This is a genomic window from Rhodococcus sp. P4_E4, assembly GCF_056401575.1.
Genome location: NZ_JBFUJB010000012.1, coordinates 55,934 through 113,464, shown reverse-complemented (window position 1 = coordinate 113,464; position 57,531 = coordinate 55,934). Strand labels below are relative to the sequence as shown.

At 61.9% G+C, this 57,531-nt stretch carries 52 protein-coding genes and 1 pseudogene (1 of these 53 running past the window's edge); 31 read left to right on the top strand and 22 right to left on the bottom strand.

The window, feature by feature from the left end; genetic code table 11:
• The 3 genes from AC1DVN_RS15330 to AC1DVN_RS15320 all read right to left on the bottom strand — a co-directional run.
• A protein-coding gene (locus AC1DVN_RS15330) for an alpha/beta hydrolase (RefSeq protein WP_477993992.1) crosses the window boundary here: on the bottom strand, positions 1-680 show its 5' portion. It extends 88 nt beyond the left edge of the window; the window shows 680 of its 768 coding nt (coding positions 1-680); its start codon is at positions 678-680; its stop codon lies off the left edge, out of view.
• Between the two features lie 101 nt (positions 681-781).
• Positions 782-1,291 carry a hypothetical protein gene (locus AC1DVN_RS15325; RefSeq protein WP_477993991.1) on the bottom strand — a complete coding sequence of 170 codons (510 nt, stop codon included), beginning with the start codon at positions 1,289-1,291 and terminating at the stop codon, positions 782-784.
• 5 nt (positions 1,292-1,296) lie between these two features.
• On the bottom strand, positions 1,297-1,569 hold the full coding sequence (locus AC1DVN_RS15320; protein WP_003945457.1) for a DUF2277 domain-containing protein: 273 nt from the start codon (positions 1,567-1,569) through the stop codon (positions 1,297-1,299).
• Between the two features lie 132 nt (positions 1,570-1,701).
• Between AC1DVN_RS15320 and AC1DVN_RS15315 the strand changes: the two genes are divergently transcribed.
• Both AC1DVN_RS15315 and AC1DVN_RS15310 read left to right on the top strand, forming a co-directional pair.
• Positions 1,702-2,580, top strand: coding sequence for a bile acid:sodium symporter family protein (locus AC1DVN_RS15315; protein ID WP_477993990.1), 879 nt, complete (start codon positions 1,702-1,704; stop codon positions 2,578-2,580).
• A gap of 81 nt (positions 2,581-2,661) precedes the next feature.
• Entirely contained in the window at positions 2,662-3,672 is a 1,011-nt protein-coding gene (locus AC1DVN_RS15310) for an ABC transporter substrate-binding protein (protein ID WP_477993989.1), read from the top strand.
• 47 nt (positions 3,673-3,719) lie between these two features.
• Here the strand turns inward: AC1DVN_RS15310 and AC1DVN_RS15305 are convergent, their stop codons facing one another.
• Positions 3,720-4,307 (bottom strand): TetR/AcrR family transcriptional regulator, encoded by a 588-nt coding sequence (locus AC1DVN_RS15305; protein ID WP_477993988.1) that lies wholly within the window; start codon positions 4,305-4,307, stop codon positions 3,720-3,722.
• A 95-nt stretch (positions 4,308-4,402) separates the two neighbouring features.
• Between AC1DVN_RS15305 and AC1DVN_RS15300 the strand changes: the two genes are divergently transcribed.
• Complete coding sequence (locus tag AC1DVN_RS15300; RefSeq protein WP_428691390.1) at positions 4,403-5,803, top strand: cytochrome P450; 1,401 nt, start codon at positions 4,403-4,405, stop codon at positions 5,801-5,803.
• A 97-nt stretch (positions 5,804-5,900) separates the two neighbouring features.
• Complete coding sequence (locus AC1DVN_RS15295) at positions 5,901-6,218, top strand: DUF4333 domain-containing protein (protein ID WP_020906277.1); 318 nt, start codon at positions 5,901-5,903, stop codon at positions 6,216-6,218.
• A gap of 54 nt (positions 6,219-6,272) precedes the next feature.
• Here AC1DVN_RS15295 and AC1DVN_RS15290 read toward each other — a convergent pair whose 3' ends face one another.
• From AC1DVN_RS15290 to AC1DVN_RS15275, 4 genes are all read right to left on the bottom strand, one after another.
• The gene (locus AC1DVN_RS15290; protein WP_003945727.1) at positions 6,273-7,421 is read right to left on the bottom strand and encodes an acetyl-CoA C-acetyltransferase; all 1,149 of its coding nucleotides are present in this window, start codon (positions 7,419-7,421) and stop codon (positions 6,273-6,275) included.
• A gap of 11 nt (positions 7,422-7,432) precedes the next feature.
• On the bottom strand, positions 7,433-8,104 hold the full coding sequence (locus AC1DVN_RS15285) for a TetR/AcrR family transcriptional regulator (protein ID WP_003945807.1): 672 nt from the start codon (positions 8,102-8,104) through the stop codon (positions 7,433-7,435).
• 76 nt (positions 8,105-8,180) lie between these two features.
• A complete protein-coding gene (locus AC1DVN_RS15280; protein WP_003945582.1) occupies positions 8,181-8,993 on the bottom strand; it encodes an SDR family oxidoreductase in 813 nt (270 codons plus the stop codon).
• A complete protein-coding gene (locus AC1DVN_RS15275) occupies positions 8,993-10,222 on the bottom strand; it encodes an acyl-CoA dehydrogenase family protein (protein WP_019746947.1) in 1,230 nt (409 codons plus the stop codon). Before AC1DVN_RS15275 ends, AC1DVN_RS15280 begins: the two co-directional genes overlap by 1 nt.
• A gap of 55 nt (positions 10,223-10,277) precedes the next feature.
• Between AC1DVN_RS15275 and AC1DVN_RS15270 the strand changes: the two genes are divergently transcribed.
• The 8 genes and pseudogenes from AC1DVN_RS15270 to AC1DVN_RS15235 all read left to right on the top strand — a co-directional run bounded on the left by AC1DVN_RS15270 (position 10,278) and on the right by AC1DVN_RS15235 (position 18,501).
• Entirely contained in the window at positions 10,278-11,819 is a 1,542-nt protein-coding gene (locus AC1DVN_RS15270) for a FadD3 family acyl-CoA ligase (protein ID WP_069147001.1), read from the top strand.
• On the top strand, positions 11,816-12,688 hold the full coding sequence (locus AC1DVN_RS15265) for an enoyl-CoA hydratase (protein ID WP_019746945.1): 873 nt from the start codon (positions 11,816-11,818) through the stop codon (positions 12,686-12,688). Before AC1DVN_RS15270 ends, AC1DVN_RS15265 begins: the two co-directional genes overlap by 4 nt.
• On the top strand, positions 12,688-13,848 hold the full coding sequence (locus AC1DVN_RS15260) for an acyl-CoA dehydrogenase family protein (protein WP_007734181.1): 1,161 nt from the start codon (positions 12,688-12,690) through the stop codon (positions 13,846-13,848). The genes AC1DVN_RS15265 and AC1DVN_RS15260 overlap by 1 nt, the downstream gene beginning before the upstream one ends.
• Positions 13,845-14,810 (top strand): acyl-CoA dehydrogenase family protein, encoded by a 966-nt coding sequence (locus tag AC1DVN_RS15255; protein ID WP_084326859.1) that lies wholly within the window; start codon positions 13,845-13,847, stop codon positions 14,808-14,810. The genes AC1DVN_RS15260 and AC1DVN_RS15255 overlap by 4 nt, the downstream gene beginning before the upstream one ends.
• Positions 14,807-15,859 carry an acyl-CoA dehydrogenase family protein gene (locus tag AC1DVN_RS15250; RefSeq protein ID WP_046377953.1) on the top strand — a complete coding sequence of 351 codons (1,053 nt, stop codon included), beginning with the start codon at positions 14,807-14,809 and terminating at the stop codon, positions 15,857-15,859. Before AC1DVN_RS15255 ends, AC1DVN_RS15250 begins: the two co-directional genes overlap by 4 nt.
• A gap of 146 nt (positions 15,860-16,005) precedes the next feature.
• Positions 16,006-16,602: pseudogene (locus tag AC1DVN_RS15245) on the top strand (SDR family NAD(P)-dependent oxidoreductase); the annotation flags it as partial.
• 120 nt (positions 16,603-16,722) lie between these two features.
• On the top strand, positions 16,723-17,388 hold the full coding sequence (locus AC1DVN_RS15240; protein ID WP_084326858.1) for a hypothetical protein: 666 nt from the start codon (positions 16,723-16,725) through the stop codon (positions 17,386-17,388).
• A gap of 225 nt (positions 17,389-17,613) precedes the next feature.
• Positions 17,614-18,501 carry an alpha/beta fold hydrolase gene (locus AC1DVN_RS15235; RefSeq protein WP_003945464.1) on the top strand — a complete coding sequence of 296 codons (888 nt, stop codon included), beginning with the start codon at positions 17,614-17,616 and terminating at the stop codon, positions 18,499-18,501.
• A gap of 1 nt (position 18,502) precedes the next feature.
• Here AC1DVN_RS15235 and AC1DVN_RS15230 read toward each other — a convergent pair whose 3' ends face one another.
• Positions 18,503-19,321, bottom strand: coding sequence for a Cof-type HAD-IIB family hydrolase (locus AC1DVN_RS15230; protein WP_084326857.1), 819 nt, complete (start codon positions 19,319-19,321; stop codon positions 18,503-18,505).
• 62 nt (positions 19,322-19,383) lie between these two features.
• A complete protein-coding gene (locus AC1DVN_RS15225) occupies positions 19,384-19,854 on the bottom strand; it encodes a MarR family winged helix-turn-helix transcriptional regulator (RefSeq protein WP_084326856.1) in 471 nt (156 codons plus the stop codon).
• Between the two features lie 111 nt (positions 19,855-19,965).
• On the opposite strand from AC1DVN_RS15225, the gene AC1DVN_RS15220 reads away from it, so the two are divergent.
• Genes AC1DVN_RS15220 through AC1DVN_RS15210 form a run of 3 tightly spaced genes read left to right on the top strand, consistent with a single transcriptional unit; the run spans position 19,966 to position 22,355 of the window.
• The gene (locus tag AC1DVN_RS15220; RefSeq protein ID WP_084326855.1) at positions 19,966-20,463 is read left to right on the top strand and encodes a VOC family protein; all 498 of its coding nucleotides are present in this window, start codon (positions 19,966-19,968) and stop codon (positions 20,461-20,463) included.
• Positions 20,464-20,500: 37 nt separating this feature from the next.
• On the top strand, positions 20,501-21,289 hold the full coding sequence (locus AC1DVN_RS15215) for a pirin family protein (protein ID WP_020906267.1): 789 nt from the start codon (positions 20,501-20,503) through the stop codon (positions 21,287-21,289).
• A gap of 1 nt (position 21,290) precedes the next feature.
• Complete coding sequence (locus tag AC1DVN_RS15210) at positions 21,291-22,355, top strand: maleylacetate reductase (RefSeq protein ID WP_084326854.1); 1,065 nt, start codon at positions 21,291-21,293, stop codon at positions 22,353-22,355.
• 7 nt (positions 22,356-22,362) lie between these two features.
• Here the strand turns inward: AC1DVN_RS15210 and AC1DVN_RS15205 are convergent, their stop codons facing one another.
• Complete coding sequence (locus AC1DVN_RS15205; protein ID WP_019746936.1) at positions 22,363-22,884, bottom strand: Lrp/AsnC family transcriptional regulator; 522 nt, start codon at positions 22,882-22,884, stop codon at positions 22,363-22,365.
• Positions 22,885-22,993: 109 nt separating this feature from the next.
• Between AC1DVN_RS15205 and ald the strand changes: the two genes are divergently transcribed.
• Positions 22,994-24,094 (top strand): alanine dehydrogenase, encoded by a 1,101-nt coding sequence (gene ald / locus AC1DVN_RS15200; RefSeq protein WP_084326853.1) that lies wholly within the window; start codon positions 22,994-22,996, stop codon positions 24,092-24,094.
• A gap of 53 nt (positions 24,095-24,147) precedes the next feature.
• Complete coding sequence (locus AC1DVN_RS15195) at positions 24,148-25,023, top strand: aldo/keto reductase (protein ID WP_084326852.1); 876 nt, start codon at positions 24,148-24,150, stop codon at positions 25,021-25,023.
• Here AC1DVN_RS15195 and AC1DVN_RS15190 read toward each other — a convergent pair whose 3' ends face one another.
• From AC1DVN_RS15190 to AC1DVN_RS15180, 3 genes are all read right to left on the bottom strand, one after another.
• Entirely contained in the window at positions 25,024-26,274 is a 1,251-nt protein-coding gene (locus AC1DVN_RS15190; protein ID WP_477993987.1) for an NADH:flavin oxidoreductase/NADH oxidase family protein, read from the bottom strand.
• Between the two features lie 28 nt (positions 26,275-26,302).
• On the bottom strand, positions 26,303-26,806 hold the full coding sequence (locus tag AC1DVN_RS15185) for an SRPBCC family protein (protein WP_477993986.1): 504 nt from the start codon (positions 26,804-26,806) through the stop codon (positions 26,303-26,305).
• A 72-nt stretch (positions 26,807-26,878) separates the two neighbouring features.
• A complete protein-coding gene (locus AC1DVN_RS15180) occupies positions 26,879-27,454 on the bottom strand; it encodes a TetR/AcrR family transcriptional regulator (protein WP_007734151.1) in 576 nt (191 codons plus the stop codon).
• 85 nt (positions 27,455-27,539) lie between these two features.
• Here AC1DVN_RS15180 and AC1DVN_RS15175 point away from each other — a divergent pair, with 85 nt between their 5' ends.
• The 4 genes from AC1DVN_RS15175 (at position 27,540) to AC1DVN_RS15160 (ending at position 31,729) form a co-directional block, all read left to right on the top strand.
• Positions 27,540-27,998 carry a PaaI family thioesterase gene (locus AC1DVN_RS15175; protein WP_003945940.1) on the top strand — a complete coding sequence of 153 codons (459 nt, stop codon included), beginning with the start codon at positions 27,540-27,542 and terminating at the stop codon, positions 27,996-27,998.
• A 288-nt stretch (positions 27,999-28,286) separates the two neighbouring features.
• Positions 28,287-29,588, top strand: coding sequence for a TrpB-like pyridoxal phosphate-dependent enzyme (locus tag AC1DVN_RS15170; RefSeq protein WP_084326851.1), 1,302 nt, complete (start codon positions 28,287-28,289; stop codon positions 29,586-29,588).
• Between the two features lie 142 nt (positions 29,589-29,730).
• Complete coding sequence (locus AC1DVN_RS15165) at positions 29,731-31,155, top strand: outer membrane protein assembly factor BamB family protein (protein WP_477993985.1); 1,425 nt, start codon at positions 29,731-29,733, stop codon at positions 31,153-31,155.
• Positions 31,156-31,411: 256 nt separating this feature from the next.
• Complete coding sequence (locus AC1DVN_RS15160) at positions 31,412-31,729, top strand: hypothetical protein (RefSeq protein ID WP_125461408.1); 318 nt, start codon at positions 31,412-31,414, stop codon at positions 31,727-31,729.
• A gap of 66 nt (positions 31,730-31,795) precedes the next feature.
• Here AC1DVN_RS15160 and AC1DVN_RS15155 read toward each other — a convergent pair whose 3' ends face one another.
• Positions 31,796-33,382: a PucR family transcriptional regulator gene (locus tag AC1DVN_RS15155; protein ID WP_256922327.1), complete on the bottom strand. Its 1,587-nt coding sequence runs from the start codon at positions 33,380-33,382 to the stop codon at positions 31,796-31,798.
• 50 nt (positions 33,383-33,432) lie between these two features.
• Between AC1DVN_RS15155 and AC1DVN_RS15150 the strand changes: the two genes are divergently transcribed.
• Both AC1DVN_RS15150 and AC1DVN_RS15145 read left to right on the top strand, forming a co-directional pair.
• Positions 33,433-34,773, top strand: a complete 1,341-nt coding sequence (locus tag AC1DVN_RS15150; protein ID WP_084326850.1) for an MFS transporter — start codon at positions 33,433-33,435, stop codon at positions 34,771-34,773.
• 257 nt (positions 34,774-35,030) lie between these two features.
• A complete protein-coding gene (locus tag AC1DVN_RS15145) occupies positions 35,031-36,401 on the top strand; it encodes an NAD(P)/FAD-dependent oxidoreductase (RefSeq protein WP_477993984.1) in 1,371 nt (456 codons plus the stop codon).
• On the opposite strand, the gene AC1DVN_RS15140 is transcribed toward AC1DVN_RS15145, so the two are convergent.
• Both AC1DVN_RS15140 and AC1DVN_RS15135 read right to left on the bottom strand, forming a co-directional pair.
• Positions 36,398-37,270, bottom strand: a complete 873-nt coding sequence (locus AC1DVN_RS15140; protein ID WP_020968453.1) for an alpha/beta hydrolase — start codon at positions 37,268-37,270, stop codon at positions 36,398-36,400. The genes AC1DVN_RS15145 and AC1DVN_RS15140 overlap by 4 nt on opposite strands.
• Positions 37,267-38,493 (bottom strand): metal-dependent hydrolase family protein, encoded by a 1,227-nt coding sequence (locus AC1DVN_RS15135; RefSeq protein ID WP_225320273.1) that lies wholly within the window; start codon positions 38,491-38,493, stop codon positions 37,267-37,269. Before AC1DVN_RS15135 ends, AC1DVN_RS15140 begins: the two co-directional genes overlap by 4 nt.
• A gap of 99 nt (positions 38,494-38,592) precedes the next feature.
• Between AC1DVN_RS15135 and AC1DVN_RS15130 the strand changes: the two genes are divergently transcribed.
• Positions 38,593-39,156, top strand: a complete 564-nt coding sequence (locus tag AC1DVN_RS15130) for a TetR/AcrR family transcriptional regulator (protein WP_477993983.1) — start codon at positions 38,593-38,595, stop codon at positions 39,154-39,156.
• A gap of 245 nt (positions 39,157-39,401) precedes the next feature.
• Positions 39,402-39,770, top strand: coding sequence for a cupin domain-containing protein (locus AC1DVN_RS15125; protein WP_355331358.1), 369 nt, complete (start codon positions 39,402-39,404; stop codon positions 39,768-39,770).
• Between the two features lie 26 nt (positions 39,771-39,796).
• Here the strand turns inward: AC1DVN_RS15125 and recD are convergent, their stop codons facing one another.
• The 3 genes from recD to recC are packed head-to-tail and all read right to left on the bottom strand — an operon-like array spanning position 39,797 to position 48,264.
• Complete coding sequence (gene recD / locus AC1DVN_RS15120) at positions 39,797-41,665, bottom strand: exodeoxyribonuclease V subunit alpha (protein ID WP_477993982.1); 1,869 nt, start codon at positions 41,663-41,665, stop codon at positions 39,797-39,799.
• Complete coding sequence (locus tag AC1DVN_RS15115; RefSeq protein ID WP_477993981.1) at positions 41,662-44,979, bottom strand: UvrD-helicase domain-containing protein; 3,318 nt, start codon at positions 44,977-44,979, stop codon at positions 41,662-41,664. The genes recD and AC1DVN_RS15115 overlap by 4 nt, the downstream gene beginning before the upstream one ends.
• 3 nt (positions 44,980-44,982) lie before the next feature.
• Positions 44,983-48,264 carry an exodeoxyribonuclease V subunit gamma gene (gene recC / locus AC1DVN_RS15110; RefSeq protein WP_477993980.1) on the bottom strand — a complete coding sequence of 1,094 codons (3,282 nt, stop codon included), beginning with the start codon at positions 48,262-48,264 and terminating at the stop codon, positions 44,983-44,985.
• 97 nt (positions 48,265-48,361) lie between these two features.
• Here recC and AC1DVN_RS15105 point away from each other — a divergent pair, with 97 nt between their 5' ends.
• From AC1DVN_RS15105 to AC1DVN_RS15090, 4 genes are all read left to right on the top strand, one after another.
• A complete protein-coding gene (locus AC1DVN_RS15105; protein ID WP_477993979.1) occupies positions 48,362-49,195 on the top strand; it encodes an ABC transporter ATP-binding protein in 834 nt (277 codons plus the stop codon).
• Positions 49,192-50,022 carry an ABC transporter permease gene (locus AC1DVN_RS15100; protein ID WP_003945560.1) on the top strand — a complete coding sequence of 277 codons (831 nt, stop codon included), beginning with the start codon at positions 49,192-49,194 and terminating at the stop codon, positions 50,020-50,022. Before AC1DVN_RS15105 ends, AC1DVN_RS15100 begins: the two co-directional genes overlap by 4 nt.
• Positions 50,019-50,816 (top strand): ABC transporter permease, encoded by a 798-nt coding sequence (locus tag AC1DVN_RS15095; RefSeq protein WP_020906249.1) that lies wholly within the window; start codon positions 50,019-50,021, stop codon positions 50,814-50,816. Before AC1DVN_RS15100 ends, AC1DVN_RS15095 begins: the two co-directional genes overlap by 4 nt.
• Positions 50,817-50,894: 78 nt before the next feature.
• Positions 50,895-51,977 (top strand): ABC transporter substrate-binding protein, encoded by a 1,083-nt coding sequence (locus AC1DVN_RS15090; RefSeq protein WP_020968444.1) that lies wholly within the window; start codon positions 50,895-50,897, stop codon positions 51,975-51,977.
• A gap of 89 nt (positions 51,978-52,066) precedes the next feature.
• Here AC1DVN_RS15090 and AC1DVN_RS15085 read toward each other — a convergent pair whose 3' ends face one another.
• Positions 52,067-53,080: a hemolysin family protein gene (locus tag AC1DVN_RS15085; RefSeq protein ID WP_020968443.1), complete on the bottom strand. Its 1,014-nt coding sequence runs from the start codon at positions 53,078-53,080 to the stop codon at positions 52,067-52,069.
• Positions 53,077-54,462, bottom strand: coding sequence for a hemolysin family protein (locus AC1DVN_RS15080; protein ID WP_195791505.1), 1,386 nt, complete (start codon positions 54,460-54,462; stop codon positions 53,077-53,079). The genes AC1DVN_RS15085 and AC1DVN_RS15080 overlap by 4 nt, the downstream gene beginning before the upstream one ends.
• A gap of 465 nt (positions 54,463-54,927) precedes the next feature.
• On the opposite strand from AC1DVN_RS15080, the gene AC1DVN_RS15075 reads away from it, so the two are divergent.
• The gene (locus tag AC1DVN_RS15075) at positions 54,928-56,262 is read left to right on the top strand and encodes a lipase family protein (protein WP_020968441.1); all 1,335 of its coding nucleotides are present in this window, start codon (positions 54,928-54,930) and stop codon (positions 56,260-56,262) included.
• A 38-nt stretch (positions 56,263-56,300) separates the two neighbouring features.
• On the top strand, positions 56,301-57,524 hold the full coding sequence (locus tag AC1DVN_RS15070) for a PucR family transcriptional regulator (protein ID WP_477993978.1): 1,224 nt from the start codon (positions 56,301-56,303) through the stop codon (positions 57,522-57,524).
• The last annotated feature ends 7 nt before the right edge of the window (positions 57,525-57,531 follow it).

Below are 57,531 nucleotides of genomic sequence, written 5' to 3'. Positions count from 1 at the left end.
CTCGCGTACTCCGCATGACCGAAAGCCCGCTCGTGCTTGACACCGTCCAGGGTGATCCCCTCGGCCGTGGACAATCGGTGGAACTCGGTGCGTGTCGGATCGCCACCGAAACGGCCGAACCCCGCGATACTGTCGCCTTCCGCTTTCATGACGTAGACGTGGCGGTCGGCGATACCGAGGTCCGACTCCACCTTGGCCCGCACGCCGGGTGAACCGTAGAACACCACGTCGTCGACCGCTGCGCTTGCCCCGCGTTGCAGCGCAAGAGAAGTCGCAAGCGATCCGTAGGAGTGACCCAACGCGGTGATATGGACTCGGTCGTTGACCGACGCAGCACGAAGACCGTGAAAGAAGCTACCCAATGCGTCGGCGGCTATGCCTGCCTTGGACGATCGACTTACGTCGAAGCTGGCCCGACCGATGTCGAACTTTCCCGGCCCGATCACCTGTGGCGCGTCGTATCCGATCCAGGCGATGGTGGCCACGCTTTCCTTTCGGCCGGCCAGTTCGAGTTGGCGCATCGCCTCGGCTCGTAATCGTGTTGCCTCGCCGACCATTCCGCGCATCGAGTCCTTGACGTTGGTGTTCAATCCGGGAATCGTCACGGAGATGTGATCCGCTGTGTCCGGATCACCGATCGCGATTGCCGCGAAGCCGCGTTCACCCGAGCGCATGTCCATGAGCAGTAACCGTCGACAAGGTTCGGCGCGAAACAACTCGTCGAGCGCGTCCAGATCCTCGAGTTTGCGTTCGGCGTACCACTGGCCCGCCCCTGTGTTACTCAGCCTGCCGCCGAAGAACTCACGGTGGAGTTCTTGCGAGATTCGGACTGAATCATCTTGCAGCCGTGCTCGTTCCGATTGAATTCGATCGAGATTGGCAGGACTGCGAACCGCAGAAGGAATTCCGTCGAGGGATCAGGGCTGAACGCTCGCCACTCCTCCCCCACACGCACAGCTTTGTCACGGAGGTCGGTGCCGACCTGAGACCGCAGAGACGACGCATGATGAAGATCCGCGCTGACCAGCAGTGCCTCACCGATCAGTTCTCGCACCGCGACCTCGAGCAACTGGGCATGCACGTGGAGCGGGTGACCGTCGGCGATGGGCGCAACGGCAGAGACCGTTCCGTCCTGACGAATATGCAAGTCGTCGGCGACGGCCTCTTTGCGCAGCGTATCCAGCCGTCGCCGGATGTCGCGGACACGATGAGCGACCAGAACGCCCTCCAGCCCAGCTGACAGCTGATCCAACGGTTCGACGTCCCATACGTCGATATCTGTGAGATCCACTCGGGTCAGGACGAACGAGCAGCGATCCGCGCCTGCACTTCCGGACGACGCAACGGTGGGACGGTCTGAGGTGGCTGTCTGCGAGGTGGCAATGCGCTGAGCAGGCGCGTCGTCGTTTCGGTCACCTCACGCACCGCCTGTTCGAAGGCGTCTCGGTTCGCGTCGGACACCTTGGCTATTCCACTCACCTTACGTACGTATTGGCGAGAGGCGGCCTCGATCTCCTCGGGCGTAGCAGCGGGCTCGAGTCCACGAAGTTCAGTGATGTTTCGGCACATAATTCGACGATAACCCTGCTCACCGACGCCGTCACGGTTCGATACACCAATGTATCCAAACTGCCACGCAGATCCGGGCATCACGGTAGTTTCAGTGAAATTCCCCCAGTGACTGGAAGTAGCCACTAACTCATGGACTCTGCACTCACCTCCGTCGGCCTACCCGCCGCACTCGCCATCATCATGTTCGGCCTCGGGCTTTCCCTGACGGTCGGAGATTTCGCCCGCGTGGCAAAAGCGCCGAAGGCCGTTTCGATCGCCCTGATCTGTCAGTTGTTGTTGCTCCCGGCCGCGGCCTTCGGATTGGTCACGTTGTTCGACCTCGACCCACTGCTCGCGGTCGGCATGATGCTCCTCGCCGCATCACCAGGCGGCACGACGGCAAACCTGTTCAGCCATCTGTTCCGCGGCGATGTTGCTCTCAATGTGACACTGACTGCGGTCAATTCGGCGATAGCGGTGGTCACTCTCCCCCTGATCACCAACTTCGCGTTGGGTTACTTCGAACCCGAGGACGCGGACGGCACTCTCGGGCTTCAGTTCACGAAGGTGCTCCAGGTCTTTGCCGTCGTATTGATTCCTGTCGCCCTCGGAATGTGGGTTCGGTTGCGCTCGAGCGCCTTTGCCGAGCGGATGGACAAGCCCGTCCGCATCGGATCTGCGGTGGTTCTGGCACTGGTGATCGTCGGAACGGTTGTTTCCGAGCGCGAGAACATCGCGGACTATCTCGTCGACATCGGCGTCGTCGCTGCCTTGTTCTGCCTGCTGAGCCTCTCGATCGGTTACATCGTTCCCCGCATCTTCGGTATCGAGGATCGTCAGGCCATCGCCAGTTCCATGGAAATCGGCATCCACAACAGCACGTTGGCGATCACCATCGCCGTCAGTCTCCTGGACAATGTGCAATTGGCAGTGCCGGCTGCGGTGTACGGCGTTCTCATGTTCCCGCTCGCCGCTGCCTTCGGCGCAACGATCACCCGCAAGTCACGGACAATGGCCGAAATCGACTAATATCAGGCGGTTTTCGATATAGGTGATCTGGTATCGCCGACCCTACGATCGATACGGACTTAGACCGAAGGGTATCGAAAAATGCTGACCACCACACCTACCGTGCTGGACGAACGCGCCTGGCAAGAGCTAGTCGACGCACTGACCCGTCGCCAATTCGGCATCGGAGCCGGGATGGCAGCAGCGGCAACAATTCTGTCGTCCTGCAGTTCCAGTGACGGTTCGGGTACATCTGACGACACTCAAATGCGCACCGTCACCACACCGTTGGGAACTTACGACATACCGACCAACCCCAAGCGGGTCTTGGCCGTCGACGCCCGCACCGACCTCGAGCTCGCCATTGCCCTGGAACTACCGGTCTTCGGATACAACATCTCGCCCGCCACCGAGTGGGTTCCCGTCGACGGTTCGGCCGAATACCTCAGCGACAAGCCCAATCTGGAGCAGATCCTCGGACTCGCACCCGATCTCATCATCTGCGTCAACGCCGACAACGAGTACTGGCCCGCTGCAAAACTCCAAGCCATCGCTCCTGTCCTGACAACCGAATCAAAGCAGACGTGGCGAGAAAATCTCACCCGACTCTCCGATTGGTTGGGCCGAACCCCCACCATGGATCGCCTGATCACCGATTACGACGCTCTGATCACCGACATCCGCTCTCGACACGCTTCGGCGATCGTGGGAAAGACCGTCGCGAGTTTGTCCTACAGTCCGGACAAGGCCACGATCTACATCGACAGCCTGCCCGTGTCGGAGGAAACCGGTAAGAAGAATCGCCAACCCACCGACATGACGCTCGCTGACATCGGTGGAAGAACATTGAACACAACCGGTTTCGACAATCAGGGGCGACTGAGCATCGAGGAGATGGATCGCCTTCGCGATTGCGACGCGTTCATGGTATCCGTCACCGACAGCAGCGACACCACCTTCGATCAGCTCTCGGACAACAAGTTGTGGCAACGACTTCCGGCTGTGCAGGCCGGGAACGTCACCGTTCTGCGCGGCAGTACGTACTTCGGATCCATCTACACCACCATGTACGTAGCCAAGGGCTGGGACGATCTCTATTCGACGCTCGACTGATCAGACTTGTCCGTGGAAATGCCGGCCGCTCCCACGCGGTCGGCATTTCACGTTTCGAGGTCGATGCCCATCGCTCCGGAGAGGGTCCGCAGACAAATCACTCTCAACTCTTCCTGCGGTATGGAAGGTTGATCGAGCCAGTCGAGGCAGACAGCCCGGACGAATGCGATCCATCCCCGAACTGCGACGGCAGCGATCTGTCTTCTTTCACCCTCGAATTCCAGTGCGTCGAGGATTCGAATCTGCTGCTGTTCGAGTTCCCGTTCGACGATCGCTCGGATACCGGCCTCGGCGGAGAGCGTCCCCACGTTGATGGCGCGTACTCCCCTGCTGTGCGACTTCACGTACGCGAAGTAGGCGTCCAACCCGGCTGCCACCTGTTCGCGCACCGGTAGCGTCGCGTCCGGTGCGGTCACCTCGAGCAGGTGCTGCGATTCGCGCTCGACGATTGCGGCGAAGAAGTCTCGCTTGGTCGGGAAGTAGTGGTACATCAACCCGCGCGAGACGCCCGCAATCTCGGCGACCTCTTCGATCCAGACGTCCTCGTACGAACGATCGGCAAAAAGTTGCGCGCCGATGTCGAGCAACTGCGTGCGCCGCTGCTCTCGGTCCAGGCGTTTTCGTGGTGCGACCATAGACAAGTCAGATTACTACTTGACACCGATTCAGTAAGGCGTACTTTGCGTACTAGACACCAATTCAGTAAGCGATCTCACCCGGGGGACACACCATGAGCGTCGACACCACTCCAGAGGCGACGACCGATGCTCGGATTCCGCATCCGGCATGGCGCCTGCCAGTCCTCGGGGACGTCCTCGGGATCAATATCCGGACGCCGCTGCAGAACTCCGTGAGCATCGGGCGCGAACTCGGCCCGATCTTCGAGAGAAATGTCCTGGGAAATCGCTTCGTCTTCGCCTCGGGCGCGGACATGGTGGCAGAACTGTCCGACGAGTCCCGGTTCGCGAAGCACCTTGCGCCTGGAGTCAAAGCACTCCGCGGAATCGGCGGCGACGGACTGTTCACTGCGTACAACCACGAACCCAACTGGGGCAAGGCGCACAATCTCCTGGCCCCGGCGTTCAGCCAGACTGCGATGCGCTCGTACCACCGCACCATGCTCGACGTGGCCGGCGAGCTGGTCGATCATTGGGACAGTCGTGACAGCGACTCCCCCGTCGACGTCTCGGCAGACATGACCAAGCTGACGTTGGAGACCATCGGACGCACTGGATTCAGCTACTCGTTCGACTCTTTCGAGCGGGACGAGCAGCACCCGTTCGTCAAGGCGATGGTCGGCGCTCTCTCCCATTCACAACGCACGACGTTCTTGAAGTCGACGGCCCTGGGGCGAGTCCTCGCACGTCGGGCCGATCAACGTGACGAGGTCCGCAAGGCGTACATGGCCGAGGTTGTGGACGAGGTGATCCGTGCCCGGCGGACAAGTACCGAACCGGGGCCGGAAGATCTTCTCGAACTGATGCTGCGGGCGGCACGCGAAAACGATCCCAACCGTATCGACGAACTGAACATCCGCCATCAGGTCGTGACCTTCCTCGTCGCGGGACACGAAACCACCTCCGGCGCGTTGTCGTTCGCGCTGTACTACCTGTCACGAAACCCTGACGTGCTGGCCAAGGCGCAAGCCGAGGTCGACAAGGTCTGGGAGGGCGAGGAGCCCGCCTTCGAGAAGATCGCGAAACTTCGATACGTACGACGCGTCCTCGACGAATCATTGCGTCTGTGGCCGACCGCTCCCGCCTACGGCCGTGCGGCGCTCGAAGACACCACGCTCGTCGGCAAGTATCCGATGAAAAAGGGCGATTGGATGCTCGTGCTCATCCCGTCACTTCATCGCGATCCCGTGTGGGGCAACGATCCCGAGGCTTTCGATCCGGATCGTTTCCTACCTGCCAACATCAAGGCCAGGCCGGCGCACGTGTACAAGCCGTTCGGAACAGGTGAACGCGCCTGCATCGGAAGACAATTCGCCATTCACGAAGCGGTCCTCGTGTTGGGCACCATCTTGCAAAAATATACGATCGAAGCCGATCCGGACTACGAGTTGAAGGTGGCCGAACGGCTCACCCTGATGCCCGAAGGCTTCAACTTGACGGTCCGCCGACGCTGAGCTCGGCAAACGGCGTCGAGTAAGTCGGTTGAACAGTCCCGAATGCGGTAATCCCTGAGGTGGCAGCAGCGAGCACCGGCGCACCCTGGGAGTTCACATGACAAAGAGGCCTGCAGTTGGAATCGTCTTGCTCTCCGCGGCATTGGCCACGGGAGCGTGCTCGGCAAGCGTCGGGACGCCGCAAGTGGACAAGTCCGAAGTCGCAAGTCAGATCTCCACTCAACTCGCCGAGAAGATCGGCGAGCCACCTGACGACGTGACGTGTCCGGAGAACCTCGACGCAGAAGTCGGCGCATCGATCACCTGCATCCTGACCGAGCAGGGCACCGAATACGACGTCACAGCTACCGTGACCAGCGTTGACGGTGAAAGTGCGAACTTCGACATCAAGGTTGCGGATGTGCCGAACAACTAACTGCTGTGCGCCTTTATTAACCGCCGGCGTTTAATAAAGGCGCACAGCAAGGCGTCAGAGCCGCTCGATAATCGTCGCGTTTGCGGTGCCACCACCTTCACAGATGGTCAGCAGGCCATAACGACCGCCGGTGCGCTCGAGTTCGTTGAGCAGGGTTGCCATCAGCTTGGTGCCGGTCGCGCCGAGCGGGTGACCGAGTGCGATCGCGCCGCCGTTGACGTTGACCTTGGCCGGATCTGCGCCGATCTCCTTGATCCAGGCCAGGACGACTGGGGCAAAAGCTTCGTTGATCTCGACGATGTCGATGTCCTCGATGCTCAGACCGGCCTTCGCGAGAGCATGCTTCGTGGCCGGGATCGGCGCACTGAGCATGAAGATCGGGTCGTCGCCGCGAGCGCTGAGGTGATGAATCCGGGCGCGGGGCTTGAGGTTGTACTTCTCCACCGCTTCCGCCGACGCCAGCAGCAGCGCACTCGCACCGTCGGAGATCTGGCTGGCCACCGCTGCGGTCATGCGGCCGTCTTCGACGAGAACCTTGAGCGTCGCCATCTTTTCGAGGCTGGTCTCGCGGGGTCCTTCGTCGACGGTCGCGTCGCCCATGGCAACGATCTCGTTGTCGAAGCGACCCGCGGCGATTGCAGCCTTGGCGCGCTCATGGCTCTGCAGGGCCCACTTCTCGAGCTCTTCGCGGCTGATGTCCCACTTCTCGGCGATCATTTCGGCGCCCTTGAACTGCGAGACTTCCTGGTCACCGTAGCGCTCGGTCCAACCGACCGAACCCGAAGTCGGCGTGTCGAATCCGTACTGCTGACCGACGATCATCGCTGCCGAGATCGGAATCTGGCTCATGTTCTGAACGCCGCCGGCAACGATCAGATCCGCGGTGCCCGACAGGATTGCCTGAGCGCCGAAGTGCACTGCCTGCTGGCTCGAACCACACTGACGGTCAACGGTCACCCCGGGAACGTGCTCCGGGAATCCCGCTGCGAGCCAGGACATACGGGCGATGTTGCCGGCCTGGCCGCCGATGGCGTCGACGCAACCGAAGATCACGTCGTCGACGTCACTGGGGTCGATACCGGTGCGCTCGACCAGTGCCTTGACGACGTGCGCACCGAGATCGATGGGGTGCACGCCGGACAGCGCGCCACCCCTCTTGCCGATCGGTGTGCGAATGGCGTCGACGATGTAAACCTCGGACATAGCGTTAGCTCCTAGTTTCGTTGTGCAGCAATAGTTCTTGAAGTTGATTCAGCAATAGCATCTGAAGTTGTAGCCGGATCGGAGAGCCCGTCGAGCACGATCGCGAGATATTGAGCCGCGACGGCGTGAGCCGACAGGGATCCACCCGGGCGGTACCAGCGAACCGCGACCCACACGGTGTCTCGCATGAATCGGAAGACCAACTCGACGTCGATGTCGGAACGGAAGGTCCCGTCCGCGACGCCGGCTTCGAGGACGCCGACCCACAGGTCCCGGAATTCGGTGTTGCGCTCGGCCAGGTAAGCGAAGCGCTCGTTCCCGACGAGGTGCTTGACCTCGTCCTGGTAGATCGCCACAGCCGAATGTGAGGCGTCGATGGCCTCGTAGGAGGTCACCACCAGCGCTTCGAGCGTCGCGCGACTGTCCAACCCCGCCGCGACGATCTCGCGGTATTTTCCGAAGAGTTCGTCGAGGAACTGGTGCAGGATCTCGTCGACCATCGACTCTTTGGAATCGAAATGGTGATACAGGCTGCCGGACAGGATCCCGGCGGCGTCGGCGATGTCGCGGACGGTCGTCGCGCGCACTCCGCGATCGGCGAACAGCCCCGCCGCGATCTCGAGCAGCTCGTCGCGGCGCCCGGACTTGCCGTTTGATTCGTCGGAATTTCGAGGTGGCGTCATGTATTCAATCCTATCCAGGGCCTTCCCCTGTGCGCGGTCAGCGAGTCCGGGGACTCTTTAACCGCGCACGGGGACGCTAGGCCCTCTGCGAAGAAACGGAGACGATCTCGCCGGTCATGTAGGTGGAGTAATCGCTGGCGAGCATCGCGATGACCGTTGCGATCTCCCAGACCTCCGCGGCGCGGCCGTAGGCCTCACCGGAAGCCAACTGGTCGAGCAGTTCCTCACTGGTGACCTTCGCCAAAAACGCGTGACGCGCGATGGAGGGCGAGACCGCGTTGATACGGACTCCGTACTCCGCGGCTTCGATAGCGCTGCACCGAGTCAGTGCCATGACGCCCGCCTTGGCTGCGGCGTAGTGAGCCTGGGAATGCTGCGCCCGCCAACCGAGAACGGACGCGTTGTTCACCAGAACACCGCCGTGCGGAACGCTCTTGAAGTACCGCAGCGCGGCACGCGTCGAACGGAAGGTGCTGTTGAGGGTGATGTCGAGAACGCGATCCCACTGATCGTCCGTCATGTCGACGACGGGTGTCTCGCCGCCCAGGCCCGCGTTGTTGACGACGATGTCGATACGTCCCAACTTCTCGGCCGCGCCGACGAACAACGCGTCGACCTGCTCGGTGCTGGAGACGTCGCAGATGATGGACTCGACCTGCTGGCCGGGAAACTCGGCCTTCAGCTTCTCCACCGTCTCGCCGAGCCGACGCTCGTGGAAGTCGGAGACGAGAACGTCGCCGCCCTCGAGAAGCACCCGGCGCGCGGTAGAGAAGCCAATGCCGGTTCCGGCTGCGGCGGTGATGATCGCCTTCTTGCCCGCGAGCAGTCCGTGGCCCGGGGTTTCCTCGGGCGCAACGGAAAGCGGGGACGCGGCTTTGGTGTCAGACATTAACGAGCCTCTCGGGGAAGACCGAGCACGCGCTCGGAAATGATGTTGCGCTGAATTTCGTTGGAGCCGCCGTAAATCGTGTCGGCGCGGGTGAAGAGGAAGAGGCGCTGCCACTCGTCGAGTTCGAGATGCTCGGGGTCGGTGATGTCCGAGGCATTGCCTTCGGAATCCGCCCACGGTGCAACCAACGACGACGCACCCTGCACGTCCATCGCCAGCTGTCCCAGGTCACGATGCCAGTTGGCCCACAACAGTTTTGCGACGGACGCTTCTCCGCCACCGGTTCCGGCGTCGACCGCGTCGAGAGTACGCATCGCGTGGGCGCGCATCACGCGCAGTCCGACCCAGGCACGAGCGATCTTCTCGCGAATGTGCGGATCCTGGTCACTGCCATTGGCCTTCGCCAGGTCGACGACGCCCTGGAGCTCGCGAGCGAATCCGATCTGCTGTCCGAGCGTCGATACCCCGCGCTCGAAGGTGAGCAGCCCCATCGCGATCTTCCAGCCCTCGCCAGGTTCCCCGACCACCAGATCGGCGTCGGTGACGGCGTCGTCGAAGAAGACCTCGTTGAACTCCGACGTACCGGTGAGCTGCTGGATGGGCCGAACTGTCACACCAGGCTGATCCAACGGGACCAGCAGGAAGCTCAAGCCCTGATGACGCTTGGAGCCCACCTCGGTGCGGCAGACCACGAAGCACCACTGCGCGACGTGAGCCAGTGAGGTCCACACCTTCTGGCCGTTGATGATCCACTTGCCGTCTTCGAGGCGTGCGGTGGTGGAGACGTTCGCGAGGTCTGAACCGGCGCCGGGCTCGGAGTAGCCCTGCGACCACAGTTCGCTGACCGTGTTGATGCCAGGAAGGAATCGGCGCTTCTGCTCGTCGGTTCCGTACGCGATCAGCGTCGGGCCGAGCAGCTCTTCACCGATGTGGCTGACGCGAGCGGGCGCACCGGCCTTCGCGTACTCCTGATGGAAGATGACCTGCTGAGAGATGCTTGCTCCCCGCCCGCCGAACTCCTTCGGCCACCCGAGGCACGTCCACCCTGCGGCTGCGAGGTGCTTGTCCCACTCGAGTCGTTGCTCGAAGAACTCGTGCTCACTGCCGGGGCCGCCCTTACCCTTGAGCTGGGCAAATTTGCCCGTCAAGTTCTCGGCCAACCACTGCGCGACCGTGGCCGCAAACTCGTCGTCCGTCATCTGCCCGTCCGGGCTCTCGCTCTGGTCCACATATGTAAGATAACCTACCAAGCACTTGCTAGGTAGCGTGTCAGGTAGGAGTCCAGTGACCGAACAACCGAGAACCATCCCATCAGCCCTCATCCGGGCCGCCGAGGAGTTCGGTGAGCGCGCGGCTATCGCCGATGGCGACACCCGACTGACCTTCGCACAGCTACATCAACGTGTCCGCGATTTCGCCGGCGCGCTGATCAACCGTGGGGTGAAGGCAGGCGATCGCGTCGTCATCTGGTCGCCCAACACGTACCACTGGGTGATCGCCCTGCTCGGCGCTCAATATGCCGGCGCGTCCATCATCCCGATCAACACTCGATACACCGGCACCGAAGCTCTCGACATCATCGAGCGCGTCGACGCCGCGGCCTTGGTGGTCGTCGGCACGTTCCTCAAGGCCGATCGCTATCAGCAGTTGCTCGACGCCAACCCGGACCTGTCGATCCCGACCGTCATCCAGGTACCGATCGACGGGGACGACGACCGTGACGGCGTCATCGAGTTCGAGGACTTCCTCGCGCTCGCCACCGACGCCGCCCGCACCGAAGCCGATGCGCGTGCTGCGAAGGTGCAGCCAGACGACGTCAGCGACATCCTCTTCACCTCCGGCACCACGGGACGCAGCAAGGGTGCGATCACCGCGCATCGTCAGTCCATCGCTGTCGCCAAGTCGTGGGGTGAATGCGCCGAGGTCACCGCCGACGACAACTTCCTCATCATCAGCCCGTTCTTCCACACCTTCGGGTACAAGGCCGGAATCCTGGTCTGCCTGCTGAACGGTGCGACGATCGTGCCGGTGTCCGTCTTCAACATCGACGACACCCTCGCGCTGGTCAACAGCGAAAAGATCAGCATCCTGCCCGGTGCCCCGACGATCTACCAGACCATCCTCGATCATCCCCGCCGCAGCGAATACGACCTGTCCTCGCTCCGCATCGCGATCACCGGCGCAGCACCCGTTCCGGTTGCTCTCGTCGAGCGCATGCAGGCAGAGCTTTTCGACGCCGTCCTCACGGCATACGGTCTGACCGAGGCAGTGGTCGCGACCATGTGCCGCACCGACGACGACCCGGTCACCGTCTCCACCAGTTCCGGCCGCGCGACAGCCGATTTCGAGGTCAAGATCGGCGACCAGGGTGAGATCCTGCTTCGTGGACCGAACGTCATGCTCGGATACCTCGACGACCCCGAATCCACCGCCAAGGCAATCGACGCCGACGGCTGGTTGCACACCGGAGACGTCGGAACCCTCGACGAGCGTGGCTATCTCGACATCACCGACCGCCTGAAAGACATGTACGTCAGCGGCGGATTCAACGTCTACCCCGCCGAGATCGAGGGCATGTTGGCTCGCCTGCCCGGCGTCCACGAGTCTGCTGCCATCGGCATCCCCGATCACCGGATGGGAGAGGTGGGCCGCGTCTACATCGCCCAGCTCGACGGTGCCGGCCTCACCGAAGAGTCGGTGATCGCTTTCCTCAAGGAGAAGATCGCAGGCTTCAAGGTGCCCCGCGAGGTGCGCTTCGTAGATCACCTGCCCCGTAACCCTTCGGGCAAGGTCCTCAAAACGGTTCTGCGCGAGGAACAATCATGACCGTTCCCTTCGAAGCCGACGTCGTGACCTACGAGGTTCGTGACTCGGTCGCCGTCGTGACCTTGAATCGACCCGACTACCGCAACGCCCAGAACTCGGTCGTGACGTACGCCCTCGACGCGGCATTCCAGCGCGCCGTCGAGGACGACGACGTGAAGGTGATCGTCCTGGCAGGCAACGGACCCCACTTCAGCGCCGGACACGACCTGGGAACTCCGGGACGCGACCATCACGTCGAGTACGAGAACAAGGCCACCATGTGGTGGGATCACGTCGACAAGCCAGGCGGTGACCAGCGTTTCGCCCGCGAGATGGAGGTCTACCTGGGCATGTGCCGCCGTTGGCGGGAGATCCCCAAGCCCACCATCGCGATGGTGCAAGGCGCCTGCATTGCCGGTGGGCTCATGCTCGCCTGGGTCTGCGACATGATCGTCGCAGCCGACGACGCCTTCTTCTCCGATCCCGTTGTCCGCATGGGCATCCCCGGCGTCGAATACTTCGCGCACCCGTGGATGGTCGGTTCACGTTTCGCGAAGGAAATGCTCTTCACCGGCGATCGATTCACCGCGCAACGCGCCTACGAAATCGGCATGGTCAATCGCGTCGTCGCCCGCAAGGATCTCGAGAAGGAGACGTTCGAGCTCGCCGGGCGTATCGCCGAGATGCCGCGTTTCGGACTGGCTTTGACCAAGAAGGCCGTCAACCAGTGCGAGGATCAGATGGGGATGCGCAACGGCATCGACTCCGTCTTCGGTCTGCATCACTTCGCTCACGCTCACAACGCCGAGGTCGGCAAAGACTCGCTTGGTGGTCTCGACGCCAAAGCCATGGCTGCCAGTGCTCGCGCACCGCAGGAAGGAACAAACTAGTGGATCTCGTATTCGACGACGCCACAACCGCATTCCGTGACGAGGTCCGCTCGTTCCTGGAGGCGAATGTGCCCGCCACTCCCCTGAAGTCGATGGATACCGCCGAAGGCTTCGAAGAGCACCGTCAGTGGGAGCACACTCTCGCCGACGCCGGCTACGCCGTCGTCTCCTGGCCCAAGGAACTCGGCGGACGCGATGCGTCCCTGCTCGAATGGGTCATCTTCGAGGAGGAGTATTACCGCTCTGGCGCGCCCGGGCGCGTAAGCCAGAACGGCATCTTCTTGTTGGCTCCCACACTGTTCGAGCATGCAAATGCCGAGCAGTTGGCTCGCATCATGCCGCGCATGGCTCGTGCCGACGACATCTGGGCCCAGGCCTGGTCCGAGCCCGAATCCGGTTCCGACCTCGCGAGCCTGCGTTCGAGTGCGAAGAAGGTCGACGGGGGCTGGCTGCTCAACGGTCAGAAGACGTGGAGCTCACGCGCAAGCTACGCCGACTGGGGCTTCGGCTTGTTCCGCTCCGATCCGGATGCGCAGCGCCACAAGGGCATCACGTATTTCATGTTCGACCTGCGCTCGAAGGGCGTCACCGTTCGCCCGATCGATCAACTCGACGGCGAGCCCGGCTTCGCCGAGATCTTCCTCGAAGACGTCTTCGTGCCGGACGACCCGGCCAACCCTGGTGAGTCGGGTGTGATCGGCAACGTCAACGAAGGTTGGCGCGTCGCGATGAGCACCGCGAGCAACGAGCGTGGCCTCTCGCTGCGCAGCCCCGGCCGCTTCCTCGCCACCGTCGACCGACTGCTCGAGCTGTACAAGTCCAGCGGACGAACCGACGACAGCGCTCTGCGTAACCAGGTTGCCGACGCCTGGATCGGCGCTCGCGCCTACCAGCTCAACACATTCGGTACCGTCACCCGTCTCGCCGACGGTGGACAACTCGGCGCCGAGTCCTCGATCAACAAGGTCTTCTGGTCCGAGTGGGATATCGCCACCCACGAGACTGCTCTCGAACTGCAGGGCCCTGAAGCCGAGCTGGCCGACAACTGGATGGACGGATACCTGTTCTCCCTGTCCGGCCCGATCTACGCAGGCACCAACGAGATTCAGAAAAACGTCATCGCTGAGCGTCTGCTCGGCCTACCGAAGGCGGACCGATGAGATTCGCGCTCGACTCCTCCCACCAGGACTTCGCTGCAAGCATCGATGCACTGCTGACCAAGTCCGACATGCCCTCCGTCATCCGTTCGTGGAACGACGGTGACACCGAGCCGGGCAAGAAGCTCTGGCAGCGCCTTGCCGAGACCGGCGTCAACGGCCTCGTCATATCCGAAGAACACGACGGACTCGGCGCCGACGCCGTGGACCTGGTCGTTGCACTCGAACAGCTCGGTCGGCACGCAGTACCCGGACCGGTCGTCGAGACCATCGCAGTAGCACCGACGCTCCTGGCTTCCGTTGCACCGGAACGTCTCTCTGCTCTCGCCGAGGGTTCGCTGGCAACCGTCGCCGCTCCCCCGCGCACACCGTTCGCGCTCGACGCCAATGCGGTCGATCTGGTTCTACTCGCGCAGGACGGCACCGTCTCACTCGGCATCCCTGGCGAAGCCAAGGCATCGGTGGATCTCTCCCGCAAGCTCTACGAGGTTTCCGCCGGCGAATCGCTGGGCTCCGCCGACTTCTCCGCAGCCTTCGACATGGGCGCTCTTGCCACTGCCGCGCAGTTGCAAGGTCTCGGCCAGACACTGCTCGAGGTCACCACCGAATACGCGAAGCAGCGCAAGCAGTTCGGCAAGGTCATCGGACAGTTCCAGGCAATGAAGCACCACCTGGCAGAAGTTGCCGTTTCGCTCGAAATGGCTCGCCCCCTGCTCCACGGTGCCGCTCTGTCGGTTCGCGATCAGTCGGCCGACGCCTCGCGTGACATTTCCGCCGCCAAGGTCGCGTGCGGGGATGCTGCTTACAAGGCCGCCCGCGTCGGACTCCAGGTTCACGGCGCCATCGGCTACACGATGGAACACGATCTCTCCTTGTGGCTCACCAAGGTACGAGCATTGCTCACCGCATGGGGCACACCGTCCGAGCATCGTGCGCGCGTCGTCGAAGCGCTGGTTGCATCATGAGCATCGACACCGAAGACCAGGCAGCACTACGTGCGTCGGTACGCGATCTCCTGAGCAAGCATTCCGACTCCGCTGCCGTCCGCGCTGCCATCACCACAGAGATCGGCTACGACGCCGCGTTGTGGAGCAAGCTGTGCGAGCAGATCGGCGTCGCCGCGCTGGCGATTCCGGAGGAGTTCGACGGCGTCGGAGCAGGTTTGGGCGAGGTACATGTGGTCCAGGAGGAACTGGGCCGCACGCTGACCCCCTCACCGATGCTGGGTTCGGCGATTCTTGCCGCACAGGCACTGCTGCTTTCCGGTGACAACGACGCATGCTCACGACTGCTGCCCGGTGTCGCGTCCGGCGAGAGCACGTTGGCCCTGTGCTGGGCAGGGGCTGCGGGTTGGAGCACCTTCGGCGTCGAGGCAACCGAGGATGCGTTGACCGGCACGGCGTCGTACGTCCTCGACGGACACATTGCGGACACCCTGCTCGTTCTCACGGCCGACGGATTCTACGAAGTGGATCCCGCGGCCGAGGGCGTCTCCCGCCGACGCGTCCCCACCATGGATCCGACGCGAACGCTGGCGGAGGTCACGTTCTCCGGTGTTCGTGGTCGGCCACTGGAGTGGTCCGAAGATCTGGTCGATCGCATCCGAACCGTCGTTCTGATCGCGTTGTCCGCTGAACAGGTCGGAGCGGCCGCAGCGATCGTCGAACAGACCGTGGAATACACCAAGTCGCGCAAGCAGTTCGGTCGCGCGATCGGTTCTTTCCAAGCCCTCAAGCACCGGATGGCCGACATGTACACGTTGGTCGAGACGGCGCGGTCGATGACGTACGCGGCCGTGGCGACGCAGTCGGCGGACGACGCGGCAGTGGCGAAGGTCTACTGCTCGGAAGCCTTGCAGCAGATCACCTCCGAAGCAGTTCAGTTGCACGGCGGAATCGCAATCACCTGGGAGCACGACGCTCAGCTGTACTTCAAGCGTGCACACGGCAGCGCTCAGCTCTTCGGACAGCCGAGCACCTACCTGCCGAGCCTCGCTCAGGCCGCGGGTCTCTAAGACACATCGGTGCTTGTTCGCTCGCAATCCCGGGCGAACAAGCACCGATGCTGCCCAGTCAGTGGAATGAACCGCAGATTTATGCGGCTGGATCACGCAGAATCGGTCACCAGACAGCTGTCCATCTCACAGACCGGAGTTTTCTCGTGAATCGATTCGACGACAAGCGCGTCCTCATCAGCGGCGCAGGGTCCGGAATCGGCCAGGCCACCGTTGCCCGCATCCTGGCAGAAGGAGGCACCGTCGTCGCCGCCGACATTTCCGAGACCGGCCTCGAACAGACGCTGAACGCCGCGAAGGACGCCGGCCACTCCGATCGCCTCACCACGGTGAAGGTCGACATCTCCAGCGAAGAGTTTGTTCGCGAACAGGTCGGCGCTGCGATCAAGGCTCTGGGCGGGCTCGACGTGCTGGTCAATGCGGCGGGCATTCTGCGCTCCGCGCACACCCACGAGATGACACTCGATTTCTGGAACACCGTCATCGGGGTCAATCTCACCGGAACGTTCCTCATGACGAGGGAATCCCTCCCGGCACTGCTCGAAAGCGGAGCAGGTGTCGTGGTCAACTTCAGTTCCACTTCGGCGACCTTCGCCCACCCGTACATGACGGCATATGCGGCGTCGAAGGGTGGAATCCAATCCTTCACGCACGCACTTGCTCTCGAGTACAGCAAGCAGGGTCTTCGCGCCGTGGCCGTCGCACCCGGCAGCATCGCGTCGGGCATGACGTCCGATCCCGGTTTCCCGGCCGACCCTTTATTAACCCCCGGCGGTTAATAAAGGCGCACAGCAGCGAGGCGGCATACTTGTCTGGCCGCCCGGAACCCGTCCGACGGTACGAAGTGCGGTGGGGAGCCAGCGGTGAGCGAATCAACAGGCAGTGCAAACCTCGAGCCCGTGCTGATCAGTCCTGTCGTCAGCGGAATGATTCGCACCTGGTCCGAGGACGAGACCCGCTTGTGGAGCGTCGACGATCCCGCCGCGCTCGGCGCACTGCTTGGACGCGGCCTCGTAGCTCGTACTTCTCTGCCGGACAACAAGTTCCGAGAAGTTGCGTTTCTGGATACCCAGACCCAGGCCCTCACTGTGCAGCCGCGCTTCGCCACCCCGGACAGCACTGCCCTCGCCGCACCGTTCAAGCTCACCGACGCGTCCTCCCCGACCGGCGACGCTTGGGAAGATCTCGAATCGGTACTCGCGTCGATCGCGATCTCCGCTGCTGGACGCGGCGAATTCTGGCTCGCGGAACTCGGCGGGTGGGATTCTCCCCACGAGCCTAACTGCCTCTTCACGACCGTCGACGAATCGGGCCTGTCCAACGCAGTCATGGAGGCAACCCCCGCACCGGTGGGCACAGGCGTCTGGCCGGAGGTTCCGAGCGACCGAACCGGCGTTTCTGTGTCGGCACCAGCCTCACAGGACACCATCGAGGCTGCCGGAATCTTCGCGGTTTCAGCGATCGAGACGTGGGGCGTCACACCGTGGGACATCAACCTCACCTTCGGCAAACTGGTCGATTTCGCCTGATCAACGGCGCCGACACGCGGCGGTGAGTTGTACGTCTCCTCTCAGCCGACGGCTCACGGTTCGTCACAACACGCCCGATGGCCACGACATCGACCCCCTCGATGGGCATACTGAGGGAACTGGGGTTACTCCCGGTCACAAATACCCGTGGATCCGCGTCGGGGCGGGTGCGGTCCGACGACACGCGAGCAGCCACAGACACTGGCGGCTCCGAAAGGTTCAATCATGGCAACCGACCAATTACAGACGGTTGTATTGCACGGCGACCAGCTCAAATACGTCGACCAAGGCAGTGGCCCCGTCGTGGTGCTCATTCACGGCCTGCTGGGCGCGCACTCCAACTGGGAACCGCAGATCGAGACGCTCTCGCGTCATTACCGCGTGATCGCCCCTGATCTCTTCGGACACGGTGCGTCGGACAAGCCTGCCGGCGACTATTCACTCAGTGCTCACGCAGCCACTGTGCGTGACCTTCTCGAGGCCCTCGACATTCCGTCGGCCACCCTGGTCGGCCACTCCCTCGGTGGTGGGATCGCGATGCAGACGCTGTATCTGTTCCCCGACCGGGTGGAGCGGCTGTGCCTGGTGGCCAGCGGTGGACTCGGCCCCGAGGTGAGCCCACTCCTGCGCGCGGCGACACTGCCCGGCAGCGAACTGGTACTTCCCGTCCTCGCGTCGAGGACGCTGACCGACGTGACCGACAAAGCGCTCGGACTTTTCAACAAGATCGGCCTGTTCAAGCTCGGTGCCAGCGCAAGCGAGGCCCGTAAGAGCTTCGCTTCGGTATCGGACGCGTCGACACGTCAGGCATTTCTGGCGACGGCACGATCGGTCATCAATTACAACGGTCAAACCGTCAATGCCACTCCGCATTTCGCCAACTTCAAGAATCTGCAGGCACTACTGGTGTGGGGTGAGGAAGACACCATCATCCCCAACGCCCACACCGAGAACGCTCGCGCCGAACTACCGCTGGGGCGGGTGGAGATCTTCAAGCGAGCCGGACATTTCCCGCACCTTGACTACCCGGATCGCTTCGACCGCGTCTTCTCCGAATTCATGACGGACTGCGGAGTCGGTATCGGCACCGGACCCAAGGCCGTCAGCAGCTGAACTAGCGCCCCGCAACCAACTCTTCGAGATAGCTCGCCACGCCGTCCTCGTCGTTCGTGGGCAAAATTCGGTCGGCGAGCTCGATGACCTCGGTTCTGGCGTTGGCCGGCGCCAGAGCTGTTCCGGCCCAGGTCAGCATGGCAACATCGTTGAAGGCGTCACCGGCTGCGGCCACTTCCGACGCGTCGATGCCGTCGATCGCGCACAACTGCGCGAGAGCGCTGGCCTTCGAGACGCCCGCTGCAGCCATTTCCATGTACGGGGCGCCGGAGTGCGTCAACTCCACGCCCTCGATGCCCGCAGCGACCGCTGTTCGGTACAGGTCGGCGCTGGGAACTTCCGCATGCCGAGCCACGATCTTGACCATCGGCTCCACGTCCAGCGGCAGGGTATCGGCGAGCACCATCTCGTGCAGGTGCCGGTGATGGTCCGCGAATTCGCACAGAGCGGCATACTCCGGCTCGGCAAAGAACTGCGTGGGTCCGACATTCGCGAACACGACGCCCGGAACCAGCGACCGAACTTGCTCCATAGCCGTTGCAGCCAAGGACATTTCGATCGAGACGGTGTCGACGATCTCCGGAGTCCCGTCGGCGAGGTCGAGAATCACAGCTCCGTTGGCACACACAGCTTTACCGCGAAACCCGCACGAGTTCGCCAATGTGTGTACCGAATGCCGGGCGCGGGCCGTCGCCCACACAACTTCGATTCCGGCGAGCCGCGCGTTCTCCATGGCCTGCGCGGTGCGCGCCGAAATCGTTCGGTCGGAGCGCAGCAGGGTGCCGTCGAGGTCGGTTGCGAACATACGAATGCGGGTCACCAGACAATGATGGCAGCCCGTTCGCAGCCCTCACCAACTACGTGACACGGACCGTTGCTCTGTCAATTACCTGACTGGGTCCCGAGAAGGTGCCGACGCATCTCACCGAAGACCACACCCAACCGCTCGACATCTCGCGGGCTCAGCAGATCGAACATGCTCTCCCGCACTGCGGCTACGTGCGCCGGGCTTGCCGACGCCAGTTTGTCGGCACCCGAGTCGGTCAGCTCCGCATTGGCGCCCCTCTTGTCGTCGACACACTCAACCCGGCGCACCCACCCTGCGCCGACCAATCGATTTACGGCCCTGGTCACACCACTTCGGGTAGCCATCACAGCGTCGGCGAGCTCACTCATGCGCAGTTGCCGGCCGGGCGCTTCGGCGAGAGCGACCAGCAGTTCGAAATCGGTGAAGGAAATGTCGGAGTCTCGCACCAACTGCTGATCGAGAACACGCTGGAGCAGTCGGGTCGAGTCCAGGTAAGCCCGCCAGGCCGTTTGCTCCGTGTCGCTCAACCACCGCGTCGATTCCATGACACCAGCATATCCGAAGTAGTTGACAACGAAATCAAATGATCTATTCTCAATGTAGTTGATCAGTCAACTACCTGTTCGAAGAGAAGGTTCAACCGAGAGGCGGGCGCCATGAGCGACAACAACGCAGTGCAGTTCGAGGAACGCCGGACCGAGATCAGGGATCGACATCTGATCCCCGCCGACAAACGACCCGCATCGACCGCACGCGGCCTGCACCATACGGCCCTGATCAGCAGTGACGTCGAACGAACCGTGAAGTTCTATCAGGATCTCCTCGGATTCCCACTCACCGAGTTGATCGAGAACCGTGACTATCCCGGGTCGTCGCACTTCTTCTTCGACATCGGCAATGGCAACCTGCTGGCCTTCTTCGACTTCCCGGGTCTCGACGTGGGCCCGTACCAAGAAGTACTCGGCGGCCTCCACCACATCGCAATCAGCGTCGAACCTGCCAAGTGGGCGAAGCTGCGCACCCAACTGACCGAGGCCGGCGTCGAACTGATCGAGCACAGCGAGGTTTCGTTGTACTTCCGCGATCCCGACGGCGCTCGACTCGAGCTGATCGCCGACCCTCTCGGCGAGATGTACGGCAATCACGTCCTCTGAAAACTTGCTCTCCCCCACACCATTCGGAAGGCACACCATGACCTCCACTCTGTCGCAGCCGAACCTCGATATCCGTCGATCCGGGGATCGCTTCAAGTCCAATGCCGGCTGGCTGGACTCGAAGCACTCGTTCTCGTTCAGCAATCACTACGACCCGAAGAACACTCACCACGGTCTTCTCCTGGTCAACAACGACGACATCGTCACGCCCGGAATGGGATTCGACACCCACCCGCACCAGGACATGGAGATCGTCACCTGGGTACTGAGAGGTTCTCTCGTACATCAGGATTCGATGGGGCATTCGGGCGTCATCTACCCCGGTCTCGCCCAGCGGATGAGCGCTGGAACGGGAATCCTGCATTCGGAGAAGAACGATTCGTGGCGACTCGGTGACGTGGCGGGTGCGCATTCCGACAAGCACAGCGACCCGGTTCACTTCATCCAGATGTGGGTCGTCCCCGACGAGGCCGGAATCACGCCCGGATACGAGCAGTTGGAGATCGACGCCGAATTGCTTGCCGGTGGACTGGTTCCCGTCGCGTCGGGCATGGACGCGTACGCCGATCACTCGGCAATCCGGATCAAGAACAAGTACGCCGCGATGCACGTTGCGCGTCTGCAACCCGGACAACCTGTGACCCTGCCGGACGCACCGTTCCTGCACGTTTTTGTCGCCGACGGTCAGGCCGCCATGGAAGGCGTCGGAGTGCTCGAACAAGGTGACGCGGTACGAGTATCCGGCGGTGGAGGTCAGCAGCTCAGCTCCGATACCGGGGCAGAGGTCATCGTCTGGGAAATGCACGCCACCGTTTCGCAGGGGTGACATGAAGCCCTTCTCGTACGACGCTTCACGGTCTCGAATTGTCTTCGGCCAAGGGACGATCGATACGATCGCCGAAGAAGTGCGGCGGCTCGGCCGTAGCCGAGTGATGGTGCTGGCAAGTCGTCGACTCGACGCGGTTGCCGCCGCCGTGACCGAATCTCTCGGCGACATGGCGGTGGTCCGCTTCGACGGCGCTGTGATGCATACTCCGATCGAAGTCACGGCAGCCGCGCTGAGACTTGCCGAGAACCATCACGTCGACACGGTCGTCGCGATCGGCGGCGGTTCGGCAACCGGGTTGTCCAAGGCACTGGCACTACGAGCGGGGTTCGATCAGATCGTCGTTCCGACAACGTACGCGGGATCAGAAGTCACTCCGGTGTTGGGTGAAACAGAGAACGGACGCAAGACAACTCGCTCCTCTCCCCACATCAGACCGGAAACCGTCATCTACGACGTCGACCTCACTCTCGATCTGCCGCTGGATACCACCGTCACCAGCGCCGTCAACGCGATGGCGCATGCGGTTGAAGCGTTGTACTCCATCGAGTCCAACCCGATCACGGACTCGATGGCGATCGAGGCGATCTCCGGGATCGCCCGTGCGCTGCCGAGCATTGTCGATGATCCGAAAAATCTGGAAGGTAGGGCCGAACTACTGCAAGCGGCCTGGTTGGCCGGAACTTGCTTGGGCACAGTCGGTATGGGGCTTCATCACAAGTTGTGCCACACCCTCGGTGGCAGCTTCGGTTTGCCGCATGCTCCCACCCACACCGTTGTCCTCCCCCACGCGATGGCATTCAACGCGCCTGCTGTCCCGGATGTGATGTCGCGAATAGCGACTGCTCTGGGCGCATCCGATGCCGCTACCGGCGTTTTCGACCTCGTCACCGCGTGCGGCGGACCGACCACTCTGCAAGAACTGGGAATGAGTCACGATCAAATCGAAAATGCAGTCGAACTCGCCACCTCCGCCGCGTATCCGAATCCGCGTGAGATCACCCCGCCGGGCCTGAGCGAACTCCTCGAGAACGCCTGGTCCGGGCGTCGACCCGCCATCGGGTGAGAACTAATCAGGCAGTACCGCCTCGAGGCCTGACGTGTTCGAAGATCAGAATCGTCTCGGTCGCAGCAACCGCTGGATGTGCCGAGAGATTGTTGACGACGAAGTCACGCAACTGCGCCGAATCCGTCGTTGCGACGTGCAGCATGTAGTCGTCGACACCGGCAACGAAGTACACGTTGAGCACCGAGTCCAGCTTGGCGAAATCGTCGCCGAGCCGGTTGAGGTGCGACCGTGCGTTGGCCTGCAGTCGAACTGCGATCATCGCCTGCAGATCCATTCCGAGAGCGGCGGGGTCGATGTCCGCGTGAAATCCCCTGATCACGCCGTTGTCCACCAAGGCGCGCACACGGCCGAGGCATGTCGACGGCGCAATTCCCGCGATCGCGGCCAGCGCATTGTTCGGAATCCTCGCGTCTTTCGCCAGCTCTTCGAGCAGAACCCGGTCGACCTCGTCCAACTTCACGGCAGCCCGAACATGCTTCGGCGAGGCGGCCGTCTGAATACCGATTTTTGAACTTTCGCGCACCATGAATACAGACTAGAGAATTAGCTTCACTTCTCTTCACTATCTGGCGACGAAACTTCATGCTTGGCACCTGCCATTCGAAGAAACAACAGACTCAGTTCGGAGCCGTGTCATGAAGGTCGGAATCCCCCGCGAAATCAAAAACCACGAGTACCGCGTGGCTATCAGCCCAGCAGGCGTCCACGAACTGGTCGGCCGAGGGCACGAGGTCGTCATCGAAACGGGCGCAGGCGTCGGCTCCTCGTTCAGTGACAAGGATTTCAAGGCCGCGGGCGCGCAGATCCTCGGGTCCGCCGATCAGGTCTGGGCGGACGCAGATCTACTCCTGAAGGTCAAAGAACCTATTGCGGAGGAGTATTCGCAACTCCGCAAGGATCAGGTGCTCTTCACCTACCTTCACCTGGCAGCGTCGAAGGAATGCACCGACGCACTCCTGGCTTCGAAGACCACTTCCATCGCCTACGAAACCGTTGTCGGTTCCGACGGTTCACTGCCCCTTCTCGCACCGATGAGCGAAGTAGCCGGACGCCTTGCGCCGCAGGCCGGCGCCTACCACTTGATGCGTCACGGCGGCGGACGCGGAGTGCTGATGGGCGGCGTCCCCGGAGTGCGCCCCGCCAAGGTCGTGGTGATCGGTGCTGGCGTCTCCGGCAAGAACGCCATCGCCGTGGCCTACGGCATGCAGGCCGACGTCACCGTTCTCGATCTGTCGATCGCGCGCCTGCGGGAAATCGACGAGCTGTACCACGGCCAGGTCAAGACCATCACGTCCAACAGCCTCGAACTGGAACAGGCAGTACTCGACGCCGACCTCGTCATCGGCGCAGTGCTGGTCCCCGGGGCGAAGGCGCCGACCCTCGTCTCCAACAGCCTGGTGGCGCGCATGAAGCCGGGATCTGTACTGGTCGACATCGCCATCGACCAGGGCGGCTGCTTCGAGGATTCACACGCGACCACGCACGCCGACCCGACGTACCAGGTTCACGGTTCCGTCTTCTACTGCGTTGCGAACATGCCCGGAGCCGTCCCCCGTACGTCGACGTACGCGCTCACCAACGCGACGCTTCCGTACGTCGTCGCATTGGCAGACAAGGGGTGGAAGGACGCGGTCGCGACAGTTCCCGGCCTGGGGTCAGGACTGAGCACACACGACGGCCTGCTCCTGTCCGACAGTGTTGCAGCGGCGCATGGGTACTCGGCTACGACTCTCTGACCCAGGCGACTCTGACCCAGGCGAGAAAAGCTCGAGATCGCTAGCCTTGATCCATGAGCATTCCTGACATCACGCTGAATTCCGGAACCACGATCCCGCAACTCGGCCTCGGAGTCTGGCAGGCCACCAACGACGAAACCGAGCATGCAGTGCGGTTCGCACTCGACGACGCCGGCTACCGACACATCGACACCGCTGCCGCCTACGGAAACGAAGAAGGCGTCGGACGAGGTATCGCCAACTCGTCCGTCGCGCGAGAGGACATCTTCCTCACCACGAAGCTGTGGAATGCAGATCAGGGCTACGAGCCGGCGTTGAAGGCTTTCGACAGCAGCATCGACAAGCTGGGCGTCGATTACGTCGATCTTTACCTGATCCACTGGCCACTGCAGGACAACGACCGCCTTCTCCGCACGTGGGACGCGCTCGAAAAGATCGCGGAATCGGGCCGCGCCAAGGCAATCGGGGTGTGCAACTTCGAGCCGCATCATCTGCAGCTTCTCGTCGATCGCGGCGGATTGTTGCCGGCAGTCGATCAAGTGGAACTGCATCCGCACCTCACGCAGCACGCGATCCGCGACAAGGCCGCCGAGCACGGGATCAAGGTCGAGTCGTGGAGCCCACTGGGCGGTACCAGCAACGCAGGTTGGGGTAAGGCATCGAAGCCCAACACGCTGCTCACCGATCCGATCATCACTCGAATCGGTGACCGCCACAGCAAAACTGCCGCGCAGGTCCTGATCCGCTGGCACCTGCAGAACGGCCTGATCGTCATCCCGAAATCAGTGCACGACGCCCGGATCGCTCAGAACATCGACGTATTCGACTTCGAACTCACCGATCTCGATCTGAGCGAAATCGACACTCTCGACGACGGTACCCGCGTCGGCGCGCATCCCGATGAACTCAACATCGGTGCACCGAACTGATCAAGCCGCTCGTTTGGTGGGGCGAAGCGCATCGATTCCGTTTCGCCTCACCATGGTCCCGAGGGTTTTCCACCACGGCCGAGCCGGATCCGGCTCGCTGCCGTCACCCATTCGATGCAACTGATCGGTGTGCCACTGCAGGTCGAGTGCACCGTCGAGCATCGAGATGTCGGCAACCTTCCCCAACAACTTCCGCGCTCCGAACTCCACAATCGGGACGTTCAATCGTTCCCGATTCGATTCCAGGAGAACGGTTGCCGCGTCGGGAATCGTGATCGTCGGCCGGCCGAGGCCGATCACGTCGCAGGCGCCGGAAGCGAGTGCCTCGACCATCGCCGATCGCGAGCGGAAGCCGCCGGTGACCGCCAAGGGAATGTCGCCGGCAATCGCTCGAACCGTCTCGGCATACTCGAGGAAATATGCCTCTCGATCGCGAGTGCTCTGCTTCTGCACTTTACCCATCATGGCCGGCGATTCATAACTGCCACCGCTGATCTCGATGAGGTCGACCGACTCTTCGGTCAGCGCGCGTACTACTTCTCGCGATTCGTCTTCCGAGAATCCGCCGCGCTGGAAATCAGCCGAGTTGAGTTTGACCGACACCGCGAATCCGGGAGCAACGGTCGAGCGTATGCGCCGAACGATTTCGATCAGAAAGCGTCGTCGACGCTCGGGATCTCCACCCCACTCGTCCGTCCGCTGATTGGACAACGGCGAAAGGAACTGCGCAACAAGATAACCGTGGGCGGCATGTATCTGCACGCCTCCGAAGCCGGACGACTCGGCGACGCGAGCGGTTTCCGCGAACTTGTCGACGATCTCTTCGATCTCAGCAGTCGAGAGTTCTCGCGGCGTCGCCATTCCCGGAATCTTCAGCGCAATCGCGCTCGGTGCGACCGGTCGACCTCTGCTGGCGATCGGGTTGGATTGCCGCCCTGGGTGGTTCAGCTGCATCCAGATCTCGGCGCCGCCGTTCTTGGCAGTCTTGGCCCAGGCAGTCAGCGCTTCGGCATCACGATCGTCGTCGACGACGACGTTGCCCGGTTCGGCGATCTGCGATCGATCAACCATGACATTGCCGGTGATCAGCAAACCGAACCCGCCACTGCCCCAACGGCCGTACAGCGTTTCCAAGCGGGTGGACGGTCCATGAGTCCGGTCACCCAGAGCCTCACTGAGCGCAGCTTTCATCGTGCGATTCCGCAGTATCTGCCCACAGGGCAAAGTCAACGATTCTCCGAGCGTGGTCATGAATGCCTCTCGCATGAAGGGAAGAAAGTCAATGGCGTGGCGCAGAACCGAAGTGCCGCTTGGTATCGCGCACGAAGCTCGAGAAGATCAGTGAGTTGACCGGTAGCCCGCCGCGCACCGCGAGCGACAACTTCGGACGCGGCGAGAATGCAAAATTCCACTGCAGTCTCGAACCCACTGCGAGCTCGTCGACGCGGTAGTCCTCCGCGAAGGATTGGAACAGCGGAACATTGGACTGTTCGACGTAAAACGAGTGCCGACGCGTTTCGTCGTCCCAGGTGATGAACTTTTCGCGCATCTGCATCGCGCCACCGCCCACCTCCGCGATTCGGCGCGTGCCGACGCCGTAGGGGCACGGCGAGGTGTAGTGCACTTTTGTAAGCAGTCGGCACCACGACAAAGGCTCGTCGGCGGTCAGACCGGCCCAGACGACATCAGGTTCGGCGGCGAGGTCGATCGAGTACGTGAAGATATGCGGTGCCGTGTCGAAGAAATCGACACCGACCGGTTCGAGGTCGAACCAATGTGTCATCGCCTACCCCTGCCTAATTAGCCGTTACATGAAGTTACGGATACTTGATGGCCGAAGTCAACCCCCGAAGGCTCAGCGGGACCAAGCCTCAGAACGAGAGAGCCCCTGCAGTGAAGCGATGACCTGTTCGAGCGGCTCGATACTTCGAGTCGTCTGGCACACCGCCACTGCACCTTCGACCGACGTGATCGTCAGGTTTGCCATCGACTTTGCTTGCACTGCAGGATAACCCGCAGTTTCGAGTTGCGATTCGATCAACTTCTGCCATCCCAGCATGACCTCAGCCGATACTTCCGCGACTTCTGGCTCACTGGCGCGTGCCAACCCGCCGGCAATCACCGGGCAGCCTATCGCGAAGTCCGAGCGCGTGAGATTGAGTCGCCAGATGTCTCCGACCGCTTCGATCACGTCGGCAGTGGAACCGGTGGCCGCAGCCGAGCTGATTCGTCTGGTGATGATCGCACCAGCCGCGCGCACGGCTTCGACCATCAGCTCGGTCTTGCCGCCGGGGAAGTGATGGTAAATCGACCCACGGGGCGCGCCGCTGTGCTTGATGACGTCGCTGAAGGACGTCGCATCGACACCGTTGCGGCTGATCAGTTCGACCGCACTACGAATCATGCGATCACGTGAGCTCAGCTCTGCCATGTCACAGATCCTTCGGCCGTCGGTACACCTGTCGACTCATACGCTACGTTATGTATGACGACCTACATAGTGATGGGATGAAACAATGAGTGACGAGACAACCGCAACCGTCGATCCGGCGCAGATGACAGGCCTCGAACTTCTCCGCTGGATGGGAACGCAGGTCAACGACCGACCCAGCATCGGACGCCTCCTCGGCATGGAGATGCGCGAGGTCAACGAGGGATCCGTCAGCTTCGCACTGACCCCGCGTGCCGATTTCAGCAACCCGCTCGGCACCGTGCACGGCGGCATCTGCGCAACGCTGCTCGACTCGGTCATGGGCTGCGCGGTGCACACGATGCTTCCGGCCGGCGTCGGCTACACGACCCTCGAACTCAAGCTCAACTACATCCGCACGGTGCCTCTCGACGGTGACGAACTGACAGCCCACGGCAGTGTCATTCACGTGGGCGGGCGTACCGCGACCGCAGAGGGCAAGGTCTTGGACAAGAACGGCAAGTTGGTGGCGCACGGAACTACGACGTGCATGATTTTCCGCTGAGCCGACGGAGGATGGCGAAAATGTCGCTGAGCCGACGGAGGATGGCGAAAATGTAGCCGCGCCCGACGTGAGCAGGGTGCGAGTACCGATGTACGATCGGCTCGTGACCCTGCTCACTGCGCACCTCTGGTGGCCCGACCGCTGACGGTCAGCCGCAACTGCGTGCTGCCCGGACCGACATCGGGTGGTCCAGCAGGCTCCTCTCCAGGATCCCCGATCCGGCAAATGCCGTACGCGTCGTCGCTACGACCGCCAAGATCAGGTACCGAATCCACGAAGGAGAGTTAGTTGACCACCACCCCACTCAACCGTTCGCTCGAGCCTTTGGGCGTCTCCATCCCGTCGAAAGTGCCGACGCACTGGTACAACCTGGCGGCTGACCTCCCCGAGCCCGTTCCCCCGCACCTGCATCCAGGCACTCGTGAGCCGCTCGGCCCTGAGGACTTGGCGCCGCTGTTCCCGACGAACCTCATTGCGCAGGAAGTCGCAACCGAGCGCTACATCGAGATCCCGGAGACGGTTCGCGAGATCTACGGCATGTGGAGGCCCTCTCCCCTGTTCCGGGCGCATCGACTCGAGCGCGCTCTGGGCACGCCTGCCCGCATCTACTACAAGTACGAAGGCGTGAGCCCGGTCGGTTCGCACAAGCCGAATACTGCTGTCGCGCAGGCGTACTACAACGCGATCGAAGGAACCACCAAGCTCACCACCGAAACCGGCGCAGGCCAGTGGGGTGCGTCGCTGTCGTTCGCGGGCGCACTGCTCGGACTCGACGTCGAAGTGTGGCAGGTTCGCTCCTCCTTCGATTCGAAGCCGTACCGACGCATCCAGATGGAGGCATACGGCGGAATCTGTCACCCGTCGCCTTCCGACCTGACGGAAGCCGGACGCGCACTGTTGAAGTCGCATCCCGACACCACCGGCTCGCTTGGTATGGCGATCAGTGAGGCCGTCGAGGTCGCTGCGCAGGACCCGAACACGCACTACTCACTCGGCAGCGTGCTGAATCACGTCATGCTTCACCAGACCGTGATCGGTCAGGAAGCAATGGTCCAGCTCGAAGAAGCCGGCGACGCCGTCCCCGACACCGTGTTCGGTTGCGCCGGTGGCGGTTCCAACCTCGCCGGACTCACCTTCCCGTTCCTGGGACGAAACCTTCGCGAAGGCACCAAGACTCGTCTGGTCGCCTGCGAGCCTTCGGCATGCCCGTCCCTCACTCAGGGCGAGTACCGCTACGACTTCGGTGACGTCGCCGGGCTAACTCCGTTGCTCAAGATGCACACTCTGGGTAAGGACTTCGTTCCCCCGGCGATCCATGCAGGTGGCCTTCGCTACCACGGTATGTCGCCGATGGTCTCGCATGCGGTCAACCTCGGACTCATGGATGCGATTGCCGTCGATCAGGACGACGCGCTCCAGGCCGGTCTGATTTTCGCCCGCGCCGAAGGGATCATCCCGGCTCCGGAATCAACCCACGCGGTTGCCGGCGCCATCGCTCACGCTCGCGCCGTCACCGAACCCGAGGTGATTGTGATCGGACTGTCGGGCAACGGTCAGTTGGATCTCCCGGCGTACTCGCCTTACGTCTGACGCCGTCGGTGTGGTGGTCTCGTGTGTACGAGGCCACCACACTTCGTCACACCGAGCACGTGGGCTCGATCTCGCGATCGACATCGAGCCGGCCGTCCGCGAAACGAACCGATCAGTTTGCTCGATCGGTTACGGTCTTTCGATGCAGCTTCGGTTGAAGGAACACTGGAAACTGGCCGCCCTCGGACTGGCGTTGATCGTGGCGATCGCGTTCATCGTCGTATCGGCACTCTCCGACTCCAGTGAGGCGGCCTCGCCGAAGCAGAAGATAGGCGGTCCGATCGTCGAGCAGGGGGTTGTCGACGTGGACCTCTCCGATCCTCCGCAACAAGCCTGGGAACTCGATGTTCGAACGCTCACGGACAACTCCGGCGACGTACTGCTGTCGATGCCTTCCGGCCTCGATCGCTACTACGGCTACGGCAACACGTACCAAGTCGGTGACGTGCTGGTGGCCGCGACTGCTTATCCCCTGCCCAAGACCGACGAGTCTTCCTCGAGTCAGGGAGTCGGTGCCGTCTCACTGGTCGGTGTGAATCCCGACGACGGAAGTCAGCTGTGGAAAACGCGAATCGGCGGAGTCATCGGCCAGTGCAGCCAGCAGAACGAATCCACGATCATCGCGTGCTGGGGCGATCGACGGATGATCTTTGTCGATACCGCGACCGGAACTCTTATGTCCGACCTCGGAACCGACTTCGATCTCAGTGGTGCCGCGATCACCGGAGACACTGTGTACACGTCCGGTGAGAGAATGGACGGAACCGTTCGCACACGAATTCTTGCCAGCGGCAACACCACCAATGTGACGGCCAACTTCGTTCGTACCTTCGAACCAAGTGAGAAGTTCGGATCGGTCTACACGATCCCGAGCACCAACACAGTCATTGCGATGGAACAGGGCGATGGCGGGGACCCACAGTACCGCTATCGAATCTACGATCTGGATTCCGGCGCAGAACGATTCAGATTCGAGGGTGATTCGCTTGTCCCTGCCGGGAACGGATTGTTCCTCACCAATGTCGGCGGCAGATCAGGCTATGTAGGAACCCAAAACCTCTTGGCTTCCGACGGATCCACGATTCGTGCGATACCGATTCCCTCGTACTCATCGTCGTCCTACCCAAGTAAGTCCTCGACGGGCCTGCCGATGTTTCTCGGCGACGGCGCCTACGACCCGAATTCCGGTGACGAACTTTGGCGCAGTTCACAAATCGTCAACACCGCGATGGCCGGGACGGGAAGCGCCATCGCCGCAGTGGTAGGAAAAACAATCCTGGTCACGTCGCCGGAGACGCGCACAATCTCGGGTCTCGACATCGAGAGTGGCCGACAGCTGTGGCAAACGCCCTGGCAAGACGCGTACTGGGTTCGCAGCGGGGTAACCGATGGCGACCACTTCGTCTTCAGCGACTACACCGGAATGCATTCGATCCGGGCTCGCGACGGAAAGATGATGTGGTCGGTTCCCCTTCCACCAGAAGTCGATCCGCGCGGAGTCGTCGTCTCGAATGCCGGCAAAAACGTGTCGTTCTCCTGGCAGAACCATTTCACCGTTTGGCGTTAGGCCGGCAACATCACCGATACTGTGTCGTACTGACCAGCCAGTTCAGCAGCAAGCAAATGGCTAGACGTGCAGCATCAATGGCCACAATCCAGTCTGGCGCGTTTGTTCAATTTCGGGGGAACGATCTCGAACAACTGCATATATCTCCGCGACTCCAATTTCGGAAAGATCAGACCAGACCTGTAGTGAAGGGGTGCGTAAAAATCGCACCGACTCAGGTATCTGATCCAATCCAACCGTAAAGGGAGCCAACGGGATGGACGCGAAATCCCCTATTTGCAGTCGGCAACAAATTGTCCAGTTTGCGCGCAAACATCTGCGTACCGGGGGACCGAACTCAGACCAAATTCGTCGTCATTTCGGTTTGCAAAAACGCGCGTTCTTCACGCAGCTCGACACCCATCTGGACGATTCTGCACTTTCAATGCCCGAAAAAGTTGCACTCCGCCGCATCTGCCGACAGGAGGATAGAAGGTGCCCGATCAAACGTATGAACGTCTCAGCAGGTCAAGCCAACCCACCCCGGCCGATGTACGACGCGCTTCCTTTCCCACCCCAGAACCATCCCGCTTGACGATCGAAAGCCCCGAACTACGTTGAGCCGCTGGATTCTTCCGCAGCCCCCTCTTCTCGGTTGGGATCATCGGAGATCTAACAACCGCGCGACTTTCAGACTCAAATGCAATGCCAACCGGTCGTCGCCGTTTGCCAAGTCTGCGCGTGTTATCTCCTGAATTCGCCGCAAACGATAGTACAAGCTCCCTCGATGCACACAGAGCGTCTCGGACGTTCGCTTTACGTCACCGGCATTGTCCAAAAAGCTCTCCAGCGTCGCGAGAAGAGCCTCACTTTTTGAGTCCTCATGGCTGAGCAAGGACTGCAAACCTGAGTGAATACTGTTCTCGAGTCGATCCTCCGACAGTTCGGCCAGAAGTCCGTAGACGCCGAGATCCCGATAATGCACAACATTTCCGAGCACCTTGACGACCTGGGCTACATCTGCGGAGCGTCTGGACTCTTCGTAGGATTCACGCACGTCTGCAACCGAGGTTCGCGGTTCACCGATACCAACCCAACATTCGATGTTCTGGCGCCCACTTTCAGACAAGACTCGCTCCCGGGCTGCCACGATCAACGAGTCCAGATGGGTTTGAGTCGAGCGTTCGGCCACCGATACGATCAACAGGCTGTGGTCGGGGCGGTCGAGTTGGATTGCACTGTTCCGCGGGAGCCTCCGCCGAAGCTGATCGACGCCGACGGCAACACTCAGACGATCTCTTTCGGTCAATGTCGACCGGTCCACGGGACGAAGCAACATAGTGACCGCGACTGCTGGACCCGCAGCCATCAAGCCCTCATCAGCCAATCTGCTTGCCGCGTCCTCGCGCAGCGACCGCTCGCCAGACAGTACGTCTCGAGTAAGTTCCCGCTCCCGACTTCGGGACAACTCGTCCAGCAACTGTTCGCGGTGGAGGATCATCGCCGCCGCATCAGCCGTGCGCCTCAAGACCTCGGCTTGATCCTCGTCAACTTCGCCCTCTGAAGTCAACAGCCAGACGAAGCCCAGCAGCGCATTGCGGTACCGGATCGGCATCCCGACCCGGCCAAGGGTCAGCCCTAGTTCTTCGTTGACGGGAACAGTGAAGAGATCGAGGGCTTCACGGCCTCCACTCGCGTAGATGAAGTCCACAATCTCGCGTGAAACATTCCGCTGTAGAACGGAATTCATTCTGACTGAATCGACGGCACTGTCATGCGAGTTGTACGCGAGTAGACGGATCTGTGCATCGTCGATCGCAACGGAACGGTCCAGTCGTCGCCCGGTAGTATCCACCAAATGCTGTAGTTCTCCGGCCATGGTCGAACTGTACGAGCCACGCTCGCCGTTTTGCAACATATGACTAAATTCGTCCGCGACAATTTGAACGAATGACAGTGATGCAACTAACTTTCGCGCCATAAGCTCGCTACATGCCGAAGCACATGAGACCCGGAACGTGTTCGCTCGGCCCGCGACCAGGCATACCCAGCAACGACAGGTTGCACGACAGCGACGAGATTCGTTGCAGCCGTGAGATTTGCATTGTGGGCCGAAGCCAGCCGACACGCTCTCGCGTGAGAAAGCGTCGTCCCTGATCCGGAATCGATCGCAACCTCCGTTCGCCAGATCAACGTGGGTCCGGTCGGCCTCTTTCAATTTCGCATGCCTCCGAACGACATCGGCCACCGTGACGTCGCAAAACCGTTGCTATTCAGCATATCCCGAGAGGAATCATCATGACCGGCACAGCAAATGCTCCTGTAGAGCATCAAACCGAGACGTCACCCGGACGTCGATCGGCGCGCCGTAGGGCCCTGATTGCCGGCGCGACAGGCAACATCGTCGAATGGTTCGATTTCACGATCTACGGTTTCACTGCCGCAGTTCTCGCGACAGTGTTCTTCCCTCCGGAGTTCGGCAGTGGCGCACTGCTTGCCACCTTCGCTCTTTACGGAGTCGCATTCTTGGCCAGACCTGCCGGCGGCATATTCTTCGGAAGACTGGGTGACCGCCTCGGCCGACGGAGGTCACTGTCCCTGGCTATTACGCTCATGGGCTGCTCGACAGCGGCTATCGGCCTCCTACCGACCTACGCTTCGATCGGTGTTGCAGCACCGCTGTTGCTGCTGCTCTGTCGCTTGGTTCAAGGATTCTCGGCCGGCGGCGAATACACCGGAGCGGCAACCTTCGTCGTCGAACATGCGCCGTCTCACCGCCGAGGCTTGTACGCAGGGATTATCAGCTCTTCGTCGTTCGTCGGCAGTATCTTGGCCACGGTCACAGTCTTGTCATTCAGCTTGGTCGGCACTGAGTCCTTTGCCGACGGGGGATGGCGTTGGCCGTTCATCATCGGAGGCGTTGTCGCCATGGTGGGACTGTTCATGAGGCTTGCGGTCGAGGAAACTCCGGCTTTCAAGGAAATGAAAGAAAACGATTCCCTTCCAACCCGCCCTCTCACAGATCTGTTCCGCAATCACTGGCGGACTCTGCTCACGTCATTCGTGTATTTCGCCTCGCTCGGTGTCGTTACTCATATGCTGCTCGGCTACATGCCGACATTTCTGATTCTTTCAGCCGACGTTTCGAGCACGGTGGCACTGCTGATGACAACCGGCGCTTTGGTTCTCGCAGTCCCGCTGTTCATCTTCTTCGGCGCCACGGTCGACCGAATCGGCCGGAGACCTCTCGTCAGAATCGGCATGGTGATGTCAGTTTTCGTTTCGGTGCCCAGCTACATGCTCATCGGCACCGGAAATATTTTCGCGATTGCCGTTGCACTGGCTGCTCTGGTCATCGCGCTTTCCCTACTCGCGTCCGCTTTGCTCGTAATTCTCGAAATGATGCCGACGCATGCTCGATTCACCGGCACGGCGATCCCCTACAACATCGCATATGCACTCTTTGCAGGAACTGCGCCGCTGGTGTGCGCAGCACTGGTCAACGCCACTGGAAGCGATCTGTCGCCTGCCTTCTACGCGACCGCCATCGCTTTGATCGCACTTCCCATTCTGTGGCGAGGGATTCCGGAATCGAAAGACTGGTCTGCCACGCGGGGCAGCTCGACGAAACATTTCTGACAACGGACGCGCCACGGCTGTGATTTTTTGAGCAGCTGTCGATAGCGTTCCGATGGCCGCCACGAGAGAGTTGAGGACGACGGACACCTCTGGACTTTCAGGTACCAAATCCATTAAGGCAGAGCCGAATCCGAGAAGTCGGGATGCGGGTCTCCAGAGGAAGTCGACGGCGTCGGAATTACCAGAACCCAAGCTCGCCGGATCGAATAGCTGCGCTTTCGATCCGGCGAAGCCATCAGTAGAAAGAGGGGCCGAAAGTGCCTACCGACAAGACCGATGCAGTTGTGGTCGGAGCTGGAGTGATCGGCAGCTCCATCGCCTACGAACTGGCCGCTCGAGGCTACGAAGTCCTGGTCATCGACAAGTCTGGTGGTCCGGGCTACGGCTCGACCAGTGCATCCAGTGCGGTCATCCGGTTCAACTACTCCACATTCGACGGTATGGCTGCGGCTTGGGAGTCGCTGCATTGCTGGCAAAACTGGAACGAGCATCTCAACGCGACAGTCGACGGCGCGCTTGCGAAGTTTCGGCAATGCGGGATGGCACTGCTCGATGTCGACGTCGCACCCCACGCGCGCACGATTGGACTGTTCGAGAAGATCGGAATCGACTACCAACTTTGGGACGCAACGACACTCGTCGAAAAGATTCCCGGTATCGACGCAGGTAAATACTATCCACCGAAGCCAGTCGACTCGGAGTCCTTCTTCGCAGATGCGGAAACCACGCTCGGCGCGCTGTACACACCGCAGGCGGGGTTCGTCGACGACCCGCAACTGGCAGCCGCGAATCTTGCTGCGGCAGCACGTTCGCACGGTGCGGTTTTCGCATACAACACGCGTGTGGTGGCAGTCGAGCAGTTGCCTGACGGCACCTGGCAGCTAGGGCTCGACGACGGGGAAAGTGTGAAATCCAAGATTGTCGTCAACGCCGCCGGCCCCTGGTCAGGAGCGTTCAACAAGCTGTCGAATGTCGGGTCCGACTTCAAGGTTTCGGTTCGGCCCTTGCGTCAGGAAGTCCATCACATCACCGCACCCACTGAGTACAACGACGACGAGATCCTCGGCCCGATGATCGCCGATTTGGATCTCGGAACCTACATGCGAGCCGAACCTGGAAACGGTTTCCTCGTCGGCGGAACCGAACCGGATTGCGATCCGCTCGAGTGGATCGACGATCCTGATACCGCAAACCCGAATCGCACTGTTGCCCGATTCGAAGCGCAGGTTTTCCGCGCCGCCAGGCGTTTCCCCACCCTGGAGGTCCCGTCACAACCGAAAGGTATTGCCGGCGTGTACGACGCAGCGTCTGACTGGACCCCGATCTACGACAAGACAGACAGACAAGGTTTCTACGTCGCCATGGGCACCAGCGGGAACCAATTCAAAAATGCGCCCATCGCTGGGCGCCTCATGTCCAGGATCATCGACGAAGTGGAAGCTGGACACGATCACGACGCTGATCCCCTGACCTATGTCGGGATGCACACCGGGCTCGAAATCGACCTCGGCGCATTCTCCCGCCTTCGACGTGGTGGACACCCACAGCCGACTTCTCCTTCAACGGCGTCTACGGAAAATCGCCCTAGAACGTGTCAGCGGCACATCGTCTCCGGGACGGAGAGCTAACGTGCATGGCAGGTCTTCAAGTAGCTCAGGAACGATGCCTGCAGCCCGGTAACGTGCGTCTCGTGCAACAACGCGGTCGAAACATCCTGCGACCGTCCCTTGCCATGCAACTGCTCCACGACGGCGAGAACGTTGCGTGACAGTCCGCGATAGATCGGAATTGGTCCAGTCAGTTCGGCTTCGTTCAGCGTAACGTGCAGCTGCGGCACAACTGAGCCCACGCCACGCTCGGGCAGCGCCTCGACCAGTGTGTGGATCTGGCTGTCAGCGTTCACAACTCCGGGACTACCCGCACCGAAGGTCGCGAATGGGGGCGCGTCGCGCAGCCATGCGTAGAGGGCGAAAAGGCCTCCGTACGAGTACCCGAAGAGTCCGTGCCCGGACTCGCTGACACGTAGCTCCGACGAGTACAGGCGAGGGTGGAGTTCGTTGGTCAGGAAGTCGAGGAAGACGTCCCCGTGGGTGTCTGCCAGCTCCTCGAGGTAGGCGTCCACGTACTCCTGGGTCATTGCACCCGAGTCGCGAGCAGCGGCAAGAGTAGCCATCATTTCTTCGCCTACCGGTTCCCCAGGCGGCACGAGATCGCGGTTGCGGAGCCGTGCCCAGTTGGCGGCCTCCTCACCGGCATATCCGACACTGACCTGAATGTACGGGGCGACCGTCAGGTACGGGTCTGCCTGCGTGACGATGAGCGGGGCGGTAAGACCTACAGCCCAGTTGCCGTCCATCACGTAGATCAGCGGTAAGGGATCCGTGGAGTCCGCGTAGCCGGGGGGTGTGGTCACCCAGACGCCGTAGCTGTGCCCCGACTTCGCCGTTATTTCGAAGTACTCCGTGTCTGCAAAACATCCGTGCAGCATTGCGCTCATCGAACGTCTCCCTTGACGATATTGCCGGACTTCACGACGAGAGCAGCCATGTCCGGATCGGCGAACACCTTTGCGTCTCGGAGTGGGTCTTGCTGCCAGGCAACCATGTCCGCCTGCATACCGACGCGGATAGTCCCGACGGTTTTCCCGATACCGAGAATGTCGGCATTGACGCTGGTGGCCGAAACGAGTGCATGCATCGGCGACTCCAACTCCGCGCGCAAGCGCAACTCCTCACCTCGGCGCTTTTGGTGCGGCCCGATGAGGTCCGAGCCCAGGCCGATCCTCAGGCCTGCTGCGCGAGAGGCCGCGAGCGCTCTGGCCATGCGTTGACGCACTCCGGCTGCACGTTCTCGTATTGCAGGGTCCAGGTCCATGCTTTCGGTGTCCGTCAACTGCTCGACCACGGCGAAGGTAGGGACCAGAGCCACGTCATGCTCGCGCATCAACTGGGCAGTCTCCGCGTCGATGTCGGTGCCGTGTTCCACGCACCGCACTCCCGCCCGCACTGCGTTGCGAATGCCCGCATTGTTGTGCGCGTGGACCGTGACGTAGGTGCCGCGCGACGCTGCTTCTTCCACTGCCACGGAGATTTCCTCGACGGTGAACTGTGTGTCGGTGAGGCGGTCATGGCCTCCGACGACACCGCCGGTGACGCACAGTTTCAGAAATGTGGCCCCTCGGCGGAACGATTCGCGCACGTTGCGTCGTAGCTCGTCGGCATTACCCGACATCAAGGACAAGGCGCAGAGCCCTGGAATGTGGTGCATGTTCCACAGCTCGGTCGGCTCCCATGCGGCCCCGTAGTAGCCGTGTCCACCGGTCTGGCACTGCACAGGACCACACGAGAGGACACGCGGACCACGCACCTTGCCGCTCGCAATAACGTCGACGACTCCGCCGTCGATGCCACCGACGTCTCGCACCGTGGTGAAGCCCGCGTCGAGGGCATCGCCCGCGGTGGCGAAGATGCCCGCAGCCAGTTCGGCTGCCGAGAGCTCAAACCCGAATTGCCTTCGGATCGGACTCGAAATACCCAGGTGGACATGAGCATCGATCAGCCCCGGAGTCAGAAGCATGCCGTCCAAGTCAACTGTCGTCGAACCCGACGGCGCCTGTCCGATCGCGGTGACAATGCCGCCGCTCACGCACACGTCGACTTCGACCGGGTCGGTACCCGATCCATCCGCGACCATGCCGCCGGCAAACCATACGTCAGTCAAAGGGACCTCCCGAGCATTAGAAAACCTCTTTCCTAAACACTGGTGAATTCGATATGCGGTACCGTACTCAACAGTGGTGAACCCGTCAATGGAGGTAGCGTGAGATCGCCGGTTGGGGAGGGTCGAGAGCGACTGTTACAGGCGCTGTTCGACGAGTTCGGTGAAACCGGCCCAAGTCCGAAGCTGTCGATGCGCCAAGTAGCGGAGCGACTCGGCGTGCACCACACGCTTCTGACCTATCACTTCGGATCACGACCAGGTCTCCTCAGCGCCGTACTGTCGGAAGCGCGCCGCCGTGACAACCTCGTCATCGCCGCGATGGGCAAAGATCTCGGGTTCGCGGCCCTGTGCAGGGCGATCTGGAGTTTCTACTCGAACGCCGAGCATGAAGATCGAAGCCGCACCTTCTTTCACCTGGCCGGACTTGCGGTGTACGAGCACAAAGCATTTCAAGATTTCGCCGCCGACCTCGACGACTTGGCTCATCTCCTTGAAGCGGCAGCCCTTCGCGAAGGATTCACGGTGGTGGATGCCAAGCAGCAGAGCATCATCGCAACCGCATGTCTGCGAGGACTGTTGCTGCAGAAATTGCTCACCCCCGACGCCGAGGTCGACGGCGCAGCCGAGCGCTTCATCACCTCGCTGACCACGACCATCACCTAAGGCCCGACAACCGATCACCCTCGTTCGAAATCACCGACGCGGGGCCGTTTGCCATTGGCTCGGTCACGTTTCGGCGCGAGTCGGGTCTCTGAACCCCGGTTGAATGGTGGCCGATCGCACTTTCGACATCTGTCCGAGCGAAGTGCCGAAAGATGCGACAAGTGAACCTATCCCGACCCAGCAGACACACGACATCATCGACAAGTCCGATGATTCACATGAGTTTCGAAAGTCAGGATTGAATTGTGACCATTACCTTCCGTGCCGCAGAGTTGAACAGCGCAAGTGGGATCTTCCAGCAAGCACTGCTCGGCCAACCCAGTGCAGAGCCACTCGCCGGAGACATCATCACTCGTGCAGATGTCGAGTTCACCAGTGACGACGGCCGCATTCAATCCGGAGTCTGGGAGAGCGAACCGGGAAAGTCGCGGTGGGAGTTCCTCACCCGCGGCGAGATCATCACCATCGTCTCCGGCGCCATGACCGTCGAGGAGGACGACGGCGATCCCGTACATCTCGTTGCCGGTACGAGTGCAATCTTCCCAATCGGATGGAAGGGTACGTGGACGGTCACCGAGACCGTACGCAAGGTGTTCGTCGTATACAACGAATGACCAAGAGAATCCGCAACATCCGACTTTCACGGCCCGTCGTACGGACGGATCTCCCGACGCAGCCCACTTGCCCTGAGCACCTGTCGCTGAACTCCCGCCCTCACGGAATCCTCCGTGCCGATTACCCTCACATGGTTTCTGGCGCGAGTGATCGCCGTGTACAGCAACTCCCGGGTCAGTAGTGACGACGCTTCGGCCGGCAGCATCACCGATACCGTGTCGTACTGGCTGCCCTGGCTCCGGTGAATCGTCATCGCGTAAACGGTCTGCACCGACGAGAGTTGGCTCGGGTGAATCAGAAACGCATCACTCCCCCGCTGGAATGCGGCAATAGGAACGCCATCCTCACGCTGCACGATCACCCCGGCATCCCCGTTGTAGATCTTGGCCTCGTAGTCGTTGGCCGTCACCAACAGGGGTTGGCCCGGATACCACCTCGTCGGGTCCAGGAATTGCCCTGATGCCGTGCCGACCCACTCCATCGCCTGCTGCGCCCACCGCCCGACACCGTACGGTCCGTCACGGTGCGCGCACAGAAGGCGGTGCGATTCCAGGCCTTTCAGGGCGCCGATCGCATCACCCTCCTCAGCCGACCTCGTCACCACCTCTGAACTCACAACGATATCGGCGCGCAATGCGTCAACATCCTCGGGAGAATGGAAGGAGACGGCGGGATCGCCACTACGCAGGATACGCAGAACCTCAGCGGAATCTCCCGCTCGCACTGCCCTGGCCAACGACGCGATGGTTCCGTCGAAGCGGCGCCCGCGTGAGAGTTGAATGATCCCGCCCCGCAGACGATCCTGCTCGTCCACACTCAGGGACTCTTCGGAACCGGTGGCCGTGAGATCGTCACCCACCAACTGTGTCAGCGCCGGATTTCCACTGACTTCTACCGGGCGGGCGACAAGATCAGCAAGAACAGCGCCGGCGTCGACGGAGGTCAACTGATCGGGATCGCCGACAAGCAGCAGACGGGCATCGGGGCGAACGGCCTCGAGCAGGCGCGCCATCAAGGTGAGGGAGACCATCGACGTCTCGTCGACGACGACAACATCGTAGGGAAGTCTGTTGGTCGCATTGTATTTGAAGCGGCTCGAACTCCCCCGCTGCCAACCGAGCAGCCGGTGCAGGGTCATGGCCGCGAGTTCTTCGGGAAGGCCAAGGCTCGCCGTCTGCTCACGTACGGACTCTTGCAGACGTGCTGCGGCCTTACCCGTCGGTGCGGCCAGCCCGATGCGAGCATTCGAACCCAGTTCCTCCGACAGGAGAGCGAGAATACGTGCGACCGTATGGGTTTTGCCGGTTCCGGGCCCACCGGCGATGACCGTCGTCCACTGTGTCGCGGCGAGAGCAGCGGCTATCCGTTGACGATCAGGGCTGGTGGACGGCCCGTTCTCGTCTACGAACAGCGAATCCAGGCGCGTTCGGACCGCTTCCAGGTCGGCGGGCGGCCACGTGGACGCACGCTCGTCGAGCACTCGCCGAATCGTCTGCTCCTGCAGAAAGTACCGATCGAGGTAGAGAAGCTCACCGTCGTCCGTGTCGACCAACCGGAGTGGCCTGAGCGGTCCGGCGTTGCCGCCGATCACCAGAGGGCTCAGGCGAAGGGCGGCAACGATCTCCGTCGGTTCGGGCCACGGCAACGACGTGAGTTCGTCTTCCGTCGCATTGTCGACGCTCACATCAGGCATCCGTCGTAGATCGAGGCACACCGAACCTGATCGCACGGCCCGAACTGCCAACGCCGCGGCCAGCATCACTTCTTCGGAAGTTTCACCGCCCAGGCTGCACACTCTCGTCGCGACATGAACGTCGGCGGCAACCAGAACCCCGGCTTCATTGAAGATTCGCATGATCCCTTTGGCGCGCTGCGCCAATTGCGCCTCGGTCATCGAATCTTCTCCCCTACTGTGTGGGACGCATCAAGACCGGCCAGCAGATCCGATAGTTCAACCGTCAGCTGAGCAGGCGGTTTCCATTCGAATACACCACATTCCGGCGGACTGTCCGGGCCGAGCATCCCCCGCACGAATTGATACTGCGCGCCTCCGAGATGGTGATGCGGATCGTAGTCGGGCAGTCGCCACCGCAGATATCGATGCAGCGCAACCGAATACAGCAGTGCCTGCAAGGGATAGTGCGAGCGCATCATCTCCGTCGCCATGAGTTCGCGCGTGTAGTTGGCAGCCGTCAGATCGCCGCGGCCCAGCCGATTTGTCTTGTAGTCGACGATCACGAACGACGGGCCCGGGATCCGCAAGACGGCGTCGATACTGCCCGTCAGGAACCCACGCATCGGTGACGTCTCGACACGGTCAAGATGGTCGGCGTACGACGCCAGAATGTCGTCCGGGGGAAGGTGGCGCCTCAACAGTTCCGACACTCCGCGAAGTGTGACACTCATCGACACCGGATCGTCGCCACCGGCCAGCGGGAGTTCGAAATCGAGTTCGGGAAGACGATCTTTCGGCGCGATCGTGGCCAAGGTTCCGAATCCCAGTGGAGTCTGCATCACCAGCAACAACGCATCCGCGAGTGCTTCGGAGTCGACCTCGGCCGCCCGAACCGAGACCGCCTCGGCGCAGCGTATACGGAGTTCCGCTCTCAGGTCTGAAGCAGCAGTGTCCACCACCTCGAGCACTTCATGCACCAGCGTGCCGAATGCGGCGCCCGCCGGAAGACCGTTCATCGGTGAAGGCAACGCCTCCAGCGGCGAGGGGGTGACGGTCCCGACGTCTACGGAATCCTTTGGCTCGTCGTCCTTTTCGGGATCCTCTACCTCACTGTCGGTGCTCGTGACCGCGTGGTGCGCTCCGGCGGTCAGTGCCGAGTACGACGTACGACGCCAGAGAGTGTCCAGGTCTCGATCGAAACGCGCCGCGGCCAGTTCGGTCACGTCTGCGGCCGCACCGGACCACTGGACGGGCGACGGTGGATGTGGACCTACTGGTTCCACCGAGATCACGTCGGAAGCTGCTGCCGGCCACGTCGCGAGTCGTGCTGCGGTTGTACCGTCGTCGAGCACCTTCACTACCCGAGCAGGTTCGGCGATGCCGGGTGTACGTCCGAGCATCAACCGGTGCAGCGGCGAGCGGGAGGTCCCGTAGCTGGGCGCCCACCAGAGCACGAGTTGGCACTGCGCCCGGGTCAGCGCCACGTACAGCAGTCGCAGTTCTTCGCCTGCTTCTTCAGCCTCCGCAACAGTCTTTCTCGCGTTGTGCCCCGGGCCTTCCTGCCCACCGACGTCGAGGATGCGGCGCCCTTCCGGATCGTGCAACAACTGCGTCGGAGAGTTGAAGCCGCCTACGCTCTCCCAACTGAACGGGACGTAGACGATCGGGAATTCGAGCCCTTTGGTGGCGTGCACGGTTGCGATTTGTACAGCGGCAGCATCGCTGTCGAGGCGACGGCTTCTGTCGGTGGCACTCCCGGACGTCGGGTCCTTGATCCGATCGGAGAGCCAGCGAACCAATGCGCTCAACCCGAACGCTTCCTCGGTGGCGACGCGGCCGAGAAGTTGTGCGACGTGCCGCAGATCGGTGAAATCTCGTTCGCCGGACGGGGCCGCGAGTACACGCTTCTCCAGATTCGTTTCGGCGGAGATCCTTTCGAACACGGCCGCGAACCCGACGCGTGCGAACAACCCGGAGTATGAGCGCAGTTGACCCGCGAGTTCCGCGACGACGTTGTCGCCGTCGACGTCCAATTCTTCGGCGGTGCGCCCGAAAATCGGAGAGAGGGCGGTCAACCGGACGCGATCAGACCGGTGCGGCTGCTCGATCGCCTGCAGCAGCCACAGCCACTGTGTTGCGCTGGGTGTCGCGAAAACACTGGAACCGCCGGTCAATACGGAAGGTACACCTACGGCATCGAGGGCATCGCGAATCATCGCCACCTGCTTGTGGGTGCGCACCAATACCGCGACGTCTCCCGGCTCGACCGGGCGCGGATCACCGTCGACCGCCAAGCGGGCATCGCTGCCCAGCAGTCCGACCACGTCTGCTGCGACGTCGTCCGCGACGCGACTGCGAAGTCTGCCTACGGCCGGAAATCCCGAACGATTGAGCGGTCCGGCTCCGGTACGCGGCAGATGGCGTACACGCATCGGCACCGGGCCGGACAACCGAGACTTCTTGTGCGACGCCTCCACTGGATGCGCGACGATACCCTCGTTACCCAGTGCGGCGCCGCCGTAGAGGTGTTCGAGTGCCGCCAACAACCCTGGATCGCTGCGCCAATTGGTGGTCAATTCCTGGTGTGCATCCGCCTGATCGACCGCATCGAGATAGCTCAGGACTTCTGCACCGCGGAACGCGTAGATAGCTTGCTTGGGATCACCGACCAGGACCAGGGTGGTGTGTCCGTGGAAGGCCAACCGCAGAATGTCCCACTGCAACGGATCGGTGTCCTGGAACTCGTCGATCAGCACGACCTTGAACTTTTCGCGCACCCGACGGCACGCGACGGGGCCGTATTCCGGATCCGTCAATACACCGTGCAACAGCGTCAGCAGATCGTTGAAGTCGCGAATTCCTTTGGTCCGCTTACGTCGTTCGACCTCGAGACGAGCAGCCGCCGCGAACAGGACTCGCTGACCGGGAGCGGTCTCCTCCTCGCCGTCGGGTTCGAGAATTGCCTGACCATCGCCGACTGCGCTTCGGGCAATCGCCAGCGCGTCCTTCGTGGAAAACGGTGGAGACGAGTCCGTCCGGCTGTAGCGGCTGAGGTACAAATCCGAGACGACCTCACTGATCAGGTCGTCGACCGACTCCACAAAAGTTGTGTCGGGTTCGCGTTCCCCGGCGATGCCGAGTCCGTCGAGCATCCTCTGACAGAAACTGTGGGTGGTCGTGATGGTGCCGGCGTCGAACTCCGCGAGAGCGCGCAGGAGTCGACGACGCCGCACGCCGATCTCCTCGTCGTCAGCTGTCGCGAGGTACGCCACCAGATCATCATCCGACCGCCTCGCCGCCTCCGTGTCGACCAGAGCGGCGGACACTCCGGCGAACCTCTCCCTGGCACGCTCACGAAGTTCCTGAGTGGCGGCCCGGCTGAATGTCACCAGCAGAACTTGCGAAATGTCAGCGAGACCTTCGGCAACACAACGGGTCGCGAGTCCGACGATCGCGTAGGTCTTGCCAGTTCCGGCGCTCGCTTCCAACATCGTGGTGCCGGTCGGTAGCGGCCCCAAAAGGTCGAAGTCCACGGGTTACTCCGCTCTTTCGTTGGTCAGCAACGGATCCCACAGTCGTCGGGCGAGAACTCCGAATCGAGTCGGTTCCTCGGCCCAGACGAATTCGTCGTCCGACGGCGGATCCGCAGCCAACTCCGCCAGTGTTCGAGCTTCTCCGAAAACGTAAGCGTTGCTTGGATCGATCATCTCGCCGTACTGCCCGGTCCACTGGGTGTCCGCACCGTTTGTCGCATCGTCGACCGACTCGCCACCAAAGCGTCGGCGCGCATATTCGGCTGAAGTAGCGGCCCACATCGGCAACGGACGCTGCAGCCCCCGCTCGCGTAGGTTCACCAGTTGCTGCAGGATCTCGACCGCATTGCCTGGCGCATCGAGCACCGATCGTGCCGCTGCTATCTTTCCCCGACCCCGTCCGATGGAGACTGCATCGAGCGCACCGGGTCGGCCGTGTGCTTTCAAGGCGAGCAGGTTGATCCAGGCCGTCATCCGATGTTTAGGCGCCAGTGAGGAATACGATGCCCGCACCACTGAATTGCCGTGCACACCGGTTACCGTTCCGGTGAGACGATGCCCGTCACCGAGGTCGATGTCGACGTCGACAGCCTCGGAGTCGCCCTCGAGGTGTGGCAATGCAAGACCGGCAAGTTGGTCTACCACCCACTCGACGTTGCCCAGAACCGAGGCGCCCAGGTTGTAGGGCGGCAAAGTACCGCGGCGCCACTCGGCTGCACGGAAATCCGCAGAGCTGCGTCCAGCCAAGCGCGAGAGAAGCATCCGGTCACCCAGAGCCCAGGTGGACAGTGGATCGAGCTCGGTTGCCAGCGAATCCGCGATGTCGTCGTCGAGTTCCGGTACCCGGACGCCGAGGCGTTGGCGCAGAAAACCACGGGCGGGGTGTACGAGGAAGTTCACCAGGTCGGCAAGGTTCACTTCCTTCGGATGCACCTCGAGTAGCTTGGCCGACAAGACTGTCGGCAATTCGATCGGTGTTCCGGCAGCAGCCCTGGCACCGGCCAGCGCTGCCGTGTCGAAGCTGAACGGCTTGTTCGGCGCGAAGTTTCGATTGTCGAACGACTGCAACGGATGCCGTGTCAGCACCCCGTTCACAGCGTCCGGACCTACCGTCGCACTGAGTACGTCGAGAAGGCCACTGAGGGGGATCGCCGGTGGTCTGACGACGCCGGTGACCGGATCGGCACCGGTATACAACAGAATCAGATGCTCACCCGCAGACATCACGGCATCGAGAAGCAGTTGCCGGTCTTCACTGCGCAGATCGCGCTCCCCCACAACGGGATGACGGGACAAGATGTCGTCGCCGTCGACTCCACCGGTTCGAGGGAACACCTCGTCGTCGAGCCCGATCAGAACGACCACGCGATGCGGCACCGAACGCATCGGAACCATCGTGCACACCGTCAGTTCGCCGGTTCGGAAGTTGGCACGCGTCGGTCTGCCCGCGAGGCTGCGCGAGAGCATCGCGCGAACATCGGCCAGACGTAACACCGTCTCTCCGCCGAATTCGACAGCAGCTACCAGTTCGCGGTGGGCCCCCGCGCTCTGCCAGGAATCGGCGGGCGCAGTGTCGGTCAGCAGATCCAGGGCCCGCATCAGCACACGAAGCCATTCGGCCGGCGAATGTGGGCCGGCAAGATCGCGAAGCGAGACTGCCAGGCGATCGACGAACTCTGCGAAACGTCCAGTCAGGTCGATGTCTGTGCCGTCCACGTCATCGAGTGGTAGCGCGAGATCCAGCCAGGCATTTTCCGATTCGTCCGCGCTGACCCCCAACAAGATTCGGTCCATGGCGGTGTTGAAGGTGTTCTGCGGAAATGCATCGAGACCGAACGTGGCACGCTGCCGACTACCGATTCCCCAGCGAGCACCCGCTTCCGTCGTCCATTCCCGCAGTCTTTCCAATTCGTCGTCGCCCCACGAAAAACGTGTGCGGACAGGCTCGGTCGCTGCCAGGTCGAGAACCTCACTGGCTGTGGCCCGGCCGTCGGCCAAGTCGAGGAGAGAGCCGAGAACGGCCAGGACAGGATTGGTCTGACGTAATCCGCGGTCTGCCAGCCTTACTCGAAGAAGATGCCCCGGGTGGCCATGGACGCCTTGCCCGAATGCAGCACGAACCAAGGGTGCGTACGTTTCGACGTCCGGGCACATCACGAGTACGTCGCGCGGCTGCAATGTCGGGTCGTCCTCGAACAATCGGAGCAGGCATTCGCGGAGCACCTCGACCTGCCGTGCCGGCCCGTGGCAAGCGTGGACCTGAACTGTCCCATCCGGTTCCGCTGCAACGCTGGGAGCACGATCTGCGATGACATCGGCCTTGACCGTCGCCAGGAGGGATTTCGGGCCGGCTGGTTCGGGAAGATGCACCGACTCGAACTGGGCGGCACCGAGGCTGATCTGAAGTTCACGAACGTCGCGAGCAAGACTCGACAGCAACGGATTGGCGGATATCAGCGCTGACCCGTCTTCCGAACGTCGGATCGTGCTCTCACTTCGAGGCGGTATGCGCGAGCTCATCTTGGTCCACAGCGCGGGGCTGGGATGCGGGAGCCAGATGTGGACGTCCCGATTCGCACTGAGTGCGCTCAAGATCATTCGCTGATCGACCGGCAGCCGGGTCGGCCCGAAGACCGACAGGCGTTCCGGTAGGTCGACCAAGGCCGGGTCCTCGACCAGCGCGCGGCTCACTTGTCCCAGTCGCTCTGCGGGCCCCGGAACGTCGATCTTGTCCGCGACGATGCACCACAGACGTGCCTGCCATTCGAAATCCTCCGACAGCGCCAATCCGTGTCCGTCGGTCAACCGCCCGGCGGCCCAGTCGATCAGCATCTGTGGGCGTTGCGCGGCATAACTGCGGAAGAGTTCGGTGACATGTGTGGCGGAGGCAAACCGTCGACCTTCACGATGGCCTTCGAGATGTTTCGCCAGTACTCCGCACCAGGGCTCGCCGAGGGACTCGTCGATCACGTCGAGAACCGTCCACACCAATCGCGTCGGCGACCACGGGTCGTCGTCAGCCGTGATACCACTGACCGCGGCCACGGACTCCGCGACCAGGCGCGCGGGTGAAGGAAACGCGATGTTCGCAGAAATTCCGTCCACTGCTGACGGTCCGGACGTGCCTAGCTGGGAGGACAGCCGCTGATTGAGCCAACGCTCGACGCCCTTGGCCGGCACCGCAACAGTTTCCCGGGCGAATGGATCCGACAGCGGTGTACGGAGGAGCGTGGCCAACGCCGAGACCAAGATGTCCGAACGCTCGGCCCGGTACAACTTCAGCAATCTTCGCTCCCCTCACTCCGTCCAGACGTCCATCTCACCACGGCGCTGTGACAGGAGACGCCGAACCAGCCTCACGCAGCGGTGACGCGCAGGCAACATGACCGCAACCGGACGTTCGTACTGTGCGGGAATGACCAGTCCCGTCACCACACCTCGCCCCGCTGGAACCGGTCTCGACATCTCCGGCCTCGGCAAGACCTTCGAGATGGGTCGTCGGTCGGTGACCGCGCTGACCGACGTGTCCCTTCAAACCAGCGAAGGCTCCTTTCTGTCTCTGCTCGGGCCGTCCGGATGCGGGAAGTCCACCGTTCTCCGCATCCTTGCGGGCCTCGACACTCCGACGTCGGGAACAGCACTTGTCAACGGACAGTCGCCCGCCGAGTTACGCAAGCGCCGCGAACTCGGAATCGCCTTCCAGGATTCGGCTTTGCTGCCGTGGCGGACGGTGACCTCCAACATCAAACTGCCGCTTCATGTTGCCGGCATCGATCCCGACCCCGACCAGATCGCCGACCTGATCGCTCTCGTCGGCCTCGAAGGATTCGAGAAGGCCAAGCCCGCTCAATTGTCCGGCGGTATGCGTCAGCGTGTGTCGATCGCACGATCGCTCGTGGTCAAGCCGAGTGTCCTGCTACTCGACGAACCCTTCGGCGCACTGGACGACATGACCCGCCAACGGCTCAACATCGAATTGCTCAGGATCTGGACCGAGAAACCGGCGACCACGTTGATGGTGACTCACGGAATCGCCGAAGCCGTGTTCCTCTCCGACGTCGTTGCCGTCATGACGCCGAGGCCCGGACGCGTCCTCGAAGTCGTGCCGATCGACCTGCCGCGCCCGCGTACTCCCGAGATGATGCGTACACCCGAGTTCCACGAGATCCACGACTACCTCTCCGGACTGCTCTTCGGAAAAGCAGGCGTCGCATGACAATTACCGATATCGAGAACGTCGCGACCGCGGCCGCGCAGCCATCTGTACCGCGCCGGATCCGATTGAAGCGTCCAACGTGGTTCGGCGGTGCAGTTGGCATCTGCGGACTGATCGCTCTCTGGTGGATTCTGGCGGCGGCCGGTGTTGCGGGAGGTACGATTCCGACGCCGTGGGTGGTTGTTTCGACGATGTTCGACGACGGTTGGTCGCTCTACGGACCCAATTTCACCGTCACGGCTTCCGGTGCGCTGCAGGGCTTTCTCTGGGGAAATCTGCTGGCGATCACGCTTGCCGTGCTTGTCGTCCTCATTCCGCCCATCGAGGGATTGGCCACACAATTGGCGATCCTGAGCTACTGCACACCGCTTTTGGCGCTTGGCCCAATCATCCTGGTCGTCTTCGGCGGCCGGACCCCCACGATCTTTCTCGCCGCGATGTACTGCTTCTTCACCACGATGGTCGGTACACTCGCTGGCCTGAGATCGGCCGACAAGACGAGTCTCGATCTCGTTGCCGCCTACGGTGGTGGGCGTTGGCAGAAGTTCACCAAAGTTCAACTTGTGAGCGCACTTCCGAGCACCTTTGCCGCCCTCAAGATTGCTGCACCCTCGGCTGTACTCGGTGCCATCCTCGGAGAGTATCTCGGCGGGGTGGACAGCGGGATCGGCGTCGCACTCACGGCCGCTCAGACGTCGTACAACGTCCCGCGAACGTGGGGAATGGCCATCGCCGCCGCCTTGCTCGCCGGCCTGGGATACGCCGTCGTCGCAGCGATCGCCCGGCTCGTCACCCCGTGGACGAGCGCTCCGGGAGCACAGAAATGACCGCGGTACGAGGAACATTGAGATTCCTCGCTCCGATTGCCATCGCCTCGGCACTGCTGCTTGTCATCTGGGTGGTCTTCCTCAACGCCTTCCCCCAGGTCGGCCCGCGTGTGGGAAAGACGCCGGCCGACGTCTGGGAGTACCTGTTCTCCGGCCCAAAATCCGCCGACGCTCGTTCGGGCATCATCGACAACCTGTTCATCACTCTGCGCGACGCCAGTGTCGGCTTTGCCGTCGGAATGACTGCCGCGCTCGTGGTGGCATCGATCTTCGTCGTTTCCCGCACTGTCGAACAGACTTTCATGCCCGTTGCAATGCTTCTACGATCTGTTCCTCTCGTTGCGATGACCCCGATCATCGTCCTGATATTCGGCCGCGGAATCGTGGGTGTGACGGTCATGGTTGCGATAGTGGTGTTCTTCCCAGCCCTCGTCATGATCATGGTCGGTCTACGTGCCGCTCCGGCTCAGGCACAAGACCTCATAGCTGCGTACGGTGGGAGTCGTTGGACCGCATTGCGAATGGTGTCCGTACCGTCCGCACTTCCGGCGGTGTTCGCCGCCGCTAGGGTGTCAGTGCCCGGCGCTTTGATCGGAGCACTGATCGGCGAATGGCTCGGTAGCGGTCAAGGCTTGGGTTCGAGCATGATCAAAGCCATTCCGCGCTACCAGTACAACGAATTGTGGGCATCTATCGTGGTGATCACCGTGGTGTCGATCGTCCTCTACGCCGTGGTCGGGATCTTCGAAAGCATCGCTCTGTCTCGTTTCGGTCCTTCGGCGGGCAAGTCGTGACATCTGTTAACACGACCTCAACAAACTCTGTCTCCCAAGCAAACTGAACGAAACCGACTGGCCCTAGTGTTCCGATTCATGACGCCATTCAAGCCCGTCCGCCAGCTGGACCGCAGGGCCTTCTTCCGTTACTCCGCGCTGACCGGCATCGCAGTCGCCGGTAGTGCGTCATTGCTCGCGTGTAGCAGTGACTCCAGCAGTTCGAGTGGCGGAACCACGGACGACGGTTCCGAATTCGGAACAGTTGCAGTGCAGTTGTCCTGGATCAAGAACATCGAGTTCGCCGGTGAGTACTTCGCTCTCGACAAGGGGTACTACAAGGATGCCGGGTTCGGGAATGTAGACCTGGTGGCAGGCGGCGCAGCCGGTACCGGCGTCGAAGCCGGCTTGGACACCGGCAAGGTGTGGATCGGAATGTCCGCACCGCAGCTCACAGCACCCGCCGTACTCGACGGACTGGAGGCAAAGATCGTCGGGGCGACGTTCCAGAAGAATCCGTTTGCGATTGTCAGTTCGGCTGCGGCACCGATCAACTCACCGCAAGACATGATCGGCAAGAAGATCGGCGTCCAGGATTCCAATCAGCTCGTCTTCGGAGCTCTCCTGGCAGCCAACGGCCTGACCGAAAGCCAGATGACGATCGTGCCCGCGCAGTTCGATCCGAGCCCCCTGGCAAACGGCGAGGTGGACGGCTGGGTCTCCTACGTGACCAACGAGCCGATCACACTGGCCGCCAAAGGTTTCCCCAACGCCCACTTCCTCTTCGCGGACTACAACCTGCCGTTGGTCGCCGAATCGTTCACGGTTCTCCAGTCCACCATCGACAACGAGAGGGACAAGCTCAAGGCATTCCTGAAGGCCGAGATCCAGGGATGGAAGGATGCGGTCGCTGATCCGGCAGAGTCGGCGCGGCTTGCCGTCGAGGTCTACGGCAAGGACCAGAACCTGGAACTCGAAGAGCAGATCAAGGAAGCCACCGCACAGAACGATCTTGTGGTGTCGGCAGATACCAAAGCAAACGGGTTGTTCACGATGACACCCCAACTGATCGAACAGAACATCGCAGCACTGTCGAAAGCGGGGCTGGAGATTACGGCGGACCAACTGTTCGACATGTCGATCCTCGAAGAGGTGTACGCCGAGAATCCGGAGTTGATCTGAACACCGGTCGTTGGGCACGACGATCTGGTCGTTCCTTTCGAGCATCGCTTCGAGCAACCTGAGATCTGATCGTCGTGCCCAAGCCCGGGTCAGATTGCTGGTTCGGACCGCGGGAACAATCGCGAGAGAACATCGGAGAGAGTGATGATGCCGACCGTTGTTCGTTCGTCTGTGACTACGGCGAGGTGATTTCGGCTCTCCCTCATCGAGGCGAGTGCGAGGTGGACGGGGGTATCGGGCGCAAGGGTGAACGCCGGTCGCATGATGTCCTCGGCGCGGGTGTGGTCGGGTTGGAGCAGGGTGTCGCGAACGTGCACGATCCCGAGAGGAACACCGTTGTCGCGAACGAGGATTCGTAGGTGCCCTGATTGTTTCGATACCGATCGAACGTGGTTCATGGTCGCGGATGTGGTGACGGAGGTCGGAGCTTTGTTGCTCGGAAGCAGATCGCGGACGGTCAGGGTCTGCATGTCGAGGGCGCCGGAGAGTTGCGCGGAGTATCCGGCGTCGAGGGCTCCGACGTTGGTGGAGTGCTCGACCAGGTGCCGCAAGGCGTCGGGGTCCTGGCCGCTGCCGACGTGATCGACCGGTTGCACACCGACTTTGACCAGAAGCCAGTTGGCCATCGAGTTCAGCGATTGCAGTAGAGGCCGGGTGATCCACATGAATCCGCGCATCGGGATGGCGAGCAGTGTGGCGGATTTCTCGGGGTGGGCGATCGCCCAGGATTTCGGTGCCATTTCACCGACGACCAGATGCAGGAAAGTCACGATGATCAGCGCGAGAACGAAACCGGCGACGTCGGCGATCCACAGCGGCATACCCCAATTCGAGAAGGCAGGGGTGAGCCAGTGGTGGACGGCGGGTTTGGTGATCGCGCCGAGTGCGAGGGTGCAGACGGTGATGCCGAGTTGGGAGCCGGCGAGGAGCACGGTTAGTTCGGAGGCGCTGCGCAGTGCGGCTCGGGCGGAGCGGCTGTTGGGGGCGGCGTCTTCGAGGCGGTGCCGTTTGGCGGAAATGAGGGCGAATTCGACGGCGACGAAGAAGGCGCTCAATGCGATGAGGCCGACGGTGATCGCAATGACGATCCAGGGATTGCTCATCGGTTCTCCTCCGCGGCTTCAGTCCCGGCCATCTCGGTGGGGTCGAGGCGTAGTCGTAGTGATGCCGGGACGTGCCGCTCGACGGACAGGACATCGATGACCAGTGAATGTCGGGGTTGTTCGCCGTCGGAAATCAGGTCGGCGGGATCAGGTGGCAATTCGACGCGGATTCGGGTCCCTTCGGCCGGAAGTTCGCCATGATGAGCGATGGTGAAGCCGGCGATCGTCTCGTAGTCACCGCTCGGGAGGTCGTGTCCGATGGTGCGTTCGATCTCGTCGAGGTGCACGCCACCGTCGACGGTCCACGATCCGTCCTCGCTGGGTAGTTCGAGTGGCAGATCGGGGTCGTGTTCGTCGGTGATTTCGCCGACGAGTTCTTCGGCGATGTCCTCGAGGGTGATAATTCCGGCGAATCCACCGTATTCGTCGATGACGCAAGCGAGTTGGTTCTTGCTGTCGGTGAGTTCGGCCAGGGCCTTCGGCAGGGGAAGTATCGTCGGGAAGATCAGGGCGGAGCGGGTGAGTGCGCGCACAGTCAGATCAGTGGTCGGCGTCAGGCCGAGAACATCCTGAAGGTGGATGACGCCGACGATGTCCTCGGAATCTGCCCCCACGACGGGATATCTGGAGTGCCCTCGCCCCATGAGAGTGATGACGTGGTCGAGGGAGTCGTCAGCGCGGACGGTGTCGACATGGGTGCGCGGGATCATCGCGTGCTCCACCGGACGAGTGGGGAAATCGAGAATACGATCGAGCATCGTCGACAACTCGGGCGGCAGAGTCCCAGTTTCGCGGGACTCGGCGACGATGTGCTCGAGGTCGCGGGCGGAGGCGGAGTGTTCGACGTCGTGCACCGGCTCGATCTTCAGGGCGCGAAGCAGCAGGTTCGACGCTTGGTCGAAGATCCAGATCAGCCAGCCGAACAGTTTCAGATAGAGGGTGGTCGAGCGAGCTAGCCACCGGGCCACCGGTTCGGGACGGGCGATGGCCAGGTTCTTCGGAAAGAGCTCACCGAAGAGCATCTGGACCAGAGTGGAGAACAGCAAAGCCAAGACAGCACCGATCGCGAGCCCGACGGCGGTGGGAATGCCGATGCCACCGAAGATCGTTCCCAGCGATTCACCGATGAGAGGTTCGGCGACGTAACCGACGAGCAGACCGGTGACCGTGATACCCAGCTGGGCGCCGGAGAGCATGAACGAGGTGCGTCGCGTCACCGCCAGAGCCCGCTGCGCCCCCAAATCGCCGGCCTGGGCGAGTGAATTGAGCCGGGATCGGTCCACGGCCATGTAGGCGAACTCTTGGGCAACGAAGTAGCCGGTCACTGCGGTGATCAGCAGAACGACCAGCACACCGAGCAGCAGTGTCAGGGCGATCATCATGAGCCGGACACCTCGCCATCACATGCGTTCACGTAGTGGGGTGTGTCCGGCCTGGGTCTGTGGCTGTCCATGGGTCTCTCTGTCGATGCGAAAGAAGCCTTGTTCTTTACTCTACGTTTACCCTGCCGGGAAAGTTCCCACCGGCATACGTTTCACCGAAAGTATTCGCTGCGAAGAGGGAAACGATGTGGCTACGAATAGAACATCGGTTCCCAGCATTTCCCCCCAGGGGACCGTAGATTGCCCTACTCGATACCGGGGCCTACGCGCATCGCGTCCTTCCTGGAGCGTCCCGCCAGCAATTCCTGTCCAGTCAGATGAAGCGCAGCCGATTCGATTGTGCACATGCACTAATAATTGCAATCACCGCTGGGATCGTGCCGAAGATTTCACACCGCGTCATGCGGTGTTCTTGTTCCAGACGCCTGGAGGCTTTCACCTCATGGCGATGACGCTGGAGGCTAAATGAGTAAGACGTGGTTGCGACACTCGACTGTGGCAATGATATCCGCGGTAGCTGTGCTGGTCGGTGCGAATACTGCGGCGGGTGATCCCACCGATATCGTATTTCCTCCGGACCAGAACCAGCTCCCACAACTGCCGTCCGAACCGCAACTCTACGATCAGCTGCCGATTCCGACCCCCTCGGAAGACCCCTGGTACAACGATCCGGAGGACCTCGCGTCCTATGCACCTGGTCAGATTGTGCGCACTCGGGAGGTGCAGACCCGGTTGGTCGGTATTCCGGTTCCCGTCTACACCAAGCAACTACTCTTCCGATCCAACGATGTCCACGACAATCCGATCGTGACAGCCACGACGGTCATCGTGCCAGGCATTCCGTGGCAGGGAAGTACCCGGCCGGTGGTCTCGTTCCAGGAGGCCATCGACTCCACCGATTCGTCCTGCAATCCGTCGCACACCTTGCAGGTCGGCACGATGAAGGAGTCCCCGCTCGTGGCCGGTTGGCTGGCGCAGGGCTTCGCCATCAACGTCCCCGACTTCGACGGCAAGTTCAACACGTTCAACACCTATGCCGAGGGCAAGATGGTGCTGGACAGCCTGCGCGCGGTGAAGAACGATGAGGGGCTGGGCCTGGCCGATCCCGGCATCGCGTTGTACGGATACTCCGGTGGCGGCTCGGGATCGATGCGCGCTGCCGAACTGCGTGCGACCTACGCGCCCGACGTACGGCTGCTGGGCACGGCCGCGGGCGCCACCCCAGGCAGCCTCACCGGCATCGCACGATATGCAGTGCAGCCGCACCCCGGACTCGCGGGAGCCGGAAATTTCACCATGTGGCTCGGGTTCGTAGCCTTGGCACGGGAATACCCGGACGTGTTCCGGCCTGAGGAATTGCTCACCGAGGAAGGCCAGCAATTGCTGCGCGATTTCCAATCTCGCTGTGTCATCACCATCGCGCCCTCAGGGGCTTACCGCCCACTCAGCGCATATTTCAAGCCAGGTAAATCGTTGGACACCGAACCTGCGGTCATGCAAGTGCTCGAAGAAAACAGTCTCGGCAAGCACATCCCGGACAGCCCGATCCTGTGGTGGCACGGCATCTGGGACGAGATCGTGCCACCCTCGACAGTGCTGCCGACAGTGAACAAGTACTGGGACAGCGGTGCCGACATGCGGTTCATCACCGTACCGTTGCCCGAGCACGGACTCAATGCCGTCACTGGTTGGGCTCCGGCGGTAGCGTGGACCAGCGCCGTACTGCGCGGCTTGTCCCCAGGTCCGAAGTTCAATCTCGGGTCCCCCGCCCCTCTGCCCGCAGGCTTCCCAGGAGCTTGAGCGAATTGGTCGTGGGTACCAGTGACTGAGGAGGCAATATGGCGCATTCCCCCGAACCCGGGCCCGCGCACGACGAGCAATGGCAGCACGTGATCGCCCGGGCGCACGCCCGGGCGGCCGGATTGGCCACCACTCTAAAGACCGACGACCTGCTGCCGCACTCCATGCTGGACGCAGACTTCGTGCCCAGCGTGCAGCTCAACATCGCATTGTTCTTCCGGTCACTCGTCATGGAACACGAACTGACCAGGGAAGACACCCGCCCGATCGTCGAACGGGCGTTGCGACTGATCCGTGACGGCATGTCCCTCGAGGAGATCCTGACCAACTACCGGGTCGGCACCGCATTCCTATGGAGCGAGTCCATCCTGACCCTCGAACCAGATGAGTACCCGCTATTGCCCAAACTCGGGCTGTGCCTGACCAACTACCTCAATCTGGTGGTCACACACATCGCCACCACCCTGATCGAGGACAGCCGGCAGCCACGCTGGGACATCCTGGAACGCCAAGGCGAGATCGCCGCCGACCTGCTCGCTGGACGCGAGGTCAGCGGATGGACGGGCGCACCCGAGATCCCCATCGCGGAATCGTTCATCGTTGCCGCGGTACGACTCGGTCAACCGGCGCCCGGCACCCTCACCGCCCTCCGCGACCGGCTCGGGCTGCTCCCGGGCACCTTCCTCTACCGCGACAACGGCGGTTGGATCGCGCTCGTCCCCCTGCGCCCGGGCGACGAACGCGATCCGGCGTCGGCGTTAGCCAGCCGAATCGTACTGTCCAACAGTGCCATTCAGTCTGAATTCTGGATTGGGGTCGCGACCGCACTTACGCGGGCGGACATCCCCGGGGCCTATGCCGAAGCACGGACCGTCGCCGAGACCGCCCGCGCCCTCGGCCGGGCTGAAACGGTCTGCACCCGAAATCGCATGATATTCGAGTATTCCGTGGCTGCGGGCGGACCCACGCTGACGGCCCTGGCAGCGTTACTCGATCCCCTTGCCGATCATCCTGCGCTGCTGGAGACGCTCGATGCGTTCATCGACAGCGAGTTCAACCACAACGTCTCCGCCCAGGCACTGTTCATCCATCGCAACACAGTTACCTACCGGCTCTCCCGCATCGCCGAACTCACCGGCTATGACCCGCTACTGCCCAGCGGCGTCTCCACTCTCATGGCCGCACGGGTCGGCCAGCGCATCGTTACTTACTCTGCTCACACCGCGAATCCTCACCGGCGCCGCTCCGATCCTGCGGTCTGAGTTTTCA

Excerpts from the sequence above, each read along its gene's own strand:
- AC1DVN_RS15085 (WP_020968443.1), bottom strand. The coding sequence starts at position 53,080 with ATGAGCAATCCCTGGATCGTCATTGCGATCACCGTCGGCCTCATCGCA.
- AC1DVN_RS15095 (WP_020906249.1), top strand. The coding sequence starts at position 50,019 with ATGACCGCGGTACGAGGAACATTGAGATTCCTCGCTCCGATTGCCATC.
- AC1DVN_RS15320 (WP_003945457.1), bottom strand. The coding sequence starts at position 1,569 with ATGTGCCGAAACATCACTGAACTTCGTGGACTCGAGCCCGCTGCTACG.
- AC1DVN_RS15140 (WP_020968453.1), bottom strand. The coding sequence starts at position 37,270 with ATGAGCGCAATGCTGCACGGATGTTTTGCAGACACGGAGTACTTCGAA.
- AC1DVN_RS15315 (WP_477993990.1), top strand. The coding sequence starts at position 1,702 with ATGGACTCTGCACTCACCTCCGTCGGCCTACCCGCCGCACTCGCCATC.
- AC1DVN_RS15180 (WP_007734151.1), bottom strand. The coding sequence starts at position 27,454 with ATGGCAGAGCTGAGCTCACGTGATCGCATGATTCGTAGTGCGGTCGAA.
- AC1DVN_RS15195 (WP_084326852.1), top strand. The coding sequence starts at position 24,148 with ATGAGCATTCCTGACATCACGCTGAATTCCGGAACCACGATCCCGCAA.
- AC1DVN_RS15175 (WP_003945940.1), top strand. The coding sequence starts at position 27,540 with ATGAGTGACGAGACAACCGCAACCGTCGATCCGGCGCAGATGACAGGC.
- AC1DVN_RS15105 (WP_477993979.1), top strand. The coding sequence starts at position 48,362 with ATGACCGCAACCGGACGTTCGTACTGTGCGGGAATGACCAGTCCCGTC.
- AC1DVN_RS15290 (WP_003945727.1), bottom strand. The coding sequence starts at position 7,421 with ATGTCCGAGGTTTACATCGTCGACGCCATTCGCACACCGATCGGCAAG.
- AC1DVN_RS15165 (WP_477993985.1), top strand. The coding sequence starts at position 29,731 with ATGCAGCTTCGGTTGAAGGAACACTGGAAACTGGCCGCCCTCGGACTG.
- AC1DVN_RS15080 (WP_195791505.1), bottom strand. The coding sequence starts at position 54,462 with ATGATGATCGCCCTGACACTGCTGCTCGGTGTGCTGGTCGTTCTGCTG.
- AC1DVN_RS15310 (WP_477993989.1), top strand. The coding sequence starts at position 2,662 with ATGCTGACCACCACACCTACCGTGCTGGACGAACGCGCCTGGCAAGAG.
- AC1DVN_RS15300 (WP_428691390.1), top strand. The coding sequence starts at position 4,403 with ATGAGCGTCGACACCACTCCAGAGGCGACGACCGATGCTCGGATTCCG.
- AC1DVN_RS15075 (WP_020968441.1), top strand. The coding sequence starts at position 54,928 with ATGAGTAAGACGTGGTTGCGACACTCGACTGTGGCAATGATATCCGCG.
- AC1DVN_RS15220 (WP_084326855.1), top strand. The coding sequence starts at position 19,966 with ATGAGCGACAACAACGCAGTGCAGTTCGAGGAACGCCGGACCGAGATC.
- AC1DVN_RS15250 (WP_046377953.1), top strand. The coding sequence starts at position 14,807 with ATGAGCATCGACACCGAAGACCAGGCAGCACTACGTGCGTCGGTACGC.
- AC1DVN_RS15205 (WP_019746936.1), bottom strand. The coding sequence starts at position 22,884 with ATGGTGCGCGAAAGTTCAAAAATCGGTATTCAGACGGCCGCCTCGCCG.
- ald (WP_084326853.1), top strand. The coding sequence starts at position 22,994 with ATGAAGGTCGGAATCCCCCGCGAAATCAAAAACCACGAGTACCGCGTG.
- recD (WP_477993982.1), bottom strand. The coding sequence starts at position 41,665 with ATGACCGAGGCGCAATTGGCGCAGCGCGCCAAAGGGATCATGCGAATC.
- AC1DVN_RS15160 (WP_125461408.1), top strand. The coding sequence starts at position 31,412 with ATGGACGCGAAATCCCCTATTTGCAGTCGGCAACAAATTGTCCAGTTT.
- AC1DVN_RS15305 (WP_477993988.1), bottom strand. The coding sequence starts at position 4,307 with ATGGTCGCACCACGAAAACGCCTGGACCGAGAGCAGCGGCGCACGCAG.
- AC1DVN_RS15185 (WP_477993986.1), bottom strand. The coding sequence starts at position 26,806 with ATGACACATTGGTTCGACCTCGAACCGGTCGGTGTCGATTTCTTCGAC.
- AC1DVN_RS15150 (WP_084326850.1), top strand. The coding sequence starts at position 33,433 with ATGACCGGCACAGCAAATGCTCCTGTAGAGCATCAAACCGAGACGTCA.
- AC1DVN_RS15285 (WP_003945807.1), bottom strand. The coding sequence starts at position 8,104 with ATGACGCCACCTCGAAATTCCGACGAATCAAACGGCAAGTCCGGGCGC.
- AC1DVN_RS15255 (WP_084326859.1), top strand. The coding sequence starts at position 13,845 with ATGAGATTCGCGCTCGACTCCTCCCACCAGGACTTCGCTGCAAGCATC.
- AC1DVN_RS15210 (WP_084326854.1), top strand. The coding sequence starts at position 21,291 with ATGAAGCCCTTCTCGTACGACGCTTCACGGTCTCGAATTGTCTTCGGC.
- AC1DVN_RS15215 (WP_020906267.1), top strand. The coding sequence starts at position 20,501 with ATGACCTCCACTCTGTCGCAGCCGAACCTCGATATCCGTCGATCCGGG.
- AC1DVN_RS15295 (WP_020906277.1), top strand. The coding sequence starts at position 5,901 with ATGACAAAGAGGCCTGCAGTTGGAATCGTCTTGCTCTCCGCGGCATTG.
- AC1DVN_RS15225 (WP_084326856.1), bottom strand. The coding sequence starts at position 19,854 with ATGGAATCGACGCGGTGGTTGAGCGACACGGAGCAAACGGCCTGGCGG.
- AC1DVN_RS15070 (WP_477993978.1), top strand. The coding sequence starts at position 56,301 with ATGGCGCATTCCCCCGAACCCGGGCCCGCGCACGACGAGCAATGGCAG.
- AC1DVN_RS15280 (WP_003945582.1), bottom strand. The coding sequence starts at position 8,993 with ATGTCTGACACCAAAGCCGCGTCCCCGCTTTCCGTTGCGCCCGAGGAA.
- AC1DVN_RS15235 (WP_003945464.1), top strand. The coding sequence starts at position 17,614 with ATGGCAACCGACCAATTACAGACGGTTGTATTGCACGGCGACCAGCTC.
- AC1DVN_RS15100 (WP_003945560.1), top strand. The coding sequence starts at position 49,192 with ATGACAATTACCGATATCGAGAACGTCGCGACCGCGGCCGCGCAGCCA.
- AC1DVN_RS15090 (WP_020968444.1), top strand. The coding sequence starts at position 50,895 with ATGACGCCATTCAAGCCCGTCCGCCAGCTGGACCGCAGGGCCTTCTTC.
- AC1DVN_RS15265 (WP_019746945.1), top strand. The coding sequence starts at position 11,816 with ATGACCGTTCCCTTCGAAGCCGACGTCGTGACCTACGAGGTTCGTGAC.
- AC1DVN_RS15190 (WP_477993987.1), bottom strand. The coding sequence starts at position 26,274 with ATGACCACGCTCGGAGAATCGTTGACTTTGCCCTGTGGGCAGATACTG.